This is a genomic window from Kribbella sp. NPDC026611 (assembly GCF_040638345.1).
In the GTDB taxonomy this organism is placed as follows: Bacteria; Actinomycetota; Actinomycetes; order Propionibacteriales; family Kribbellaceae; genus Kribbella.
The window spans coordinates 227,019-272,020 of the sequence record NZ_JBEZYC010000011.1 but is presented as its reverse complement, the minus strand read 5'-3'; the positions used below and the strand labels follow the sequence as shown (position 1 = coordinate 272,020).

Here is a 45,002-nt window from a genome sequence, read left to right as displayed (position 1 = left end):
AGCGGCTGAACCAGTACGACACCTACGTCCGGCGCACGCACCGCGGCCGCGGCCTCGGAATCGCGGTGAAAGCGCCCAACCTGCGCGCACTCCAGGCCGGCGTCGCGCGGCCCGCCGTACTCCACACCTGGAACGCGCCCGAAAACACCCCGATGATCGCCGTCAACACCAACCTCGGCTTCCGCCCAGTCGCCCAACGCACGATGTGGGAACGCGACCTCTCACCGAGGGCAGACACGCCGCGCGGCGCCGCGCTGAGCGTCCGGAGCTGATTTGGTAACAGCGTTGGTTTTATTTGCTCTCCGCCCCGAGAGGTGAGACCCATGGCCTGGTTGCGGCGCGTTGCGCTGGTTGTCGTGTTGGTGTTCGGGCTGGCGCCGGCTGCTCCGGCGGTCGCGCTGAATCCTCCTGCTGTCGCACCCGTCAAGGCAGGTGCTGAGGTCGTCGCGGTCACCAAGGTCGCCGACCGGCTGACGGACCTGTCGGTGCGCTCCCCTGCGCTCGGCAACCGCGTGGTCAAGGTGCGGTTGCTGACGCCGGACGGCTGGAACCCGGCGGACCGCAGCCGGCACTGGCCGACCTTCTGGCTGCTGCACGGTTGCTGCGGCGACTACACATCCTGGTCCGGCACAGACATCGCCTCGATCGACAGTCTGCGTAAGGTGCTCGTGGTAATGCCTGAGGCCGGTTGGAACGGCTGGTACAGCGACTGGTGGAACTACGGCGCCGGCGGCGACCCGGCGTGGGAGACGTTCCACACCACCGAGCTCCGGCAACTGCTGGAGAAGAGCTGGGGCGCCAGCCCCAACCGCGTGGTCGCCGGCCTGTCCATGGGCGGACAAGGGGCGCTCCTGTACGCCGCTCGCCACCCCGGCATGTTCCGCGCGGTCGCGGCGTACTCCGGCTCCGCACACCCGTTGCTGAACGACGAGTCGGTCAACCGGATCATGGGCTTCTTCGCGGGCCAGGGCAACGACCCCCTGCGCGTCTGGGGGGACCCGGTGAAGCAGCGCGGCATCTGGGCCGCGCATGACCCCTACTACCTCGCCCAGAAGCTCAAATCCCTTCCTGTGTACCTGTCCTGCGGCGACGGCACCGCAGGACCGTTCGACCCACCTGGCAAGACCGATGCGCTCGAAGCTGACTTCAACCGCCAGAACCACGCACTGGCGACCGCTCTGACCCGGGCCGGCGCCCAACACCTCACCACCAACTTCTACGGACCCGGTACGCACGCCTGGGCCTACTGGCAGCGCGAACTGCATTCCTCACTGCCGATGCTGCTCGCCGCTCTGCAGGTGCGCTGAACCGGTTGAGGGTGTTACCAACGAAACTGCTCAGTGCATGAACTCTTGTGCACGCGGCGTGAGGGGAGGAAGGTGAAACGCAGAGCAGTGACTTGGGGGCCTACTGCTTGGTGGGGGAAGGCGGCGTCGATCGCCTTCGGTCGAGGCATGCGCTGGGGGTGATCGTCTCGGTTCGGCGTACCCGCGCCGGCCTGCTCGGGTGCCCCCGTGGAAGGGGGAGAAATGCCGAGGAAGGCCAACGGGCGCGTGGAGAACGGCGTGCCGGTGACCGGGATGACCGGAGCTCCGGGAGCAGGTACTGCGATGAGTGGCGGCGGGTCACCGGCCGCCGGCATGAGTGGTGGCGGACAGCCGGCCGGGGACGGTATGACCGGTCCGGGCCAGCCGCATGGTGACGGTATGAACGGCGGCGGTCAGCCGCGCGGGGCCGGGATGAGTGGTGGCGGTACGGCCGGGGGTGCCGGTATGAGCGGCGCTGCCGGTGACGGGCGCACGGAGTACCCGACCAGGCGGCAATGCGGTGTGATGGAGGTGCACCGGCGGCTGCTGTCGACGTCACCGGAGTACGCCGCGGCCCGCTCCGCGCTCGAGACCGCGACGCTGGACTACATCGCCGGCGAGCAGCGCTTCGCCGGGATCGCACGGATCCCGTGTGTCGTCCACGTCGTCTGGAACACGAACGCACAGAACATCTCGCAGGCGCAGATCGACAGCCAGATCGACGTCCTGAACCGCGACTACCGCGCCACCAACCCGGACACCAGCATCGTGCCGCCGGTGTTCAGCGGACTGATCGCGGACGCGCGGATCGAGTTCTTCCTCGCCACCGAGGACCCGAACGGGAACCCGCACAGCGGTGTCACCCGGACCCAGACGAGTACGGCGAGCTTCGGCACCGACGACAAGGTCAAGTCGACCGCGACCGGCGGCATCGACCCGTGGGACACCTCCCGCTACCTGAACATCTGGGTCTGCCAGCTCGGCGGCGGCCTGCTCGGGTACGCACAGTTCCCGGGTGGCCCGGCGAACACCGACGGCGTCGTGATCCTGCACAGCGGCTTCGGCACCAACGGTACGGCGGCGGCGCCGTTCAACCTCGGCCGGACGACCACGCACGAGGTCGGGCACTACCTGAACCTGTTCCACATCTGGGGCGACGACGGCAGCGGGTGCAGCGGCACCGACGAGTGCGCCGACACCCCGAACGCGGCCGGCCCGAACTTCGGCGTACCGACGTTCCCGCACGTGACCTGCAGCAACGGGCCGAACGGCGACCTGTTCTACGACTACATGGACTACACCGACGACCGCGGCATGGTCATGTTCACCACCGACCAGGTGGCGCGGATGCAGGCCGCGCTCGACACCGTCCGGACGAACCTCCCGGTGCCCGTGCCCGTCGGCGTACCGACGCCGGCCGGCTCGGTGGTGTCGTGGGGCGCGAACCGGCTCGACGCGTTCGTGCTCGGGACCGATCTGGCGCTGTACCACAAGTGGTGGAACGGGTCCTGGGGTCCGTCCGTCGGTGGATACGAATACATGGGTGGTATCTGCATGAGTGCTCCGGAAGTGGCGTCGTGGGGTCCGGACCGGCTCGACGCGTTCGTGCTCGGCACCGATCACGCGCTGTACCACAAGTGGTGGAACGGTTCCGCCTGGGGACCGTCCGCCGTCGACTACGAGTACCTCGGCGGCGTCTGCATGAGCCCGCCGCGGGTGGCGACCTGGGGCCCGGACCGGCTCGACGCGTTCGTCCTCGGCACCGACCGCGCGCTGTACCACAAGTGGTGGGACGGCTCGTCGTGGAACGGGTACGAGTACCTCGGCGGGATCTGCATGAGCCCGCCGGAAGTGGTTGCCTGGGGCCCCGATCGGCTGGACGTGTTCGTGCTCGGCACGGACAACGCGGTGTACCACAAGTGGTGGGACGGCTCGTCCTGGAGCGGGTACGAGTACCTCGGTGGCGTCTGCGCTTCGCCGCCGCGGGTGGTGGCCTGGGGCGAGAACCGGCTGGACATGTTCGTGATCGGGACCGACTCGGCGCTGTACCACAAGTGGTGGGACGGGTCGTCGTGGTCGGGCTGGGAGTACATGGGCGGTGTGTGTACGACGGCACCGACCGTGGTGTCGTGGGGATCGGACCGGCTGGACGTGTTCCTGCTCGGCACGGACTCCGCGCTTTACCACAAGTGGTGGGACGGGTCCGCCTGGGGACCGTCGGTCACCGGGTACGAGTACATGGGCGGGATCTGCACCGACGAGCCGCGGGTGGTCTCGTGGGACACGAACCGGCTGGACGTATTCGTCACCGGCACCGACAAGCAGCTCTACCACAAGTGGTGGGACGGCGCGGCCTGGGGACCGTCGGTTACCGGGTACGAGGCGCTCGGCGGCGTGATCAGCGACTTCAAGCTGACCATCCCGGAGACGCTCCCGCCGACCCTCCCGCAGGAGGTGGCGAACTGACCACCCCAGTGGGCCGCTGGACTCACTCCTTCGAGGAAGACCACGACGGGGTGACGGTCTACCGCCACGAGAACTACGCCTTCCCGCCGGCCCGGGGCCGGCGGGGGGTGGAGTTCCATGCCGACGGCACCTATCGGCAGCTGCAGATAGGCCGAGGAGACGCGCCCTCCCCCGGCGCAACCGGCCGCTGGGACAGCAGCGGCCGGTTGCAGGGCGGCCGGATTGTTTCGGTCGGGGCTGACCGGCTCGAGATCGCTTGGGGATGAGGGATGAGTACAGGACCTGTTCGGTACCTCGTGGTGCCGACCGTTGATGCCGCGCGTGGCGCCCGCTCGGCGCGGTTCGGTGAGAAGACCCTCCTCTGGGTCCCGGCCGAGCAGCGGCTCGGCCGGGCATCCCGGACGGCGCCCGGTCTGCTGCTGGTCACGCAGGTCGGCGGCAGTTTCCAAGCGGAGTACCCGGACGTCACCCCACTGCTCGACCACGGCCGCTACCTGGTGATCTCGTCGGCGGACCGACCGCGCCGACGCTCCAACCACTGCTGGCGGATCGAGCACCTCAAGCCCGGTACGACGGTCGTCGACGTACCGCGCCTCACACCAGCGCGCACAGACGCCACTGTCGCAGACCTGGTGAGTCAGGTCGACCTCCCGTCGTACCAGACCGACCTCACCTGGCTGGCCGGCCTCCCGACCAGGCACTCGTTGAGCGCGACCTTCACGCAGGCGATGGACTACGCCGACCACAAACTGGTTGCCCTCGGCTATCAAACTGCGAGGACCCAGATCACCGTCGGCGCCGGCCACTCGGCCAACCTGATCGCCGACCGCGCCGGCACCGGCACCAACCGCGAGCTGGTGATCATCACCGCCCACCTCGACTCCATCAACCTCGCCGGCGGACCCGCCGCGAACGCACCCGGCGCCGACGACAACGGCAGCGGCTCCGCCGGTGTCCTCGAGCTCGCGCGCCTGCTCGCGACTAGATCCTGGCAGCACGACACCCGCCTGATCCTCTTCGGCGGCGAGGAAGAAGGCCTGTTCGGCAGCAAGCAGTACGTCGCCGCTCTCCCGCCGGCTGACCGCGCCCGCGTCCGCGCTGTCCTCAACATGGACATGATCGGCACCAAGAACACCGCGACCCCGACCGTCCTCCTCGAAGGCGCCCCGGTATCGCAAGCACAGCTGACCACCCTCGCCACCGCGGCTGCGACGTACACCGGTCTTACGGTCGAGACCTCGCTCAACCCGTTCGCCAGCGACCATGTCCCGTTCATCGACGCCGGCATTCCCGCCGTCCTCACGATCGAAGGCGGCGACAGCGCGAACCACCACATCCACTCCGCCAACGACACCCTCAACTTCATCGACTGGTCGCTGACCGCCGACATCCTCCGGATGAACACCGCCGCCTTGGCCGGCTGGCTGGAGCCCGTCGTCAGGTCGCGACCCAGACCCGCCGGCTCGGTAGTCGCCAGTGCGCCCGGCCGGATCGACGTGTTTGCCGTCGGCATGGATTCCGCCCTGCACCACCAGGCGTTCGACGGCACCTGGAAAGACGTCGAGTCGCTCGGAGGCGTTGTCCTAAGCTGACCGCATGTGGAGCCCGAACGCGCGTGACCTAGGCGGACTTCCGACGCGGTACGGCGTTCCGACGCGCGACCGGGCGCTGATCCGCAGCGAGACGCTGGACGCCGTCGATCCCACGCTCCTGGAGGCGGTCCGCCCCGGGCTGGTTCTCGATCTGCGGTCGGACTGGGAGCTCGAGCAACCACATCCGCTCGAGGCGGACCCGGCGTACCAGCGGATTCCCTGGATCGACCCTGAGGCCGAGATGCTGCGGGTGCCGGAGGACGAGCCGCGGAAGGTGGACGTCTACCGCAACAGCCTGACCCGCAACGCGGCCCACATCGGCAGAGTCTTCCGCGCGATCGCCGCGGCTCCCGCCGACCAGCCGGTTGTTGTGCATTGCCGGGCGGGCAAGGATCGCACCGGCCTGGTGGTCGCGCTGCTGCTCGACCTGGTCGGCGTACCGCGCGCCACAATCGCCGACGACTACGCGATCAGTGAGGTCCTGCTCGGGATCCAGGACGGTCCGGAGGCGGCGCGGACCCGGCCGGAGACGATCCTCGGCTCCCTCGACCGGATCGACGAGCTCGGCGGGATCCGCGCGTACCTGACCAGCCTCGGCCTGGACGACCGGCAGATCCACCACCTCGCGACCAGGCTCGTGCCGGTCGACGTCCGCGCGCTCGTCTTCGATTTCGACGGACTGCTGATGGACACCGAGACCACGATGGTCGAGAGCTGGCGGGCCGAGTGGGCACACCACGGCCTCGAGCTCGACCTCGAGGCGTTCTGGCCCGGCCACGGCGGTGACGTCACCGAGGACCGGTACGCCGTCCTCGCCGCCGCCGTCGGCACCGACTTCGACCGGGCCGAGAGTCACGCCCGGCGGGTCGCGTTCCGCGACCGGCTGCACGACACACTCGATTTCCGGCCCGGCATTCGAGCGTGGATCGCCGCGGCCCGCGAGCTCGGCCTGAGGGTCGCGATCGCCAGCAGCTCACCACGACGCTGGGTCGTCGGCCACCTCGAGCGAGTGCATGCGGTGGAGATGTTCGACCTGATCGTCACCGGCGACGAGGTCGCCACCCACAAGCCCGACCCAGCGATCTACCACCTCGCGCTCCAGCGCCTCGACGTACCCGGCGTCCAAGCAATCGCGATCGAAGACACCGCCCACGGCGTCGCCGCAGCCCAGGCGGCCGGCCTGCACACAGTCGCCATCCCCAACCCGTACGTCGCGCCGGACTCCATCACCGCGAACCTCGTCCTGCCCAGCGCCCACGACCTCCCGCTCAGCGAGCTGCTTCTTTCAACGGGGTCGAAAGGGTCGACTGGGGTGAGTTGGTGACTTAATCTTCTGGCTCTTCTGTTAATTAATAACCGAAGGGACTGGGGATGAAGAAACTTCTGGGAGCGGCGCTGGCGGGTGTGACCGCGGTGGCCGGGATGGTGGGCGCGGCGCCGGCGCAGGCGAGTGTCAGTGCCTGTGATCTGTATGTGGCCAGCGGTGTGTACTCCAGCGCCGAGATGTTGTACGTCGCTGTCTCGCTCGACGGATGTTCGACGGATGTTCGCGAGGTCCGCGTCGAGCTCTGGCGGGCCGACAACCCGAACGGGCCGTTCACGTTGTACGACTGGACGCACCCCTACGCCGGTGGCGGCGCCTGGTTCGGCCCGGGGACGGACTGCGGCTACTGGAAGGGCGTCGCGTACTGGCAGGACCAGGTCGAGTCCACGCCGGACATCAACTTCGGCTGCAGCTGAGTCAGGACACCAGGTGTGGGCCCGCACCGACCGCGGGCCCAGACCTCACACCACGCTGAGCGGCAGGAGCTTCTTGCCGGTCGGGCCGATCTGGATCTCGGTGCCCATCTGCGGGCAGACGCCGCAGTCGAAGCACGGGGTCCAGCGGCAGTCCTCGACCTCGATCGCGCCGTCCTCCTCGAGCGAGTCCTGCCAGTCCTCCCACAGCCAGTCCCGGTCCAGGCCCGAGTCCAGGTGGTCCCACGGCAGTACTTCGGCGTACTCGCGCTCGCGCGTCGTGTACCAGGCGAGGTCGACCGGCTCGTCCGCCAGCGCCTTCTCGCACGCCTCGACCCAGCGGTCGTACGAGAAGTGCTCGCTCCAGCCGTCGAACCGGCCACCGGCCCGCCAGACCTCCTCGATCACGCGGCCGACGCGACGGTCGCCGCGGGACAGCAGGCCTTCGATGATGCCGGGCTTGCCGTCGTGGTACCGGAAGCCGATCGCCTTCGCGTAGTTCTTGTCCGCGCGGATCGCCGCGGCGAGCTTCGACAGCCGGGCGTCGGTCTCCTCGGCGCCGAGCTGCGACGCCCACTGGAACGGCGTATGCGGCTTCGGCACGAACCCGCCGATCGACACCGTGCAGCGGATGTCGCGCCGGCCGGATGCCTCCCGCCCGGTCGCGATCACCTTCTTCGCCAGGTCGGCGATCGCCAGCACGTCCTCGTCGGTCTCGGTCGGCAGACCGCACATGAAGTACAGCTTCACCTGCCGCCAGCCGTGGCTGTAGGCCGCCGCGACGGTGCGGATCAGGTCCTCCTCGGTGACCATCTTGTTGATCACCTTGCGCATCCGGTCCGACCCGCCCTCGGGCGCGAACGTCAGCCCGCTGCGCCGGCCGTTGCGGGAGAACTCGTTGGCCAGCGTGATGTTGAACGCGTCGACCCTTGTCGAGGGCAACGACAGCGAGACGTTGCTGCCCTCGTACTGGTCGCCGAGACCCTTGGCCACGTCCGCGATCTCGCTGTGGTCGGCACTCGACAGACTGAGCAGGCCGACCTCCTCGAAACCGGTCTGCTTGAGGCCGTTCTCGACCATCGCGCCGATCGTGGTGATGCTGCGCTCGCGGACCGGGCGGGTGATCATCCCGGCCTGGCAGAACCGGCAGCCGCGGGTGCAGCCGCGGAAGATCTCCACCGAGAACCGCTCGTGCACGGTCTCGGCGAGCGGGACCAGCGGCTTCTTCGGGTACGGCCACGCGTCGAGGTCCATCACCGTGTGCTTGGCGGTCCGGAACGGCACCCCGTGGCGGTTCGGGGTGACCCGCTGGATCCGGCCGTCGGCGAGGTACTCGACCGTGAAGAACTTCGGGATGTAGACGCCGCCGGACTTGGCCAGCCGGAGCAGGACCTCGTCGCGGCCGCCCGGGCGGCCCTCGTCCTTCCACTCCCGGATCACCTCGGAGATCGCGAGCACGATCTCCTCGCCGTCACCCAGCACCGCGGCGTCGATGAAGTCGGCGACCGGCTCGGGGTTGAACGCGGCGTGCCCGCCGGCGAGCACGATCGGGTCCTCGTCGGTCCGGTCGACCGCGTGCAGCGGGATACCGGCCAGGTCGAGCGCGGTCAGCATGTTCGTGTAGCCGAGCTCGGTCGAGAACGACAGCCCGAAGACGTCGAAGGCCCGGACCGGCCGGTGGCTGTCCAGCGTGAACTGCGGGATCCCGTTGACTCGCATCACCTGCTCCATGTCCGGCCAGACGGAGTACGTCCGCTCGGCCAGGATGTGGTCGCGCTCGTTCAGCACTTCGTACAGGATCTGGACGCCCTGGTTGGGCAGGCCGACCTCGTACGCGTCCGGGTACATCAGCGCCCAGCGGACGCTCACCGCGTCCCAGTCCTTGCTGATCGAGTTCAGCTCACCTCCGACGTACTGGATCGGCTTCTGCACGCTGGGCAGCAGCGTCTCCAACCGCGGGAACAGCGATTCGACGGTCATCAGGCACTTCCGGTCGAGGACAGAGCGCCTACCAGCCTAACGCCGCTCCACCCGTTCGCCGGAATCAGCTCAGGTGGGTGAGGAGGAGGGGGTTGACGAGGTCGGGGTGTGAGTAGCTGACCAGGTGGGCGGCGTTCTCGATGATTTCGAGGTGGGCGCCGGGGATCTGGGAGGCGAGCGGTACGACGGTCTCCGGCGGGACGGAGGCGTCGCCGTCGGTGGTGATCAGCAGCACCGGGGCGGTGATGCCGGCCAGGCCGGGCAGGAGGTTCATGGTGCTGAGCGCCTCGCAGGCGGCGGCGTAGCCCTCGTCCGGGCAGTCTTCGAGCATCTTGCGGATGTCCGCGATCTCGGTGAACTCCGGCCGGAACCAGCGCCCGAGCGTGGCCTCGGTGATGGATTGGGTGCCGTCGGCGCGTACCTGCGCGGCGCGCTCGGTCCACGGCTGCGGGTTCTCGGCCGTGTTGGTCGGTGGGCAGATCGCGACCAGCCGGTGGATCCGGTCCGGCGCGTTGATCGCCAGCCAGAGCCCGACGGATCCGCCCAGCGAGATCCCGACGTACGACGCCTGCTCGACCTCGAGCGCGTCGAGCAGCTCGACCACGTCCCCGCCGAGGTCGTCGATCGTGTACGGGCCGTCCGGTACCTCGGACTCGCCGTGCCCGCGGTGGTCGAACGCGATCACCCGGTACCGCTCGGCCAGTACGTCGACCTGCGGCGCCCACATCGCGTGACTGGCGCCGAGCGACGAACCCAGCAGGACAACGGGCGAATCTGCCGAACCGGTCTCCACGTAGTTGAGTCGCATACCCCCACACTACTTTCGGGTCAGCGGTAGAGGGCCAGGGCGCCGGTGAGCGAGTCGACGGTTTGGCGGGGGCCGTACAGCGCCAGGCCCAGGTACTCGATGTCCTCCGGCTTGGTGCCGGCCAGGGTCGTGGACATCTGGTCGTAGGTGCGGGCCTGCTGGGCCACCTGGGTCATGTCGTGGATGGTGACGTCAGGGCGGGCGGCGGCCTGTGCGCGGAGCTGGTGCAGCTGCTCGGCGGAGGCTCGCAGTACCGGGATCGGGTAGGCACACATGCCGGTGTGCGGCGTACCGGCAGCGTCGGCGGTCTCCGGCCCGACCGTGTCGTCGTGGTGCCGGCCGAGGCCGACACCGAGCAGCGCAGCGGTATTCAGGGCGACACCGATCGGGGCCTCGGCGGCCAGGATCACGACAATCTTGTTCGTCAGCACGGCGGTCAGGCTAGCCTTCCGGTCGGCCGGATCGCGCGGAGACCGAACATCGTTCGGCACAACGGGCACAATGGCTCCCATGGACGAACTTGATACGGCTTTGCTGCGGATGCTGCAGAACGATGCGCGGCGGACCAACCGGGAGATGGCGGCTGAGCTCGGGATTGCGCCGTCGACCTGCTTGGAGCGGATCCGGGGGCTGCGCGACCGTGGGGTGATCAGCGGGTACCACGCGGCCGTCGACCTGCAGGCGATCGACCGGTCGACCCAGGCGATCATCTCGATCAAGCTCCGGCCGCAGGCGATGGCGGTCGCGACGTCCTTCCAGGCCTACGTGATGGACCTCCCGCAGACCCTCGACATGTTCATGGTCTCCGGCGGTTCCGACTTCCTCGCCCACGTCGCGGTCAAGGACACCCAGGCTCTCCGCGACCTGGTCCTCGCCCTGGCCAAGCGCCAGGAGATCGCCGACATCCGCAGCTCGGTCGTCTTCGAGCACCACCGCCGCACGACGATCATGCCGTTGAGCTGACCGCGGCCAGCTTGTCCGGGTTGGAGATCACCCGAATGCCGGCGATCCGAAGCGCGTCGAGCTCCACCGTCAGCACGTGGCGATGGCCGTTGACGTGAATGTCGAGTGCCGGTCCGGTGGCCAGCTCGACGGGTACGACGGTCACGTTCGGGCGCGCGTAGACGTGGGCGTAGAAGGCCGCGACCTTCGTCCGGCCGACGACCGGTTTGCGGGCGGCCCGGCGGATGCCGCCGCCGTCGGTCCAGGCCGTCACCGACTCCTTCAGCATCGCTTCCAGCCGCGGCAGGTCGCCGTCGCGGGCAGCGGCCACGAAGTCGAGGAGGAGTCGGCGCTGCTCGTCGGGCGACGGCTGGTAGCGCGGGGCCGCGCGGTCGAGTGCCTTGACTGCGCGGCGGTGGAGCTGGCGGCAGTCCTCTGGAGTGCGGCCGAGGATTTCGGCGATCTCGTCGTACGGGAGGGTGAAGGCGGTCCGCAGTACGTAGACCGCGCGTTGCGGCGGAGTCAGGCGCTCCATCAGGTGGAGCAGTGCGAGCGACAGGTCGGACTCGTCGAGGGTGTCGCGTGACACCGGCTCCGGGAGCCACTCGCCGACGTACGTTTCGCGGCGCGCCCGGCGGGTTCGCAGTACGTCGACTGACAGCCGCGTCACCACCCGGGTCAGGTAGCGGCGCGGCTCGGCGACGTCGGTACGGTCCGCCGCGGACCATCGGACATAGGCCTCCTGCAGGACGTCCTCGGCGTCCTGCCAGCTACCGAGCAACCGGTAGGCGAGACCCGCCAGCATGCTGCGGGCGGACTGGTACTCGTCCAGAATCAACCGGCGAGCTCTGGTTGCTTCCGGGTCGCGATGTTCAGCCGGGTCCACAGGTTGATGGTGCCGATCGCGAGGAGCACATGCGCCGCACCCTCGGCACCGAAGTGCTCGACGACCGCATCCCACACCTCGTCCGGTACGCCGGTCCGCTCGAGCACCGTCACCGCATCCGTCAACGCCAGCGCGGCCCGCTCCCGCTCGTCGTAGAACGGCGACTCCCGCCAGGCCGCCAACCCGAACAACCGCTGCGCCGTCTCGCCTTCCTTCAACGCGTCCGTCGTGTGCATGTCCAGACAGAACGCACACGCATTGACCATCGACACCCTGACCTTGATCAAATGCAGCAACTGGTGGTCGAGGACGCCCTGCACATAGTTCTCCACGCCGTACACGGCCTTGAAGCCACCCGGCGACACCTTGGGGAAACTCATCCGCTCATCCATACCGACACGACGGCCCGCGGCCGCCCTGGCGTGACACGACGTCCTGTGACGCCGCTCACGCGGTCAGGTGGTTTTGAGGACTTGTTTGGCCTTGGTGACCGCGGCTTCGGTGGCGGGGTCTAGCTCGGTGCCGCCGCCGGCGAGGACGCCGACCGAGATGATCACGTCGCCGACGCCGGTGACCGCGGCCGCGTACTCGAGTCCGCGTTTCGGGCCGCTCGTGCCGGTCAGCCGGAAGGCGAACGGTTTGGTGCCGTACGCCGGCGCGGTGATCTTCTCGACCTTCATCGACGTGTTGCCCGCGCCCGCGGTCCTGAGCGTGACCTTCGCGCAGTCGTCGACGGCGTCGGCGTACGCGTCCCGGAGGTCGGCGACCTCGCCGGCGGTTCCCATCGCGTCGAGACCGAAGTCGATGTACGGGCCTTCCTGACCGCCGGAGTACGTCCTGGTCACGCTCGCCTTGGAGCCAGGGGCCTTGGTCGCGTTCAGGTACTTGACCAGCGCCTTGCACTTGCTGGTCGGCGACGAGAACGGCTTCGACCCGTCGTCCGGATCGTCCTTCTCGAGCTGGAACCCGCTCGGCAGGTCGCTGAGCTCGAGCAGCGCCTTGGTGAGCTCGGCGCTGGTCCGCGTCACCGGCGTGTCCGACGTCTTCTCGGCGACCGGGGTCGGCGTACTGCTCGGGGTCGGCGTCGGGGTGGATCCGGCCTTCGGATCATCGCCGCTGCAGGCGGTGAGCGAGACGCTGAGGGCGGCGGCGAGTGCGAGCACGAACCTGGTCATGCGGACCTTTCTCCCGGGCCGGGCGGGGCCCACCGGCGGTCGAGCACGCAGCAGCGTACCGGACCGGGTCAGAACCGGTGCGAGCGGAGGTGGATGTTCTGCAGCAGGCCGACGGCGAGCAGACAGGCGAACATCGACGAGCCGCCGTACGAGACGAACGGCAGCGGCAGGCCGGTGACCGGCATGATCCCGAGCGTCATCCCGATGTTCTCGAACGCCTGGAACGCGAACCAGCACACGATTCCGGTCGCCACCAGCCGGCCGAACGCGTCCCGCGCGTTCACCGCGATCCGCAGCCCGCGGAACAGGATCAGCGCGAACAGCACGATGATCGCGCCGGCCCCGATCAGCCCGAGCTCCTCGCCGGCGACGGTGAAGACGAAGTCGGTGTGCTGCTCGGGGACGAACGCGTTCTGCGTCTGGCCGCCGTGGAACAGTCCCTGCCCGAACACGCCGCCGTTGCCGATCGCGATCCGCGCCTGGTTCACGTTGTACCCGATGCCCTGCGGGTCCGACGACGGGTTCGCGAACGCGATGAACCGGGCCAGCTGGTACTGCTTCAGGACCTGCAGCTTGATCGCAACCGCCGCGACCACCACGCCCGCGGTGAGCAGCCCGAGCATCCACCGCTTCGGGACGCCGGACACCGCGATGATCCCGAACACGATCGAGCCCAGCACCATCACCGTGCCGAGGTCGGGCTGCAGCATCACCAGGATCACCGGTACGGCGGCGACCGCGATCGCCTGCGCGACGTCGATGGTCCGGGCGTCCTCGTTCCGGTCGGTTTCGCCCTTCTCCGCGATCAGCAGCGCCATCCCGACGATCACGGCCAGCTTGGCGAACTCGCTCGGCTGGATCGACATGAACGGCAGCTGGATCCAGGACCGGGACCCGTTGATGGTCGAGCCGACGCCGGGCACCAGCACCAGGACCAGTCCGACGATCGAGGCGGCGTACAGGACCGGGGCGAGGATGCGGACCCGGCGGTGGTCGGTGACCGCGGCCAGGATCGCCAGCACCAGGCCGATCGCGAAGTTCACCGCGTGCCGGACCAGGAACGCGTACTGGTTGCCCTCGGTGAGCGAGGTGCGGTTGTGGGTCGCGGACCAGACCAGCATCGCGCCCATGAACGAGAGCGCGACGACGCCGAGCACGAGGAGCCAGTCCACCTGCCACACCGTCGACCGGCGGTCCATCCGCGGCCGCGTCCGGATCGGGCTCAGCAACGCCATCTCGCGACCCTCATCCCTTCGGCTTCTCGGTGCCGCCGGGCGGCGGGGGCTTGATGTTGTAGAGCGTCTCGTAGATCTTGCGGACCGCGTCACCGCCCGCACCCGAACCGGTACCGGCCTGGCTGAGCATCATCACCACGGCGTACCGGTCGCTGTACGACGCGAGCCACGAGGTCGTCTGCTTGCCGTAGACCTCTGCCGTACCGGTCTTGGCGCGGATCGGGATCTGGTCGAGCGGGAAGCCCTGGAACTTCCACGCCGCCGTCCCGGACCTGACGGTCTCCTTGAGCGCGTTGTCGATGTACTTCAGCGTGTTCCGCGGCACCGGAAGCCTGGTCTTCACCGCCGGCTTGATCTCGTGCGGCTTGCCGTTGGCGCCGATCCAGGACTGTACGACGCGCGGCTCGAAGACGGTGCCGCCGTTCGACAGCGCGGAGTACACGGTCGCGAGCTGGAGCGGCGTGATCGTGGTGTCGCCCTGCCCGATGGCGAAGTTGACCGCGTCACCGGCGCGGTACTTGTAACCGTCGACGCAGAACTCGCGGGAGAACTGCTTCAGGAACGCGGACGTGCCCGACGGCGGGTTGTCCGCGAGCTTGCAGTAGTAGTCCTTCATCGAGTCGTAGTACGTCTTGCGCCAGGCCCGGTCGGCGATCCGGCCGTTCGCCTCGCCGGGCAGGTCGACGCCGGTCGGCTTGCCGAGACCGAACTTCTGCGCCATCTCGACCAGCGGGTCGTGCGCGTTCTGGTCGCTGGAGTTGCCGCCCGCCTTCAGCCAGAGCGCGTACGCGACCCGGTAGAAGAACGTGTCGCAGGACAGCGCCAGCGCTCGGTCGAAGCCGATCATCCCGTAGGACGCGGACTCGTAGTTCTTGAACCGGCGGTTACCGACCTCGAAGTACGACGAGCAGTCCAGCCGGGTCTTCTGGCTGTAGCCGGCCCCGAGCGCGGCCGCCGTGGTGATCGGCTTGAACGTCGATCCCGGCGCCAGCTGGGCCTGCAGCGGCCGGGACAGCAGCGGCGTCCCGGACTTCGGCGAGTAGAGGGCGTCCAGCTCGCGCTGGGAGATGCCACCGACCCACACTCCCGGGTCGTAGCTCGGGTAGCTGGCCATGGCGACCAGGCGGCCGGTCTTGGTGTCCATCACGACCGCGGCGCCGGAGTCGGCGACGTACTTGCGGTGGGTGACCGGGTCGGTCTGCTTGCGCGCGGTCAGGATCGCGTTCTTGAGCTGGCCCTCGACGGCCGCCTGGATCCGCGCGTCGATCGTGGTGACCAACGTGGCGCCCGGGATCGGCGCGGTCTGCTTCTGGATGCCGGTGGTGTAGCCGACCGCGTCGACGATGACGTCCTTCTCCCCCGGCGTACCGCGGAGGAGCTGGTCGTACTCGCGCTCGACGCCGGCCCGGCCGACCAGGTCCGACCGGTGCGGGACCGAGTCCTGACCGGCCTTGTCGATCTTCTCGAGCTCCTCGGTCGTGATCGGCGACAGGTACCCGAGGATGTGCGCCGCGTTCACCTTGTACGGCGCGGGGTACGCGCGCAGCGTCTGCGAGTCGGCGGAGATGCCGGGGAAGTCCTCGCGGCGCTCCATCACCTCGATCGCGACCTGCTCGCTGACATCCTTCGCGACGGGGATCGGCTGGTACGGCGTGCCGTTCCAGCAGGCGGGTGGTTTGGACGCGCCGGGCTCGCCGCACAGCATCGTGCGGGCCTTGAGGTCCTTCGGCTTCTGACCGAGCACCTTGGCGAGCCTGGCCAGTACGACGTTCTGCTGGCTGTCCGGGAGCTTCGCGAGCACGGACCGGTCGACCGTGATCACCAGGGACACCCGGTTGCCGACCAGTGTCCGGCCCTGCGAGTCGATGACCGTGCCGCGCGGCGCGGGAATCAGCACCTGCCGGATGTGCTGCTGCGTGGCGGCCTGCGAGTAGTCGGCGCTCGACATCACCTGCATGTACCAGAGCCGCCCGAACAACGTGCACAGCAAGGAGAAGACCAGCACCCCGATCACAAACAACCGGAGTCGCGCCTTCAGCGGTGCCTCGAAACCGTCCCAGCTCATGGGAGCACTCGGCTGCGACGCTCGCGGGCCGGCACGACGCGGCCGAGGATCCACATGACCAGGGGGATGACGACGATGGCACCGACGACGTCGTAGCCCGCGGAGATGCCGAGGCGGACGCCGAACTCGGACCAGTCGACGGACGGGTCGTGCAGCAGCGAACCGGTCGCGCTGTACAGGAAGAAGGAGATCGCAGTCCCCAGCACGACCGTCAACGCGACACCGAGCGGGCCGACCGGTCCGCTGGAGGTCTCGCGGCGGATCAGGCCGGCCACGTAGCCCGCGATGGCGAGCGACAACGCCCACCGGCCGGCGGTGTGGTCGGCGGGCGGTACGACGTCGAGCAGCAGGCCGCCCGCGAACCCGGCGATCGCTCCCCACTCCGATCCGCGGGACAACGCCAGCGCGATCACGACGATCAGCGTGAGGTCACACGTCACCCCGGCGACCGCGATGTTGGTCAGCACGGAGGTCTGGACGGTCACGGCCACCATCAGGAAGAGGGCGGCCAGACCGATACGCGCGGCGATCATGTCAGTTCCCCCTTCCCTTGAGTTGCGTGCGTGGTGGTCGAGCAGGTGGTCCGGTGACGACGCCGACGGTGTCGATCCGGGTCGGGTCGACGTACGGCTTGATCGTCGCGGTGGAGCCGAGGGCGCCCGCGTTCGGCGTGACGGAGGTGACGATGCCGATCGGCACGCCTGGCACGTACGGCGCGTTGCCGCGCGAGCCCCAGGTGACGATCCGGTCGCCGACCTTGGGCCGCGCCTTCGGGTCGACCAGCTTGTAGTCGAGGGTGCCGGCCACGTCTCCCCGTCCGGAGACGAAGCCGAGCGCCATGGTTTGGTTCAGCCGGCCGCCGACCGTCGAGTTGCGGTCGCCGATCAGCAGCACGGTCGCGGTGCCCTGGGTGGTTCGCACCACCCTGCCGACCAGCCCGACACCGTTCATCACGGTCATGTCGACCCGCACCCCGTCCGCGGTGCCGGCGTCGATCGTGACCGTGTGGCTGAAGCTCTGCGCGCCGCCGATCCCGATCACCCGTGCCGGGGTCATCGTGTACTTCGGGGCGACCTCGAGCAGCTTGTCGAGCTCGTCGGCCCGGCTCCGCGCGTAGTCGGAAGTGGTCAGTTGCCGGGTCAGGTCTTCGTTGGCTTGCTTGAGTCTTTCGTTCTCTGCTTTCAGCCTATCCATTTCCGCGAACCGGTCGCGGAGGTCATCCACAGGCTCGCGCGCGGACGTCGCAGTCGACTCGAGCGGACCGAACACACTGGCGGCGGCCTCTCGCACCGGCTCCAGCGGCGAACCCGCCGAGCGGCGTGCGTCCAGCACGATCAGCGTGAAGCAGGCCAGGATCACCAGGATCAGCACGGTACGGCGGCGCCGGACCGTGCTCGGCATACCGACCGAGCGCAGCGGTGCCTCGCCGGCCGAACGGAAGGCACTGCGAGGCGACGACCGCCTGGTCGTCGGGCTACCGAGGTCTTTGAGCATCGGTGGAACCCTAGCGCCGGTTGTCGGTAACCAGGATGCGGTTGAGGGTCTCGATGTTGTCGACGCACTTGCCGGCGCCCAGCACGACGGCGTCCAGCGGGTTGTCGGCGACGTGGATCGGGATGCCGGTCTCGTGCCGGAGCCGCTCGTCCATGCCCTTCAGCAGCGCGCCGCCGCCGGTGAGCACGATGCCGCGGTCGACGATGTCGCCGGCCAGCTCGGGCGGGGTCTTGTCCAGGGTCGCCTTGACCGCGTCGACGATGGCCGTGATCGGCTCCTCGATCGCCTGCCGGATGTTCGAGGACGACACCTTCACGGTCCGCGGCAGGCCGGAGACCATGTCGCGGCCACGGATCTCGCTGTCCGGGCCGTCGGTGGTCGGGAACGCGGAGCCGATGGTCATCTTGATCTGCTCCGAGGTGGCCTCGCCGAGCAGCAGCGAGAACTCCTTCTTGCAGTGGTTCACGATCGACTTGTCGATCGCGTCGCCGGCCACCCGGATCGACTGGCTGGTGACGATGCCGCCGAACGAGATGACCGCGACCTCCGTGGTCCCACCGCCGATGTCGACGACCATGTTGCCGGTCGCGTCGCGGACCTCGAGGTTCGAGCCGAGCGCGGCGGCCATCGGCTCCTCGATGATGTAGACCTTGCGGGCGCCGGCCATGTACCCGGCGTCGCGGACGGCGCGCTGCTCGACCGCGGTGATACCGGACGGCACGCAGACCACGATTCGCGGCTTGGCGAAGTACCGGCGGCGGTGGACGCGCTGGATGAAGTACCTGAGCATCTGCTCGGCGGCGTCGAAGTCGGCGATCACGCCGTCCTTGAGCGGCCGGATCGCGGTGATGTTGCCGGGCGTCCGGCCGATCATCTTCTTCGCCTCGTGGCCGAACGCGACCGCCTCGCGCGGCTCGTCGGTCCGGGTCGCCACCACGGACGGCTCGTTCAGCACGACCCCGCGGCCACGCACGTAGACCAGTGTGTTCGCCGTCCCGAGATCGACCGCCATGTCGCGGCCGAGCATGCTGTTCGCCACCGCGGCACCTCCAACTCGACCACAACCAAGGCTAAGCGCCGCCCGCGCACAGCCCGAGGACCGACACGACCCGTCCGCCCGGCACGTATCGTATCCGCTTCCTCACCCGCCGGATCCCCCGGCCATCACAATCTGCCGTCCACGGCCGGACCGCGCGGGAGCGCAGGCGAAGGCTGCCGTTGTGATGGCGTGCGGAACCGCGTCAGGGCAGGTCGGGGAACCAGATCTTGATCTCGCGGTCCGCGGACTCCGGGGAGTCCGAGCCGTGCACGAGGTTCTCGCGGTTGGACAGCGAGAAGTCACCGCGGATGGTGCCCGGGGCGGCCTTGCGGCCGTCGGTGGCGCCGTTCAGGGCGCGGATGACCTCGATCGCCTCGTCACCCTCGAGCACGAGCGCGACCAGCGGGCCGCTGGTGACGAAGTCGCGCAGCGGCGGGTAGAAAGCCTTCTCGACGTGCTCGGCGTAGTGCTGGTCGGCCAGCTCGCCGTCGATCGTGCGCAGGTCCATGGCGACGATCCGGAGTCCCTTGGCCTCGAACCGGCCCAGCACCTCGCCGACGAGGCCGCGGCGGACCGTGTCGGGCTTCAGCAGGACGAGGGTGCGCTGCGACATCTGTGGCTCTCTCTCACTCAGGCTCTCACTCAGGGGTACGGCGGCCGAGCCTAACTGCTCGCTGCCTCGTGCGCCTTCTTGGCTTCGTCGATCCGGCGGCCGAGAACGATCGCTGCCACCCAGAAGGCAGCGAAGGCCGCACCGAGCACGAACATCACCGGTACGACGAAGCCGAGGCCGAGCGCCCCGACCTGGACCAGCGAGCCGAGCACGTAGCCGACGCGGTACTTCAGCAACCCCGCTGCCACCAGCGCCAGCGCTGCCAGCCCGAGGCAGACCGGCACCGCCACCGCGGGCCGGATGTCCGCCACCGAGATCATCACCGGCGTGACGAGCGCGAGCACGATCATCTCGAAGCCGAGCGAGATCGAGGCCAGCGATCTCACGTCGTCGCGTCCTTCGGCTTCCGGACCAGCAGGGTGCGCGCCTCACCGGCGGTGATCACCGAGCCGGTGACCAGGACACCACCGCTCCCGAGCGCGATCGCGTTCTCCTCGGCGAGCCGGATCGCGTCGTCGATCGCGTCGAGCAGGTTCGGGCGGACCAGCACCCGGTCCTCGCCGAAGATCTCGGCCGCCAGCTCACCCAGCTCCTCGGCCGGCATCGACCGCTCGACGAAGCTGTTCCGGGTGCAGACGACGGTCTCCATGATCGGCTCGAACGCGTCCAGCACGCCGTACACGTCCTTGTCCTTCATGCAGCCGAGGACACCGATCAGCGGCTGGAACTGGAACGCCTCGGAGACCGTGGCCGCGGTCGCCTGCGCACCGTGCGGGTTGTGTGCGGCGTCGACCACGATCGTCGGGCTCTTCCGGACGACCTCCATCCGGCCCGGGCTGGTGACCTGGGCGAAGCCGGCCTGCAGCAGCTCGGTGGTGACCCGGCCCTCGGTCTTCGCGCCGGCGCCGAGCAGCGCCTCGACGGCCGCGACCGCGGTGGCGGCGTTGTGCGCCTGGTACTCACCGTGCAGCGGGACGAAGAGGTCGTCGTACTCGCCGCCGAGGCCCTGGATCGAGATCAGCTGGCCGTCCACCGCGAGCGAGCGGCTGACCACGCCGAACTCGATCCCCTCGCGGGCGATCTGGGAACCGACCTCGACGGCCTTGGCCTGCAGCACCTCGAAGACCTCCAGGCTCTGCTGCGACATCACCGTCGTGCCACCGGGCTTGATGATCCCGGACTTGTCCCGCGCGATCGTGACCGGGTCCGCGCCCAGGATGTGCGCGTGGTCGACCGCGACCGGGGTGATCACCGAGACCGTCCCGTCGGCCACGTTGGTGGAGTCCCAGGTGCCACCGAGGCCGACCTCGATCACCGCGACGTCGACCGGCGCGTCCGCGAACACCGCGAACGCCATCCCGGTCATCACCTCGAAGAACGACAGCGGGTGCTCCTGCTCGGCGTCGACGACGTCCAGGTACGGCTCGAGCTCGGCGTACGCCTCGACGAACCGCTCCTCGCTGATCGGCTCGCCGTCCAGCGTGATCCGCTCCCGGACCGTCTCCAGGTGCGGACTGGTGAACCGGCCGGTCCGCAGCCCGGCCTCGCGCAGCAGGGTGTCGATCATCCGGGCCGTCGAGGTCTTGCCGTTGGTGCCCGTCAGGTGCACCACCGGGTACGCCTTCTGCGGGTCGCCGAGCAGCTCGACGAGCCGCTTGACCCGGTCCAGGGTCGGGTCGATCTTCTGCTCCGGCCAACGCGCCTGGAGCCGTGCCGATACCTCGGCGTAGGAGAGGTCGCTCATGAGAAGGCCCAGTCTAGGAGGGGGTGTGGATAACCCGTTCGGAGCACCCCTTGACAACCACTACGATTGTGCGCATGAGCCAGACGTCCCGCGTTCCAGACAAGCCCACCCTCGAAGGCCTCGAGGAGAAGTGGGCTGCCGTATGGAAGGAGCAGCAGACCTACGCCTTCGACCGCACCGCGGAGCGGGCCGACGTGTTCTCCATCGACACGCCGCCGCCGACGGTCTCGGGATCGCTGCACGTCGGGCACATCTTCAGCTACACCCACACCGACCTGGTGGCGCGGTTCCAGCGGATGCGCGGCAAGAAGGTCTTCTACCCGATCGGCTGGGACGACAACGGCCTGCCCACCGAGCGCCGCGTCCAGAACTACTACGGCGTCAAGTGCGACCCGTCGCTGCCCTACGACCCCGACTTCACCCCGCCGGCCAAGCCGGACCCGAAGAAGCAGGTCCCGATCTCCCGGCAGAACTTCGTCGACCTGTGCGGTGAGCTGACGCACGTCGACGAGCAGGCATTCGAGTCGATGTGGCGGACGGTCGGCCTGAGCGTCGACTGGGAGCACCTCTACACCACGATCTCCGAGGACTCCCGGCGGACGTCGCAGCGCGCGTTCCTGCGCAACTTCGCCCGCGGCGAGGCCTATCTGGCCGAGGCGCCGACGATGTGGGACGTCACGTTCCAGACCGCGGTCGCGCAGGCCGAGCTCGAGGCCCGGCCGTACCCGGGTGCCTACCACCGGATCGCGTACCACGGCGCCGACGGGCCGATCTACATCGAGACCACCCGGCCGGAGCTGATCCCGGCGTGTGTCGCGCTGATCGCGCACCCGGACGACGACCGCTACAAACACCTGTTCGGCACGACGGTGAAGTCGCCGCTGTTCGGCGTCGAGGTCCCGGTCCTGGCACACCCGGCCGCCGAGATGGACAAGGGCGCCGGTATCGCCATGTGCTGCACCTTCGGCGACCAGACCGACATCCAGTGGTGGCGCGAGCTGCAGCTGCCGGTCCGGACCGTCATCGGCCGCGACGGCCGCCTGCTCCGCGACACCCCGGCGTGGCTGAAGGGCTCCGAGGACCTGTACGCCGAGCTCGCCGGCAAGACCGTCTTCTCCGCGCGCGAGCTGATCGTCGAGAAGCTGCGCGCGAGCGGCGACCTGGACGGCGAACCGAAGAAGACCGAGCGGATGGCGAACTTCTACGAGAACGGCGACAAGCCGCTCGAGATCGTCTCCACCCGGCAGTGGTACATCACGAACGGCGGCCGCGACGCCGGCCTCAAGCAGGAGTTCATCGAGCGCGGCAACGAGCTCGCCTGGGTCCCCGAGCACATGCGGCACCGCTACCTGAACTGGGTCGAGGGGCTGAACGGTGACTGGCTGATCTCCCGCCAGCGGTACTTCGGTGTCCCGTTCCCGGTCTGGTACCCGCTGGACGCCGACGGCGAGCCCGACTACGCGCACCCGCTGATGCCGGAGGAGTCGGAGCTGCCGATCGACCCGACCTCGCAGGCCCCGCGGGGGTACGACGAGTCCCAGCGCGGCAAGGCCGGCGGGTTCGAGGCCGACCCCGATGTGATGGACACCTGGGCGACGTCCTCGCTCTCCCCGCACATCGCGTGCGGCTGGGAGCGCGACGACGACCTGTTCCGCCGGACCTTCCCGATGGACCTGAACACGCACGCCCACGAGATCATCCGCACCTGGCTGTTCTCCCGCGTCGTCCGGGCCCACTTCGAGAACGGCACGCTGCCGTGGGCGCGGTCGATGATCTCCGGGTTCGTCGTCGACCCGGACCGCAAGAAGATGTCGAAGTCCAAGGGCAACGCGATCGTCCCGACCGAGATCCTGGACAAGTTCGGCGCGGACGCGGTCCGCTGGCGCGCGGCGATGGCGCGGCCCGGGATGGACTCGCCGTTCGACGAGTCGCAGATGAAGGTCGGCCGCCGGCTGGCGATCAAGGTCCTGAACGCGTCCAAGTTCGTCCTCGGGTTCGGCGCGACCACGATCGACCCGGCAGCGGTCACCGAGCCGGTCGACCTGGCGATGCTGCAGCGGTTGCGGGCCGTCGTCACCGAGGCCACGGTGGCCTTCGAGCGGTTCGACTACACCGGCGCGCTGGAGATCAGCGAGCGGTTCTTCTGGACCTTCTGCGACGACTACGTCGAGCTGGTCAAGGAGCGCGCGTACGGCGGACAGGGTGAGGCGGCCGCGACTTCGGCGAAGGCGGCGCTCGCGGTGGCGCTGTCGGTCCAGCTCCGGCTGCTCGCGCCGTACCTGCCGTTCGCGACCGAAGAGGTCTGGTCGTGGTGGCAGGAGGGGTCGATCCACCTGACCTCGTGGCCGACGCCGGAGGGTGACCTCGCGGTGGCGGACCAGGACGCCGAGCTGCTGGATGCGGTCTCCGAGGTCCTGGCCGGGATCCGTGGGGCGAAGTCCGAGGCGAAGGTGTCGATGAAGACCGAGGTCAGCAAGGTCGAGGTCAGCGGCCCGGCCGCCCGCCTCGCCCTGGCCGAGCGCGCCGAGCCCGACCTGCGCGCCGCGGGCCGGATCACCGGCGAGATCCTCTGGAGCACCGACGACACCGATACCGTCAAGGTCGTCGCGACCCTGTAAACGTCGTCGCGGGTGCCCGCGTCCTCCTCAGGAGGCGGGCACTTGGACCTGCCGAGGATCGACTACGCTGCGGAACCGGTTTGTACCGGTGTGGAACCATCGGTTCGAACCCCGTGACCACCAGTCCGAGGAGCCAACCTCATGACCGACCCCACCACACCGGCCAAGCAGACGCCGGTGCAGGACGCCAAGGCCGACACCACCGAGCTCCCACCCGTGCCGGCAGAGATGGCGGAAGCCGGGAAGCCGGAGGCGCCTGGCGAGAAGTCGGACGCGACGGTTGGCGTGAAAGCTGGCGAGACGGCTGCCTATGGCATTCCTCCGGCGGGGCCGAAGAAGCCATGGTGGCGGCGACTGAGCCTGCGGCGGATCAAGTTGCGAGGGCCCTGGCTGACGGTCGCTGGGGTGGTGGTGATTTTGGTCGTGCTGGCAGTGCTCGGGTACGTCTGGGGTCTCGGGCCGCTGAACCGGCTGAATGCTGAGCGCGGGATCACCCCGCCGGCCAAGCTGGCCGGGCTCGACCGGGTGACCGATCAGGACATCCGCAACCAGGCGGGGCTCGACCAGACCCGGGACGCGCTGAGCCGGATCAACGACGGCAAGCAGGTGACGGTCGAGGCGTACGGGAGCCTCGACGGCTCGCGGCTGTACGTGATCATCGCGCTGCGCGGCAAGGTCGACATCAACAAGACCGTCGCCGACTCCGGCGCGACGCCGGACAAGATCAAGAAGGTCGGCAAGTCCACCTGCGTCGAGTCCACCGGCAACCTGCCGACCCAGTGCTACCGGGGATCCAACACCCTCACCGTCATCGCCCAGTCCGCCAACGAAGGCGTCGCCGTCGACCAGGTCGAACCGGTCGCCGAAGAGGCGTTCAACTCGATGAAGTGAGTACTCCGGCGATCAGCGTCATCACCGGGATCGACAGCAACGTGCTGAGCAGCACCGCACTCCGCGCCAGCGTCCGGCTCGCGCGGTAGTGCACGGCGTACACGTAGACGTTCTGCGCGGTCGGTAGCGCAGCCAGCAGCGTCGGTGCGAGCAGTGCGGCGCCGTGGAGATCCAGCACCCACCGAGCAACGCAGTACCCGATCGCCGGCTGCACGACCGTCTTCAGCAGTACTGCGAGCACCACGTCTCGCCGTAGCGTGATCGAACCCTTCACACCGCCGCTCAGACTCAGCCCGTACGCGATCAGCGCGACCGGCACCGCCGCAGCTGCCACCAGGTCGACCGGGCGCATCAGCAACGTCGGCAACGGCAGACCGGTCAGCGACACAAGTAGTCCGAGCAGCGACGCGACGGTCAGCGGATTTCGCAACGGCCGGGTGATGACGGTCCGGACGGAGACCCGCCGCCCGCTCCCCTGCTTGTCGCCGTCCAGTACGGCGAACGCCACCGGCGCCATCACCAGCAGCTGGAACAGCACGATGGGCGCGACCAACGCTCCGTCCCCCAGCACGTACGCCGCCACCGGAACACCGAGGTTGCCCGCGTTCACGTACGACGACGCGAGGACGCCGATCGTCGCCTCGGATCGCGTCCGTCGCCAGATCACCGCAGCCACCAGCAGGAACACCGCCTGAACCACGAACAGGCTCAGCAGGTTGGTGACCAGCACGACCGAGAAGATCGCGTGCAGGTCCGCTCGCGCGACCGTCGTGAACAGCAGCGCCGGCGTGGCGACGAAGAACGCCAGGCGGGAGAGGACCAGCTCGTCCTGCGCCCGCAGCACCCCGAGGAGACCGACGACGTACCCCAGCACGGCCACTGCGACCAGCGCGGCGAAGGCACCCACGACGGCGGACACCTCAGGTACTCAGCGGCTTCGACATGTCCCGATCGTAGGGGAAACCGTTCTCCGTGAGACTGGCGTGGCTCAGCCGTTGGACCGTGACGTGCGGCACCTGCTGACCATGCCTTCGACCACGCTGCGGAAGTGGTCGCGGTCGGCGGCGGAGATCGGGTCGGTCAGCGCACTCAGCGCCTCGCCCATGTCGGTGTGGAACGCGATCGCCGCCTTCCGGCCCGCCGCGGTGAGCGTCACCTGCAGGGCTCGGCGATCGCCGGGCACCGCGGACCGCTCGGCCAGCCCGCGCTTCTCGATCCGGTCCATCAGGCCGGTCAGGGCCGCCTTCTCGACGCCGAACATTTGCGCGAGCTCGGCCATGCCGCGGGGGCCGCCGAGCAGGACGCAGAGCAGCCGCGCCTGGACCGGGGTCAGGTCGTGGCGGTCGGACACGGTCGTGTAGATGTCCTGGACGAGGTTGGTCAGCTGCATCAGACCCGTGCCGACATCCAGCTGATCAGCCCAGGTCTCGGTCACGGGAATATGCTACATGGCCTTTATAGTTAATGTGACATACTGTACGTGGCATTAACTATCTAGGGAGAGAATCATGTCTTTCACCGATGACGAGATTGCCTACCTGAAGTCCCAGCTGGTCGCGCGGCTCGCGACAGTCGGCGCGGACGGCCAGCCGGACGCGGTGCCGGTCGGGTTCGAGTACGACGGGACGCACCTGCTGATCGGCGGGATCGACCCGCTGAAGACGCGGAAGGTCCGCAACGTCCAAGCCGGGAACACGAAGGTCACGCTGCTGCTCGACGACCTGCCGTCCACCGATCCGTGGATCCCGCGCTACCTGCGCATCTACGGCGAGGCGGAGCTGGTCGAGCAGGACGGCCGCTTCGGCGTCAACACGTACCTGCGCATCACGCCCACCATCTCGTGGAGCTTCAACCTCGAAGGCAAGCCCTTCAGGTACGACGCCCAGATGGAGCTGCGGCGCACCGTCCACTGAAACGTAACCTGCAAGAAACTGCCGATCCAGCACCCGGATCGGAAACATTCCACCAAGGCCGTCGACGATGGCGGTATGAAGACTTCCGCTCGAGGATTCCGGGCTGCCCTGTGCGCGGCCGCGGTGCTGGGTGTGCTGTCAGCCGGGCTGACCGCGACCGCCGAAGCTGTTCCGACCACGACGGTTGCGGTCGCCGCCGGGTACGGCCTGCCGCTGGGCGACGCCGATCTGGTGGAGACGCATAGCTACCAGACATTGGCGCGTGGCGTGACGTTGACGCGGATCGTGCGCGGCACCGAGCCGGCGCCGGCCGACCAGATCAACACCACCACGCGCGGGCCGTGGGTGGTCAGCGTGCTGACGATCGACCCGAAGAAGGCGAAGGGGCACCTGCGGACGACGTACGGGCCGGACCTGGCCCGGGTCGAGAAGACGTCGGACCTGGTGAAGGCGGCCGGGGCACTCGCGGGAGTCAACGCGAGCTTCTTCACGTTCACGGCCAACCCGCAGTACCCGGGTGACCCGGTCGGTCTCGGGATCTCGGACGGGAAGCTGCTCAGCGAGCCGCTGACCGACCCGACCGAGGCCAACCTGCTGATTGATGCCAAGAGCAACAAGCTGCTGACCGGGCACCTGACCTGGTCCGGAACCGTGCGCGGCAAGCACGACATCCTCCCGCTGGAGTTCGTCAACCACCCGCCGGTGGTTCCGGCCGCCTGCGCCACCCTCCCCGACCAGACCGCCTGCGCCGTCGCGGGCGACACCGTGCTCTTCACCCCCGAGTTCGCCGCCAGCACCCCGGCCGGCGCGGGGATCGAGGTCGTGCTCGACAGCCGCGGCTGCGTCATCCGCACCTCCAACCTCCGCGGTACGCCGCTCACCGCCGGCCAGACCTCGATCCAGGCCACCGGCCTGGACACCGTCGCGCTGCTCAAGGTCGCCGGCGCGGGTAACTGCCTCCGCACCGACCTGAAGGTCGCCGACGCGACCGGCACCAAGGTCCCGCTCCGCAAGGGCCTGTACGGCGCCACCGGCCGCTACCAGCTGACGAAGAACGGCGAGGTCGTCGTACCGCCCGGGGCCGGCAGCTTCTTCGACCGCAACCCGCGGACGATCGCCGGTACCACCAGCGACGGCAAGATCGTGCTCGCCGCGCTCGACGGCCGGCAGACCACCAGCGTCGGCACCACGATGAACGAGACTGCCGCGGTCGCGAAGTCCCTCGGCCTGACCAACTCGATCAACCTCGACGGCGGCGGCTCGACCGCGATGGCGCTGCAGGACGGGACGCTGGTCAACCACCCGAGCGGCGCCAACGGTGCCGAACGTGCCGTCGGCGACGCGGTCGTCTGGGTGCCTGGGAACTAAAGCGGATACGGTGATGGCGTGCGTCTGCTCACTCTGACGACAGCCATCCTCCTCCTGGCGACCGCGTGCGGTGGCGGCGAGCCCAAGGAGCCCGCCACCACCGCACCAGCCGAAATCACCGTGACCAGTACTGCGTTCCGCGAGGGCGGCGCGATCCCTTCGAAGTACACCTGCGACGGCATCGGCGCCGCCCCGCCGCTCGCCTGGACCGGTACGCCGAGCGACGCCAAGGCGATCGCGCTGGTCGTCGACGACCCCGACGCGCCCAACGGCACCTTCACCCACTGGATCGTCCTGGACCTGCCGCCGACCACCACCGTGCTGACCGAGGTCGATCATCAGGCGAACAACTCGGAAGGCAAGCCGGAGTACACCCCGTTCTGCCCGCCCAGCGGCACGCACCACTACCGCTTCAACGTCTATGCGTTGTCCCAGGCAACGAACCTGGCCGACGGCAGCAGCCTGGACGAGGCGCTGAAGGCGATCGACAGCACCACCATCGCCCGCGGCCGGCTGACCGGGGTCTACCGCCGTCAGTAGCCGTATCCGCCGCCGTCATCGCCGTCATTGCCGGACGACGACGGCGAGGACGGTGCAGCGCCTGACGTCGTCGCCGCGTGCCACGTGAACGACGTACCGCCGAACGAGTCCGTCACGCCGTTGCCGCCGTGCTCGCCGGCACCCTTGTCGAGCTTGAAGGTGTAGAGCGGCTTGCCCTGGTACGTGAGCTGATCCGCTCCCGTGTCGGTCCGCTTCTTGACGCTCACATCCGGTACGCCGTTGGCCGAGCCGGTCGCCGGGATCCAGATGCTCAGGCAGCTTGCCGTGCACTTCACCGTCCCGCCGGCCTCCTGGTCGGCGAAGTACAGCGTCTTCCCGCTCGCGTCGACCAGCGTCTGGCCGACGCCGTCGACGTTCTTCACCGAGACCGCGTCCCCACTCACCTGCTGCGTGCCGCCGCCACCGCAGGCGGTCAGCGCGCCGGCCATTACTATTGCCCCTAGCAACCACTTCATCGTCGGGATCACTTCCTCTCCCCGACCAGTACGCACCCGGACGCCGGCGGGTTCAGGTGAACCGACTGTAACCCTCCCGCGTAGTAATCAGGTGTGGATGACGACACCGTGATCCGCGCGCTGTACGACAGGTACCGGCGGCCGCTGTTCGGGTACGTCCTGCGTGCGGTGGGCGGAGACCGCCAGTACGCCGAGGACATCGTCCAGGAGACGATGGCGCGCGCCTGGACGCACTCGGCCGAGCTCGACCCGGAGCGGGCCGGCCGCTGGCTGTTCACGGTCGCCCGCAACCTCGTCGTCTCCGGGCACCGGAAGCGGTCCGCACGGGTCACCGAGGTGGCGATCGACGGCCACGAGTTCCCGGCGTACGGCGACGACATCGACCGGGTGCTGCAGGCGTGGCAGGTGGCCGAAGTACTGCGTGGGCTCAGCGACGACCACCGGCAGGTCGTCATCGAGCTGTTCTACAAGCGGCGCACGGTGAACGAGGCCGCGGTCGTGCTGGGCATCCCCGCCGGCACGGTGAAGTCGAGGAGCTACTACGCGTTGCACGCACTGCGAGCCGCACTGGAAGAGCGAGGAGTGACCGGCTCATGACCTGCCCGCAGACCATCACCATCGGTGCCTACGTGCTCGGCGCGCTCGAGCCGGAGGAGCGCCGGGAGACCGAGCGTCATCTGGAGACCTGCGCGACCTGCCGCGTCGCACTGCTCCAGTTCGCTCCCCTCCCCGGCCTGCTGCACGCCGTACCGCTCGACGACATCCAGGCCGAGCTGCCAGAGCCTCAGCCACTCCAGCTGGTCAAGAAGAAGTCGCCTAGAAGGCGCTGGGTGCTGGCGACGGCCGCATCGACCCTGGTAGCAAGCGGTCTGGTCGGCTGGGGAGTGCTGGCCGCAGGCCCGGCCGAGGCGACGTGGACCGCGACTAACGGCGTCGGTGGGCTGGACACGAGCGCCAAGCTGACAGGCCGGGCTTGGGGTACCGACATCCAGCTGAAGCTGACCGACCTCAAGCCGGACGAGCGCTGCATGCTGGTCGTGCACGGCAAGGACGGGGCCAGCGAGACGGCCGGGTGGTGGGCGGCGAACGGCCACTACAACGCCAACGTGCCGGCCAGTACGTCGATCCCGCTGCAGGAGATCACCAGTCTGGAAGTGGTGACCGCCGGGGACACCGTGCTGAGCACGATGACCCCGGCGTCGCGCTGACTCACCAGCTGTTGTTGGAGATTCCCGTCCCGAGGATCACCTGGTCGTACGTGTTCCCGTCGTTGTCGTCCGTGTGGGCGACCGCCACCTCGGCGTACGGCGAGACCGCGACCGTCATCTGCTCCTGCCGACCCGCGGTCACCGAGCTGAGCTGCTGCGCCGACAGCCGGCCGGTGTCCGTGCCCGTCGTACCGAAGCCACGCACCCACACGTCGAGGTCGGTGGCCTCGACCGTCCAACCCACCACGGTCTGGGCCTGATCGTCGATCCCGATCGACGGCAGCTTCCCACCGACCGCCACCTCGACATCGGCGTACCGCGCCGTGCCCGTCGAGTCGAACGAGCGTGTCCAGACGCCCGCCGTACCGGTGTGGTCGGAATCCCACGCCACAGCGAAGTCACCGTTGAAGTTGGCGGCCACTGACGCGTGCGTCTGCTGGCCACCGCCTTGTGAGTTCGCAGTACGGCGCGAGAGCGTGGCTGCACCGTTCGTGCGACCCAGCCGGATCAGACCGATGTTGTAGAACGCGTTGGCGTCGCCGTCCTCGTCCCACACCACCACGGCGTCACCTGATGCTCCGACGGCTACGTCCGGGTTGTGGTGCGTTCCGGTCGTCTGTGAGGCCGTGACCTCCCAAGCGCGCGTCGTCGGACCGGTGAACCCTGCCGCCCTCACTGTTGGCTGCGCAGTGCCTTGGGTGTCTTCCCAGACCGCCGTGAACGCCACCGCACCGGTCGACGGCGCACCATCCGGGTCCACCGCGACCCGTGGGTTGACCTGCTGCCCGTCCGAGCTGCTGTTCGCGTTGCCGGACGCAGTAACAGTGCCCGCGGTGTTCACGACCCGGTACGGGATGTTGTAGAACCCGTTGCCGTCCGGGTCGTCCTGCCAGACCACGACCGCGTTGCCGTTGTCGTCCAGGCCGACGTCCGGGTGCAGGTGCCGCCAGTTCGTCACGCCGGTGTTGCCCCCGGCTGACAGCTTCTTCTCGTACACAGCGGTGTCGTTGTGGAACAGCCGCAGGTAGATCTCGCTGTGCACGTTGTCGGTCGCGTTGTCCGTGTCCCGGTCGTCCTCCCAGACCACAGCGACGTACCCGTTGCGGCTGGTCGCGACCGAGGGCGTGTCCTGGTCGCCAGTGGCCACGCTGTTGGCCGTCGTCCAGGTGGGAGTCGCCACGAACGCCTGGGCGGTCTGAGTGAAGCCAATAGCAGTGGCTGCAAGCGTTACGAAGGCCAGTGTCTTCTTCATGAGCCTCACACCGCCTGCAGGCCGGGGTGGCCTTCTTGGACGACGAAGGACTTCAGTGTGGTCGCTGCGGCGCCGTGCTCCGACACCAGCGCTACCGCACGGAAGTCGGCGTGCAGCTGCGTCGGACTGACCGTAGCCCGCACGTACCCGCGCCGGTTGCTGTAGAACTTCAGCCACGGGTTCGTCCCGACGTCCGGCACCGCGGTGGACGTGTCGCCGTCACCGCTCGACGTCACCGAGCTGGTCACGAGCTCAGTGCCGATCGTCGCCGAGCTCGCGTTGTTGTAGCCGGCCTTCAGGTCGTTGGCCCACGCCCGGTGCACGTCTCCGGTGAGGACGACGGGGTTCCGCACGGCGCGGTCCACCCAGCCTTGCTGGATCCGTGCCCGCGAGGCGCGGTACCCGTCCCACGAGTCCATGCTCGCGCCGGTCGAGTTGAAGCGGCGCGCGAAGAACACCTGCTGGCCGATGATGTCCCACGTGCCCAGGTGCTGGCCCAGACCGTCGAGCAGCCAGCTCTCCTGCGGGTTGCCGGGCAGGCTGCGGGTGGCGAGGTCAGCGTCCGAGCACACCTTCCAGCCGTCGCCACAGGCCTGGTCGTCGCGGTACTGCCGGGTGTCGAGCATGTGGAACGTCGCCAGACTCCCCCACCGCAGCCGCCGGTAGAGCTGGATGCTGTTGCCGCTGTTCACCTGAGCCGGACGCAGCGGCATGTTCTCGTAGTACGCCTGGTACGCCGCCGACCGGCGCGCGGTCCACTGCGCCGCAGTCAGCGCCGGAGTGTTGTTCTCCCGCACGGTGCCCGCGTAGTTGTTCTCCACCTCGTGGTCGTCCGGTACGACGATCCACGGCGCGGCCGCGTGTGCCGCCTGCAGGTCCGGGTCGGTCTTGTACTGCGCGTACCGGCGCCGGTAGTCCGCCAGCGACACGGTCTCGGCGCCGAGGTGCAGCCGCGGCCGGCCGGTGGTCGGTCCGTACTCGTAGATGTAGTCGCCGAGGTGCAGGATGACGCCCGGGTTCTCGTCAGCCATCCGGCGGTAGACGGTGAAGTAGCCCTCCTCGTAGTGCGAGCACGAGGTGAAGGCCATCACCAGGTCACGGCCGGCGGCACCGACGACGGGCGTCGTCCGCGTTCGGCCGACCGGAGAGACGTGGCCCTGGGCGCGGAAGCGGTAGAAGTAGTCGGAGTCAGGGTTGAGGCCACTCGCGATCACGTGGACCGCGTGCGAGGCGGCGTACTGCGCGGTGACCGTGCCGGACGCGACCAGCGTCGCGAAGGTGTCGGTCGTCGATACCTGCCAGTCGACGGCGACGTCGGCGTTGGCCATGCCGCCTTGACCGTCGGCGTTGGTCGGCGACGGGGCCAGCCGGGTCCAGAGCACGACACTGGTCGCGTCCGGCTCGCCGGACGCGACACCGAGCTGGAACGGGAACGGGACTGCCGCAGTGGCGGCGACGACGGAGGAGCGGGCGGTGGCCGGCAACACTCCGATGCCGGCTGTGGCCAGTCCGCCGAGAACAAGGGTCCTGCGACTGATTGGGCTCATGAGCCTCACCTTCACGGGTACTCAGGGCGGCAGGCCCCCGGACCGGGCGAACAACCGGTGACGATCCGGGGACCTCGAGTAGTGTGCGGTGCTTCATGCCCATAATTGCGCAGCAGAGGTAATTTTCCTACAGGACCACGATGAGCAGTATCGCGGCAGGAACACCTTCCAGCAGCGTGTTGAGCCAGAGCCGACGCTCGGTGGCGAGCAGGACCAGAGCGAGGAAGACGTGCTGCGCCGCGGTGAAGGCGACCAGCGCCTCACCCTGCGGCACGTGCCCGGTCCGGGCGAGGACGACGCCGAGTGCCAGCGCGACACCGGTCGTGAGGTTGTAGAACCCGAGGTTCACGATCCACAACCGGACCGCGTCGAAGTCGCGCCGCTCCAGCAGGAACATCGGGTAGAGCCGCGGGCTGCGGTAGAAGAACGACTCCATCAGCCAGACCGACACCAGCAGTACGGCGATGACGCTCGCCAGCACCTGCGCCGCCGTACTCACGGGAGTGTCACCCCGTGCCGGGCGGAGACCTCGCCCAGCGCGGCATAGTCGGTCGGATCGGCGGCCGCCAGCTCGGCGAAGAACGCGCCCATCCGGCCGCTCTGGCTGACGGCGAGGAACTTGGCCGACGGCGTCAGCACCGAGAACGTGTTCAGCGTGCCGGCCGGGATGCTGATCGACGACCCGGGGCCGAGGTCATATCCCTGATCCCCGGCCTGGACCAGGATCCGGCCTTGGAGCACGTAGAACGCCTTGCTCCACGGCTCGCTGTGCGGTGGAGCCGCCTCGCCCCGGGGCGCGTCGATCTCGAAGATCTCGTACTGACCGGCGGTGTGCTCGGTCCCGATCTTGACTGTCACAGTCGCGTCCGGCGCCGGGTACTCCACACCGGTGCCGGGGCTGCTCAGATGCACTGATTCGTTCATGGCAGCGACGGTAAGAACAGCCAGGCCGTCGAGACATCCCGCGGCAAAAGGGGCTTACCCGCCGCGGGAATCCCCACATTTCGGGGATAGGCCGCGGTTGGACGGCGGCGCATACTGGGCGCATGTGGGAGGGCCGGGCGCGCTCTGCGCGGCGGGACATCGCGGCACTCGCGACGTCGGGGATGGGAGTCGCGGAACTGCACGCGGCCGCGATCGAGGTGGTCGAGCAGGTCGTCGGAAGCGAACTGACCTGCTGGGCGGGCATGGACCCGGGCACGCTCGTGATCAGTTCGATGACGAGCGGCCGGGACCGCATCCCCTCGGAGTACGAGCCGCGGCTGGCCGAGACGGAGTACGCCGGCACCGATCCGAACTCGTTCGCCGAGCTGGCCCGCACGGAGCACCGGGTCGCGCGGCTCTCCGACCTGCCGTACCGCGAGGTGGTCGGGCACCGGCGGCTGAACGAGGTCTGGCGACCGCTCGGCATCGAGCACGAAGTGCGGGCGACGTTCGCGGTCGACGGCGACTGCTGGGGAGCGGCCGGCTTCGTCCGGAGCGGGCCGGACTTCAGCGACCGCGAGGTCGAGTTCCTCGAGTCGGTGGCGCCGGTGATCGGCGCGGCGACGCGGGTCGCGGTCCGGACCGACGCGCACGGGTACCGCGGTGGGGGCGGCCCGTCGATTGTCGTCACCGGACCGACCGGCGAGCCGCGTGCGATCACGGCCGCGGCCCGGACCTGGCAGGACGAGCTGAACGCGATCGCGCCCGGGCGGTTCGACGTACTCCTCCGCGCTGTCGTCACCGGGACACAGGTCGCGACGTCAGGGACCTTCCAGGCACGGGTGCAGACGGCCACCGGCGGTTGGGTGCTGCTGCAGGGCAGCCGGCTGATCGGCGACGAGGCGGAGGTCGTGGTCACGATCGAGCCGGCGTCGGGACGTCACCTGGTCGGCATGCTGCTCGCGGCGTACGGGCTGACCACCCGCGAGCGGGAGATCTGCCTGGAGGTCATCTCCGGCTACCCGACGGCCGAGATCGCGGACCGGTTGTCGATCTCGCCGCACACGATCCAGGACCACCTGAAGTCCGCGTTCGCCAAGGTCGGCGTCCGCAGCCGCGGCGAGCTGGTCGCGACGCTGCGCCCCGAGGACCTGACGATCAGGCCGGCGTGAGCTGCTTGCGGTACGTGCCCGGAGGTACGCCGAAGTCGCGCTTGAACGCCTTCGCGAACGCGAACTCGGACGTGTAGCCGATCTCCTTCGCCACCGTGGCGAGCGGACGGTCGAGGTCCCGCAGCAGCCGCGCCGCCGTCGTCATCCGCCAGCGCGCCAGGTAGGTCAACGGCGGCTCACCGACTGCCTCGGTGAAGCGCCGCGCGAACGCCGCTCTCGACAGGCCCACGTGGGCGGCGAGCTCCGCCACGGTCCACGCCGCACCGGGCTTCTCGTGGATCAGCTCGAGCGACCGCGCCACCGCAGGATCGGTCAGCGCCCGCGCCCAACCCCTGTCGGTCGGGCACTCGTTGTCCTCGAACCAGGCCCGCAGGATCAGCACCAGCAGGGCATCGACCAGAGCAGGTACGACGGCCGCCGCGCCGGGCTCCTGCGCGTCGAGCTCCTCCCCCAGGATGCTGATTGCCCTATGCAACGTTCGGTGCTTGCCCGGACTGGCCGGTACGACGACCACGTCCGGCAGCTTGCTCAGCACCGGGTGCGGGCGCTCGCGATCGAGCCTGTAGGTCCCGCACAGCACCAGCGACCGCGGACCCTGCCCCTGCGGCCACTCCGTCGCGGCCGGGTCGAAGGTCGCGATCGGCGAACTGGGGTGATCGGCGAGCGCGTGCTCGAGGCCGCGCGGCAGCAGCACCACGTCCCCCGGGCCGAGCGCGATCGGCTCCACGCCATCCGGCAGCAGCCACGCGTTGCCCTGCAGGATCACGTGGAAGGTCGCGCCGAAAGAGTGCGCGAACCGCATCCCCCACGGGCCGCGGGCGTCGGTGCGCGCGGAGGTGGCCGGCCCGGTGCGGAGGGTCGTGACGACATCGGCGAGAACGTCCATGTCAATCACAGTACAAGACGATCAGACATAAACCAGCGCTTCATGGACATAGATCCGCTCGATCCGACCTGTCTACTGTCGGTGACACCACTTCTTTGAGGAGCACTTTGATGAGCATTGTCGTCACCGCAGCCACCGGTCACCTGGGCAACCTGGTCATCGACGAGCTGCTGCAGCGGGTCCCTGCCGACCAGGTCGTCGCCGTCGCCCGGAACGCGGCGAAGGCCGCACCGATCGCCGACCGCGGCGTCGAGATCCGGATCGCGGACTACAACGACCCGGCAGCCCTCGCGCAGGCCTTCCGGACGGGCGACACGGTCCTCCTGATCTCCGGTCTCGAGCCGAACCGGCGCGACCAGCACCAGGCGGTGATCGCGGCGGCACGCGAGGCCGGCGTCGCACGGATCGTCTACACCAGCGTGCTCGGCGGACCGGAGGCCGACTTCGACCTGGCCGCCGACCACATCGCCACCGAGCAGGCCATTCTCGACTCGGGTCTGCCGTACACGTTCCTCCGCAACGGCTGGTACCACGAGGTCTACACCGACCAGATCGCGGGCCAGCTCGAGCACGGTGTCGTGGGCAGCGCCGGGGACGGCCGGATCGCGTCCGCAGCGCGGCGCGACTTCGCGGCCGCGGCAGCCGTCGTACTGACCGGGGACGGGCACGAGAAGACGGCGTACGACCTGAATGGCGACACCAACTACTCGCTGACCGAGTACGCGGCCGAACTGGCCCGGCAGTCCGGGCAGGAAGTTGCCTACAGCAACCTCTCACCCGCCGAGCACGCGCAGGTGCTGATCGGTGCGGGTCTCCCGGAGCCGGTGGCGCAGCTGTTCGTCGGCGTGGACGACGCGATCGGGCGTGGCCTGCTGGCCGGGCGCGGCAGCGACCTGTCGCGCCTGATCGGCCGGCCGACCACGCCGATCGCGGACTCCATCGCCGCCGCGCTCAGCTCCCGCTGATCACCCCGGGCTGCAGCGACTTCGCGCCGGCAGGCACCGGGTCGAACGGCTTGCGGTCCTGGGTGCAGGTCGAGCCGTCCCTGGGCGCCTGGAGGTCGACCAGATACTCGGTGACCAGGCGATCGGCGCAGCTGCTCTTGCCGATCGTCGTGTGCCCCCAGCCCTCGACCGTCACCATCCGCGCGTCCGGCCACAGGTCGGCGTACGGACGGGTGGCCTGGTACGGCGTCGCCGGGTCGTGGCGGGTGCCGAAGACGAGGACCGGAGCTTTCACCGTGTTCTGCCACGGGCCGAGGAACGCGTCGGTGTCGCGAATGCCCATGAACTCGCACTCGATCCCGACCCAGGCGCGGTAGCGGCCGAAGTGCGGCGCGCGCCGGTCGGCGGCATCGGCGTACTGCGGGTACGCGAACGGCCGGCGGCTCTGGCGCGCCTCGACACACGGCTGCAGCGCGCTGCCGATCGAGGTGGTGTAGTCCTCCTTGCGGCGGTTCCAGTCGATCAGCACCTGCGGTGCCTTCCGGGCCGCCTTCGCCTGGTTCGTCGTCGAGAGCTGCGCCCAGAGCTGGGCGAGCGCCGGGAAGTTGAGCGGGTCGTACAGGTTCGAGAACGTGACCGCGACGGCTACGGCGTACGTCACCTTGATCGTCGTACCGTCCGGCAGCGGTACGTCGATCGGGGTGGTCTTCAGCCGTTGGAGGCTGTTCTCGACCACGGTCTTCGGGTCGCCGAGGCTGTTGAGCACGCACTCGGCCCCGGCCTTCTTGCACTCGGCAAGGAACTGCTCGTAGGTGTCGGACGCGCCTTCACCCTGCCGGAGGCGGACGCCGAACGGGCGGCGGTCGCCGTCGGAACCGGAGTACCACTCGGGCAGGAGCGTGCCGTCGAGGACGAGTGCCCGGACCTTGTTCGGGAAGAGCTTGCCGTACGTCGCGCCGAGGTACGTGCCGTACGAGTACCCGGCGTACGTCAGCTTGTCGTCGCCGACGGCCTGCCGAAGCAGATCCAGGTCGCGGGCGACGTTCGCGGTGGAGTAGTGCGCGAGGTGGTCTGGCAGCTGGCTGCGAGCTTCGCGCCCGCGGCGGTGTACTGCCGCTCCTCCTTCGGCGTCAGCGGGAACGGCGGTACGTTCGCGAGCGCCTTGGCCTCGTCCGCCTCGGTCGGGTAGCAGGTCGCGGGATCCGAGCGGCTCACGCCGCGGGGGTCGAAGCCGAGGATGTCGAACCTCGCGCGGACCTCCGGCGTGTAGATGAACTGGCCGGCCTGCTGGACCAGGTCGACACCCGAACCGCCGGGGCCGCCGGGGTTGGTGAACAGTGTGCCGATCCGGTGCGCCGGATCGCTCGCCGGCAGCCGGGTCAGCGCGATCGTCGTGGTCGGCCCGTGCGGCCTGTCGTAGTCGGTCGGCACCTCGACCGTGGCGCACTGGAACGGCTTCAGTTGGGGGTCGGTCCCGCAGCTCCCCCACGCGATCATCGGCTTGGCACTCTGCGCCGTCGCCGGCGTCATCGGGGCCAGCAGGACCACTGCGGCAGCGCCGACCAAGAGACTTCGAAGGATTCTTCTGGGCGTCATGTCGCCGACCGTAGGCGGACGGCTGCTCAGGCCGCGTCCGTCACGAGAAGGAGGCCGGGAACCCACCTCGCGGTGGACCCGGCCTCCTGCTGACTGCTGCGGTCAGGCGGTCTTCTCGCGGCGCTCGCGCTTGCGCTCGATCTGGTCGCGCGGGATCAGCGTCGGGTTCACGTTCTCCAGGACGACCTCGCCGGTGACGACGACCTTCGCGACGTCCTCGCGGCTCGGCACCTCGTACATCACGTTGAGGAGAACCTCTTCCATGATCGCCCGCAGGCCCCGGGCGCCGGTACCGCGGAGCAGCGCCTGGTCGGCGATCGCCTCGACCGCGTCGTCGCTGAACTCGAGCTCGACGTTGTCGATCTCGAAGAGCCGCCGGTACTGCTTGACCAGCGCGTTCTTCGGCTCGGACAGGATCTTGATCAGCGCCTCGCGGTCCAGCGGGGACACCGTCGTGATCACCGGCAGCCGGCCGATGAACTCGGGGATCAGCCCGAACTTGAGCAGGTCCTCCGGCATGACGTCGGCGTACCCACCGACCTCCTTCGGCTTCTCCGGCTCGCGGACCGCGTTGAACCCGAGGGTCTTCTTGCCGACCCGCTGCTCGACCATGTGGTCCAGGCCGGCGAACGCGCCGCCGACGATGAACAGCACGTTGGTGGTGTCGATCTGGATGAACTCCTGGTGCGGGTGCTTGCGGCCACCCTGCGGCGGCACCGAGGCCGTCGTCCCTTCCAGGATCTTCAGCAGCGCCTGCTGGACGCCTTCACCAGAGACGTCCCGGGTGATCGACGGGTTCTCGCTCTTGCGGGCGATCTTGTCGACCTCGTCGATGTAGATGATCCCGGTCTCGGCCTTCTTGACGTCGTAGTCGGCCGCCTGGATCAGCTTGAGCAGGATGTTCTCGACGTCCTCACCGACGTACCCCGCCTCGGTCAGCGCGGTCGCGTCCGCGATCGCGAACGGGACGTTCAGCATCCGGGCGAGCGTCTGGGCGAGGTACGTCTTGCCGCAGCCCGTCGGGCCGATCAGCAGGATGTTCGACTTGGCCAGCTCAACGGCCTCGTCCTTCGCGTGCCGGCCGGCGCTGGACGCGCCCTGGCCGTCGCGGACCCGCTTGTAGTGGTTGTACACCGCTACCGCGAGTGCCTTCTTCGCCACGTCCTGTCCGACGACGTAGGCGTTGAGGAAGTCGTAGATCTCGCGGGGCTTCGGCAGCTCGGTGAGACCGACCTCCGAGCCCTCGTTCAGCTCTTCCTCGATGATCTCGTTGCAGAGATCGATGCACTCGTCGCAGATGTAGACGCCGGGACCGGCGATGAGCTTCTTGACCTGCTTCTGACTCTTGCCGCAGAACGAGCACTTGAGCAGGTCACCGCCGTCACCTATGCGTGCCACCGGGACAGATCCCTTCTATGCGCAGTCGGACCGTTTCGACGGTACCCCGTCAAGGGCGGAAAAGCCGCGCTCGCCACCGGGTTGTGACTACGCCGGTGGCGAACGCGGCTGGCCCTTGACAGCTGGACTGCCTAGGGCCAGGGAGTACTCAGACGCCGGCCGGGACCGGGGTCTTCAGGGACTGCAGGACGTCGTCGATCAGGCCGTACTCGATCGCCTGCTCGGCGGTCAGGAACTTGTCCCGCTCGATGTCGCGGGACACCTCCTCGCGCGACTTGCCACTCGCGTCGGCGATCATGGTCTCCAGCAGCGCCCGCAGGCGGAGGATCTCGTTCGCCTGGATCTCGATGTCGCTGGACTGCCCGTAGGTGCCCTCGGTGGCCGGCTGGTGGATGATGATCCGGCTGTTCGGGAGCGCAAGCCGCTTGCCCGGCGTACCGGCCGCGAGCAGCACCGCCGCGGCGGAGGCCGCCTGGCCGAGGCAGACCGTCTGGACATCGGGCTTGATGTACCGAACGGTGTCGTAGATCGCGGTCAGCGCTGTGAACGAGCCGCCCGGCGAGTTGATGTAGATGCTGATGTCGCGGTCGGAGTCCATCGACTGCAGGCACAGCAGCTGCGCCATCACCGCGTTCGCGATCTCGTCGGTGATCGGCGTACCGAGGAAGATGATCCGGTCCTCGAACAGCTTCGTGTAGGGATCGATCCGGCGCATGCCGTACGACGTGCGCTCCTCCCACTGCGGGATGAAGTAGTTCATGGTGCGTCCTAACTGGAGTGGGAGATCAGGAGTTCGGGCTGCCCTGGCTCAGCTGGGCGGCGCTGGTCACGACGTGGTCGATGAAGCCGTACTCCTTGGCCGCCTCGGCGGTGAACCAGCGGTCGCGGTCCGCGTCGTTCTCGACCTGCTCGAGCGGCTGGCCGGTGTGCTCGGCGATCAGCTTGAACAGCAGCGCCTTCAGGTGCAGCGACTGCTCGGCCTGGATCTTGATGTCCGAGGCCGTACCACCCATACCGCCGGACGGCTGGTGCATCATGATCCGCGCGTGCGGCAGCGAGTAGCGCTTGCCCTTCGCGCCGGCGCAGAGCAGGAACTGGCCCATGGAGGCCGCCAGACCCATCCCGACGGTGGCGACGTCGTTGGAGATCCACTGCATGGTGTCGTAGATCGCCATGCCGGAGTCCACCGAGCCACCCGGCGAGTTGATGTACAGCCAGATGTCCGCGCTCGGATCCTGAGCGTTCAGCAGCAGCATCTGCGCGATGATCGCGTTCGAGTTGTCGTCGCGAACCTCGGACCCCAGGAAGATGATGCGGTTTTTCCGCAGCTCGCGGTAGATGTCGTCGTCTTGTCCGCCGGAGCCGTTGCCGCCCGCGGCGGTGGGGCTGGCTGCAAATGTCTCGTTCACGAACCCGACATTACTGGGCGGCGGCGACAGACCTAAGGCTGGGCCGCAGGTGTTCGCTCACGGCGCACCGGGGCGTCTGCCCACAGCTAAATCGGTGTTGCCGTGTCAGGTACTTCGCCCACGCGAACGGCCCGGAACCTTGGTGGGTTCCGGGCCGCTCGGTGCTGTGCCGGCTCAGGCCTTCGCGGGCTCCTCGACCGGGGCCTCGGCCTCGGTCGCGTCGGCGGTCTCCGCCTCGGGGTCGGCGTACGAGCCGTCCGGCTGCAGGGTCTTGAGCTCGACGTGGTTGCCGGACGCGTCGGTGATCTTGGCGTTCTCGACCAGGTGCGCCAGCGCCTTGCCGCGGACGACCTCGGAGACCAGGCTCGGGACCAGGTTGTTCTCCACCGCGTGCTGGGCGAACTGGTCCGGGCTGACGCCGGAACGCTGCGCGTGCCGGACGATGTGCTCGGTGAGCTCCTGGTCGTTGACGCTCAGCTCCTGCTGCTCGGCCACCAGGTCCAGCACGAACTGCGCCTTGATCGCGTCCTCGGAGCGCTTCTTCAGGTCCTCGTCGAACTCTTCCTGGGTCTGCTCCTCGCCCTCGAGGAACTGCTCCATCGTCATCCCGGAGTACCCGAGCTGCTGCTCCAGGTTCTCCTTGCGGGCGGCCAGCTCGTCGGTCAGCAGACCGTCCGGCACCGGCACGTCGACCAGGGTGAGGATCTTCTCCAGTACGGCGTCACGCGCGTCGCCGGCCTGCTCGAGCCGCTTGCCGCGCTCCAGCCGAGCGCGGACATCGGCGGTGAGCTCCTCCGCGGTGTCGAACTCGGACGCCGTCTGCGCGAACTCGTCGTCCAGCGCCGGCAGCTCCTGCTCCTTGACCGCGGTCACGGTCACCTCGACGTCGACGTCCTCGCCCTTGAGCTCGCCGCCGACCAGCTGGGTGACGAAGGTCGCCTTCTCGCCGGCGCTCAGGCCGGTCACGGCGTCGTCCAGGCCGTCGAGCAGCTGACCGCTGCCGACCTGGTACGACAGGCCGCTCGCCTGCGCCTCCTCGACCCGCTCGCCGTCCTTGCTCGCGGACAGGTCGATGGTGATGTAGTCCTTGTCCTGCACCGGGCGCTCGACCGGGTTCAGCGAGCCGAACCGCTGGCGCAGGGCCTCGATCTGCTCCTCGACCTCGTCGTCGGAGATCTTCAGGTCCTCGACCTCGGCCTCGATGCCCTCCAGGTCCGGCAGCGTGATCTCCGGGCGGACCTCGACCTCGGCGGAGAACTGCAGGCTCTCCTTGTCGTTGAACTCGGTCACGTCGACCTCGGGCCGGCCGATCGCCTTCACCTGGTTGTCGCTGACCGCCTGCGAGTACAGCTTCGGCAAGGCGTCGTTGATCGCTTCCTCGAGCACGGGCCCACGGCCGACCCGCTGGTCGATGACCTGCGGCGGGATCTTGCCCTTGCGGAAGCCCGGCACCTGGATCTGCTGAGCGATGGCCTTGTACGCCGCGTCGAGGCTCGGCTTGAGCTCCTCGAACGGCACCTCGACGATGAGCTTGACCTTGGTCGGGCTCAAGGACTCGACGGTGCTCTTCACGGTGGCGGTTCTCCTTGATTCGGTGACAGGCAGCACGGTGACAGCCCGCGCCGCAGCGGTGCTGCAGGGGGTTTGTCGGGGCGACAGGACTCGAACCTGCGGTCTCCTGCTCCCAAAGCAGGCGCGCTAGCCACTACGCTACGCCCCGCAGTGACCGGAAGAGTCTAGTCGACCGGAACCAGTGCTCTGACCACCGGGGGCCTGGGCTCCTCGTTTTGAGTCTGGCCCCAGGGTTGTGGAATCATTACCTGAGCACGCGGGTGTAGCTCAATGGTAGAGCCCCAGTCTTCCAAACTGACTACGCGAGTTCGATTCTCGTCACCCGCTCTCGGACGATGGGCGAGGTGTGCCTGCGGAGTGCGCAGGCTGCCTCGCCCTCGTCATGTCATGCGTCTCGCTCCGCTCGACGCGGCGGGGGCTCCGCCACCCGCACCCCCTTTGCCTTCGCTTCGCTCGGCCCGCTGTGGTCGGGTTATGCGGGTCGGTTGAACCATTCGACGGCCAGGTCAGCAATCGCGGTCGGGGCATCGTCAGTTATGAAGTGGGCTGCGTTGGCTATGTAGGTGAATTTGATGTGGTCGGCGTAGCGGTCGGGGGTGCTGCAGACGTGGCTCATGGTTTCTTCGGTCCAGGGGTGGTCTTGGCGGCCGAAGATGATTTGGGTGGGGACTGTCAGGCGGCGGTGGCGGTAGGTGCCTCGGATGATGCGTAGGGCTTCGGGGAGGACCATGCCTCGGGTCAGGGGGCGTACTGCGGCGTCGATTTCGGGGCGGGTCAGGGGGGCCAGGTGGGATTCGATGGTGGCCTGGGAGATGGGGGTTGCGACGTACCTGTGGGAGAAGACTCCTGCCAGGGAGGCGCCTGGGCGATGCCAGATGAAGGGCGGGAGGTGCTGGAAGCCGGGCAGGAGTTTGGGGCTGAATCTCATGAAGCCCGGTGGCACGGAGAGTTGGGTTGCGGTCCGCACGCGGTCGGGGTGTTCGTAGGTCAGTTGCATTGCTGTGATGACGCCCATGTCGTGGGAGATGAGGTGGGCGCGGTCGATCTTCAGGGCGTCGAAGAGGTTGAGTAGGTCGTGGAGGCGGGTCTCGCGTTTGATTTCGGGATTGTCGGCTGTGGTCCAGCCGGCTCCGCGGAGGTCGGGGCAGATTGCTTGGTAGCCCGCCGCGGCGATGACGGGGGCGATCGCGCGCCACTGCCACCAGTGTTGGGGGAATCCGTGGAGGAGGACGACAGGGTCGCCTTCGCCGATGGTTGCGACGTGGGTGCGTAGGCCTGGCGTTTCGACGACTCGGTGGTCGAAGCCGGGCGCCTCTGGAAGGGGCGGGGACCAGGCCTGGGCGGCTACGGAACCTGTGCTGTGTGGCTCGGACGTGGCCATGGCGGCCTCCCTCGTGCGGCTACTACTACGTTTATAGTAGGGCGCTCGAGAGGGGGCGTCTATGCCGATTAATCCGTGGCTTGGGCCTGCTTCAGGTTTGTCTGATGGGGAGCGGCCAGCCAGTCCTGGGCCAGGCGGGGGTCTGTCGGCTCGTCACCTTGGCGTAGGGCGTTGAGGTAGGCGCGGTCGGCGGCGATGCGGGCCGCGATCTCGGTGCGTTCGGCGACGGCTCCGTGGCCTGGGATGAGTACGTCGACGTACTGGGCGGCTTCGCTGAGGCGATCGAGTGCCGCTTCGTAGGCAGGCAGCTGGTTGGGGCGGCGCGGGTCGAGCATCGGGATGAGTACGTCGGACAGCATGTCGCCGGCGATCAGGACGCCGCGGTCCGCGAGGAGTACGGCGGCGTGGCCGATCGCGTGCGCGTCGTGCTCGATCAGCTCGCCCGGCACGGGCCCGCCGTCCGCGGGCAGCGGGGTGAGGAGACCGATCAGCTCGAGCGGGATGCCGTCCGCGCTCTCCGCCGCCATCGCCTGCGCCCGCTCCCGCGCTGCAGTGGCCAGCTGGACATTGGGAGCAGTCGCATACCGCGGTACGTCGCCGAACCGGGAGTGCCAGAGCAGGTGGTCCCAGTGCGGGTGGGTGGAGAACCCAGCAATCACGGGGATGCCGAGGCGTCCCACGTCATCGGCGAGCTCCTCCAGATCGGACCCGCTGATGCCGGGTCGACCAGGACCAGCCCGTCATCCCCGCGCACGACCACGGCATTGCTCGAGACCCACTCGCTCTGCCGCACCCAGACCCCGTCGGCCACCTGCTTCACCATG

General features: G+C 68.8%; 47 protein-coding genes, 2 tRNA genes and 2 pseudogenes. 18 read left to right on the top strand and 33 right to left on the bottom strand.

Going from position 1 to position 45,002, the window contains the following annotated elements; translation table 11 throughout:
* The 7 genes and pseudogenes from AB0E69_RS36050 to AB0E69_RS36020 form a co-directional block, all read left to right on the top strand.
* Positions 1 to 272: pseudogene (locus AB0E69_RS36050) on the top strand (hypothetical protein); the annotation flags it as partial.
* A 51-nt stretch (positions 273 to 323) separates the two neighbouring features.
* Positions 324 to 1,307, top strand: a complete 984-nt coding sequence (locus AB0E69_RS36045) for an alpha/beta hydrolase family protein (RefSeq protein WP_360156969.1) — start codon at positions 324 to 326, stop codon at positions 1,305 to 1,307.
* Positions 1,308 to 1,529: 222 nt separating this feature from the next.
* Positions 1,530 to 3,773, top strand: a complete 2,244-nt coding sequence (locus AB0E69_RS36040; RefSeq protein ID WP_360156966.1) for a M43 family zinc metalloprotease — start codon at positions 1,530 to 1,532, stop codon at positions 3,771 to 3,773.
* Between the two features lie 8 nt (positions 3,774 to 3,781).
* Positions 3,782 to 4,039, top strand: a complete 258-nt coding sequence (locus tag AB0E69_RS36035) for a hypothetical protein (protein WP_360156963.1) — start codon at positions 3,782 to 3,784, stop codon at positions 4,037 to 4,039.
* 3 nt (positions 4,040 to 4,042) lie between these two features.
* Entirely contained in the window at positions 4,043 to 5,365 is a 1,323-nt protein-coding gene (locus tag AB0E69_RS36030; RefSeq protein WP_360156960.1) for a M20/M25/M40 family metallo-hydrolase, read from the top strand.
* 4 nt (positions 5,366 to 5,369) lie between these two features.
* A complete protein-coding gene (locus tag AB0E69_RS36025) occupies positions 5,370 to 6,689 on the top strand; it encodes an HAD-IA family hydrolase (protein WP_360156957.1) in 1,320 nt (439 codons plus the stop codon).
* 47 nt (positions 6,690 to 6,736) lie between these two features.
* On the top strand, positions 6,737 to 7,105 hold the full coding sequence (locus AB0E69_RS36020; protein ID WP_360156954.1) for a hypothetical protein: 369 nt from the start codon (positions 6,737 to 6,739) through the stop codon (positions 7,103 to 7,105).
* A 45-nt stretch (positions 7,106 to 7,150) separates the two neighbouring features.
* Here the strand turns inward: AB0E69_RS36020 and AB0E69_RS36015 are convergent, their stop codons facing one another.
* The 3 genes from AB0E69_RS36015 to AB0E69_RS36005 all read right to left on the bottom strand — a co-directional run bounded on the left by AB0E69_RS36015 (position 7,151) and on the right by AB0E69_RS36005 (position 10,321).
* Positions 7,151 to 9,082 (bottom strand): TIGR03960 family B12-binding radical SAM protein, encoded by a 1,932-nt coding sequence (locus AB0E69_RS36015; protein WP_360156951.1) that lies wholly within the window; start codon positions 9,080 to 9,082, stop codon positions 7,151 to 7,153.
* A gap of 64 nt (positions 9,083 to 9,146) precedes the next feature.
* Positions 9,147 to 9,890 (bottom strand): alpha/beta fold hydrolase, encoded by a 744-nt coding sequence (locus tag AB0E69_RS36010; protein WP_360156948.1) that lies wholly within the window; start codon positions 9,888 to 9,890, stop codon positions 9,147 to 9,149.
* Between the two features lie 20 nt (positions 9,891 to 9,910).
* Entirely contained in the window at positions 9,911 to 10,321 is a 411-nt protein-coding gene (locus AB0E69_RS36005; protein ID WP_360156945.1) for a DUF2000 domain-containing protein, read from the bottom strand.
* A 79-nt stretch (positions 10,322 to 10,400) separates the two neighbouring features.
* Between AB0E69_RS36005 and AB0E69_RS36000 the strand changes: the two genes are divergently transcribed.
* On the top strand, positions 10,401 to 10,853 hold the full coding sequence (locus AB0E69_RS36000) for an Lrp/AsnC family transcriptional regulator (protein ID WP_360156942.1): 453 nt from the start codon (positions 10,401 to 10,403) through the stop codon (positions 10,851 to 10,853).
* Here the strand turns inward: AB0E69_RS36000 and AB0E69_RS35995 are convergent.
* The 11 genes from AB0E69_RS35995 to AB0E69_RS35945 all read right to left on the bottom strand — a co-directional run bounded on the left by AB0E69_RS35995 (position 10,837) and on the right by AB0E69_RS35945 (position 21,083).
* Positions 10,837 to 11,718 (bottom strand): sigma-70 family RNA polymerase sigma factor, encoded by an 882-nt coding sequence (locus AB0E69_RS35995; protein WP_360156939.1) that lies wholly within the window; start codon positions 11,716 to 11,718, stop codon positions 10,837 to 10,839. The genes AB0E69_RS36000 and AB0E69_RS35995 overlap by 17 nt on opposite strands.
* On the bottom strand, positions 11,667 to 12,098 hold the full coding sequence (locus tag AB0E69_RS35990) for a carboxymuconolactone decarboxylase family protein (protein ID WP_360156936.1): 432 nt from the start codon (positions 12,096 to 12,098) through the stop codon (positions 11,667 to 11,669). The genes AB0E69_RS35995 and AB0E69_RS35990 overlap by 52 nt, the downstream gene beginning before the upstream one ends.
* A 75-nt stretch (positions 12,099 to 12,173) precedes the next feature.
* On the bottom strand, positions 12,174 to 12,893 hold the full coding sequence (locus AB0E69_RS35985) for a hypothetical protein (RefSeq protein ID WP_360156933.1): 720 nt from the start codon (positions 12,891 to 12,893) through the stop codon (positions 12,174 to 12,176).
* Positions 12,894 to 12,961: 68 nt separating this feature from the next.
* Entirely contained in the window at positions 12,962 to 14,128 is a 1,167-nt protein-coding gene (gene rodA / locus AB0E69_RS35980; protein WP_360156930.1) for a rod shape-determining protein RodA, read from the bottom strand.
* A 10-nt stretch (positions 14,129 to 14,138) separates the two neighbouring features.
* A complete protein-coding gene (gene mrdA, locus AB0E69_RS35975) occupies positions 14,139 to 16,193 on the bottom strand; it encodes a penicillin-binding protein 2 (protein ID WP_360156927.1) in 2,055 nt (684 codons plus the stop codon).
* The gene (mreD, locus tag AB0E69_RS35970) at positions 16,190 to 16,726 is read right to left on the bottom strand and encodes a rod shape-determining protein MreD (protein WP_360156924.1); all 537 of its coding nucleotides are present in this window, start codon (positions 16,724 to 16,726) and stop codon (positions 16,190 to 16,192) included. The genes mrdA and mreD overlap by 4 nt, the downstream gene beginning before the upstream one ends.
* A gap of 1 nt (position 16,727) precedes the next feature.
* Complete coding sequence (gene mreC, locus AB0E69_RS35965; protein ID WP_360156921.1) at positions 16,728 to 17,687, bottom strand: rod shape-determining protein MreC; 960 nt, start codon at positions 17,685 to 17,687, stop codon at positions 16,728 to 16,730.
* A 10-nt stretch (positions 17,688 to 17,697) separates the two neighbouring features.
* Positions 17,698 to 18,714, bottom strand: coding sequence for a rod shape-determining protein (locus tag AB0E69_RS35960; protein WP_360156987.1), 1,017 nt, complete (start codon positions 18,712 to 18,714; stop codon positions 17,698 to 17,700).
* Between the two features lie 214 nt (positions 18,715 to 18,928).
* Positions 18,929 to 19,339, bottom strand: a complete 411-nt coding sequence (gene ndk, locus AB0E69_RS35955) for a nucleoside-diphosphate kinase (RefSeq protein ID WP_360156918.1) — start codon at positions 19,337 to 19,339, stop codon at positions 18,929 to 18,931.
* 50 nt (positions 19,340 to 19,389) lie between these two features.
* Positions 19,390 to 19,725, bottom strand: a complete 336-nt coding sequence (locus AB0E69_RS35950) for a DUF4233 domain-containing protein (protein WP_360156915.1) — start codon at positions 19,723 to 19,725, stop codon at positions 19,390 to 19,392.
* A complete protein-coding gene (locus AB0E69_RS35945) occupies positions 19,722 to 21,083 on the bottom strand; it encodes a folylpolyglutamate synthase/dihydrofolate synthase family protein (RefSeq protein WP_360156912.1) in 1,362 nt (453 codons plus the stop codon). Before AB0E69_RS35945 ends, AB0E69_RS35950 begins: the two co-directional genes overlap by 4 nt.
* Before the next feature lie 74 nt (positions 21,084 to 21,157).
* On the opposite strand from AB0E69_RS35945, the gene valS reads away from it, so the two are divergent.
* Both valS and AB0E69_RS35935 read left to right on the top strand, forming a co-directional pair.
* Positions 21,158 to 23,701 (top strand): valine--tRNA ligase, encoded by a 2,544-nt coding sequence (gene valS / locus AB0E69_RS35940; RefSeq protein WP_360156909.1) that lies wholly within the window; start codon positions 21,158 to 21,160, stop codon positions 23,699 to 23,701.
* Positions 23,702 to 23,842: 141 nt separating this feature from the next.
* A complete protein-coding gene (locus AB0E69_RS35935) occupies positions 23,843 to 24,592 on the top strand; it encodes a hypothetical protein (RefSeq protein ID WP_360156906.1) in 750 nt (249 codons plus the stop codon).
* On the opposite strand, the gene AB0E69_RS35930 is transcribed toward AB0E69_RS35935, so the two are convergent.
* Both AB0E69_RS35930 and AB0E69_RS35925 read right to left on the bottom strand, forming a co-directional pair.
* Positions 24,576 to 25,511 (bottom strand): AEC family transporter, encoded by a 936-nt coding sequence (locus AB0E69_RS35930; protein ID WP_360156903.1) that lies wholly within the window; start codon positions 25,509 to 25,511, stop codon positions 24,576 to 24,578. The genes AB0E69_RS35935 and AB0E69_RS35930 overlap by 17 nt on opposite strands.
* A gap of 69 nt (positions 25,512 to 25,580) precedes the next feature.
* Positions 25,581 to 26,027 (bottom strand): MarR family transcriptional regulator, encoded by a 447-nt coding sequence (locus AB0E69_RS35925; protein ID WP_360156900.1) that lies wholly within the window; start codon positions 26,025 to 26,027, stop codon positions 25,581 to 25,583.
* Positions 26,028 to 26,100: 73 nt separating this feature from the next.
* Between AB0E69_RS35925 and AB0E69_RS35920 the strand changes: the two genes are divergently transcribed.
* The 3 genes from AB0E69_RS35920 to AB0E69_RS35910 all read left to right on the top strand — a co-directional run bounded on the left by AB0E69_RS35920 (position 26,101) and on the right by AB0E69_RS35910 (position 28,413).
* Complete coding sequence (locus tag AB0E69_RS35920; RefSeq protein WP_360156897.1) at positions 26,101 to 26,505, top strand: PPOX class F420-dependent oxidoreductase; 405 nt, start codon at positions 26,101 to 26,103, stop codon at positions 26,503 to 26,505.
* Between the two features lie 75 nt (positions 26,506 to 26,580).
* Positions 26,581 to 27,873, top strand: a complete 1,293-nt coding sequence (locus AB0E69_RS35915; RefSeq protein ID WP_360156894.1) for a phosphodiester glycosidase family protein — start codon at positions 26,581 to 26,583, stop codon at positions 27,871 to 27,873.
* An 18-nt stretch (positions 27,874 to 27,891) separates the two neighbouring features.
* Positions 27,892 to 28,413, top strand: a complete 522-nt coding sequence (locus AB0E69_RS35910; RefSeq protein ID WP_360156891.1) for a YbhB/YbcL family Raf kinase inhibitor-like protein — start codon at positions 27,892 to 27,894, stop codon at positions 28,411 to 28,413.
* Here AB0E69_RS35910 and AB0E69_RS35905 read toward each other — a convergent pair.
* Entirely contained in the window at positions 28,407 to 28,901 is a 495-nt protein-coding gene (locus AB0E69_RS35905) for a hypothetical protein (protein ID WP_360156888.1), read from the bottom strand. The genes AB0E69_RS35910 and AB0E69_RS35905 overlap by 7 nt on opposite strands.
* Positions 28,902 to 28,982: 81 nt before the next feature.
* Between AB0E69_RS35905 and AB0E69_RS35900 the strand changes: the two genes are divergently transcribed.
* A complete protein-coding gene (locus AB0E69_RS35900; protein WP_360156885.1) occupies positions 28,983 to 29,486 on the top strand; it encodes a sigma-70 family RNA polymerase sigma factor in 504 nt (167 codons plus the stop codon).
* Positions 29,483 to 30,097, top strand: a complete 615-nt coding sequence (locus AB0E69_RS35895) for a zf-HC2 domain-containing protein (protein WP_360156882.1) — start codon at positions 29,483 to 29,485, stop codon at positions 30,095 to 30,097. Before AB0E69_RS35900 ends, AB0E69_RS35895 begins: the two co-directional genes overlap by 4 nt.
* Before the next feature lies 1 nt (position 30,098).
* On the opposite strand, the gene AB0E69_RS35890 is transcribed toward AB0E69_RS35895, so the two are convergent.
* The 4 genes from AB0E69_RS35890 to AB0E69_RS35875 all read right to left on the bottom strand — a co-directional run bounded on the left by AB0E69_RS35890 (position 30,099) and on the right by AB0E69_RS35875 (position 33,820).
* Complete coding sequence (locus tag AB0E69_RS35890) at positions 30,099 to 31,349, bottom strand: hypothetical protein (protein WP_360156879.1); 1,251 nt, start codon at positions 31,347 to 31,349, stop codon at positions 30,099 to 30,101.
* A gap of 5 nt (positions 31,350 to 31,354) precedes the next feature.
* A complete protein-coding gene (locus AB0E69_RS35885) occupies positions 31,355 to 32,896 on the bottom strand; it encodes an alkaline phosphatase D family protein (RefSeq protein WP_360156876.1) in 1,542 nt (513 codons plus the stop codon).
* Between the two features lie 127 nt (positions 32,897 to 33,023).
* Positions 33,024 to 33,395, bottom strand: a complete 372-nt coding sequence (locus tag AB0E69_RS35880; protein ID WP_360156873.1) for a DUF1304 family protein — start codon at positions 33,393 to 33,395, stop codon at positions 33,024 to 33,026.
* A complete protein-coding gene (locus tag AB0E69_RS35875) occupies positions 33,392 to 33,820 on the bottom strand; it encodes a cupin domain-containing protein (RefSeq protein ID WP_360156870.1) in 429 nt (142 codons plus the stop codon). Before AB0E69_RS35875 ends, AB0E69_RS35880 begins: the two co-directional genes overlap by 4 nt.
* Before the next feature lie 122 nt (positions 33,821 to 33,942).
* Here AB0E69_RS35875 and AB0E69_RS35870 point away from each other — a divergent pair, with 122 nt between their 5' ends.
* Positions 33,943 to 34,992 carry a helix-turn-helix transcriptional regulator gene (locus tag AB0E69_RS35870; RefSeq protein WP_360156867.1) on the top strand — a complete coding sequence of 350 codons (1,050 nt, stop codon included), beginning with the start codon at positions 33,943 to 33,945 and terminating at the stop codon, positions 34,990 to 34,992.
* Here AB0E69_RS35870 and AB0E69_RS35865 read toward each other — a convergent pair.
* On the bottom strand, positions 34,979 to 35,878 hold the full coding sequence (locus AB0E69_RS35865; protein ID WP_360156864.1) for an AraC family transcriptional regulator: 900 nt from the start codon (positions 35,876 to 35,878) through the stop codon (positions 34,979 to 34,981). The two genes, AB0E69_RS35870 and AB0E69_RS35865, sit on opposite strands and share 14 nt — an antisense overlap.
* Positions 35,879 to 35,988: 110 nt before the next feature.
* Here AB0E69_RS35865 and AB0E69_RS35860 point away from each other — a divergent pair, with 110 nt between their 5' ends.
* A complete protein-coding gene (locus AB0E69_RS35860) occupies positions 35,989 to 36,843 on the top strand; it encodes an NAD(P)H-binding protein (protein WP_360156861.1) in 855 nt (284 codons plus the stop codon).
* Here the strand turns inward: AB0E69_RS35860 and AB0E69_RS35855 are convergent.
* From AB0E69_RS35855 to AB0E69_RS35820, 8 genes and pseudogenes are all read right to left on the bottom strand, one after another.
* Complete coding sequence (locus AB0E69_RS35855) at positions 36,830 to 37,588, bottom strand: alpha/beta hydrolase (RefSeq protein ID WP_360156984.1); 759 nt, start codon at positions 37,586 to 37,588, stop codon at positions 36,830 to 36,832. The genes AB0E69_RS35860 and AB0E69_RS35855 overlap by 14 nt on opposite strands.
* Positions 37,589 to 37,744: 156 nt before the next feature.
* Positions 37,745 to 37,846: pseudogene (locus AB0E69_RS35850) on the bottom strand (hypothetical protein); the annotation flags it as partial.
* Positions 37,813 to 38,418 carry a hypothetical protein gene (locus tag AB0E69_RS35845; protein WP_360156990.1) on the bottom strand — a complete coding sequence of 202 codons (606 nt, stop codon included), beginning with the start codon at positions 38,416 to 38,418 and terminating at the stop codon, positions 37,813 to 37,815. The gene AB0E69_RS35845 and the pseudogene AB0E69_RS35850, both read right to left, overlap by 34 nt.
* A 102-nt stretch (positions 38,419 to 38,520) precedes the next feature.
* Entirely contained in the window at positions 38,521 to 39,816 is a 1,296-nt protein-coding gene (clpX, locus tag AB0E69_RS35840) for an ATP-dependent Clp protease ATP-binding subunit ClpX (protein WP_360156858.1), read from the bottom strand.
* 148 nt (positions 39,817 to 39,964) lie between these two features.
* A complete protein-coding gene (locus AB0E69_RS35835; protein ID WP_360156855.1) occupies positions 39,965 to 40,576 on the bottom strand; it encodes an ATP-dependent Clp protease proteolytic subunit in 612 nt (203 codons plus the stop codon).
* A 25-nt stretch (positions 40,577 to 40,601) separates the two neighbouring features.
* Positions 40,602 to 41,225: an ATP-dependent Clp protease proteolytic subunit gene (locus tag AB0E69_RS35830; protein WP_134097004.1), complete on the bottom strand. Its 624-nt coding sequence runs from the start codon at positions 41,223 to 41,225 to the stop codon at positions 40,602 to 40,604.
* 174 nt (positions 41,226 to 41,399) lie between these two features.
* Positions 41,400 to 42,797, bottom strand: coding sequence for a trigger factor (tig, locus tag AB0E69_RS35825; protein WP_360156851.1), 1,398 nt, complete (start codon positions 42,795 to 42,797; stop codon positions 41,400 to 41,402).
* A 75-nt stretch (positions 42,798 to 42,872) separates the two neighbouring features.
* Positions 42,873 to 42,945 (bottom strand) — tRNA-Pro (locus tag AB0E69_RS35820).
* 108 nt (positions 42,946 to 43,053) lie between these two features.
* On the opposite strand from AB0E69_RS35820, the gene AB0E69_RS35815 reads away from it, so the two are divergent.
* A tRNA-Gly gene (locus AB0E69_RS35815) sits at positions 43,054 to 43,124 on the top strand.
* Between the two features lie 145 nt (positions 43,125 to 43,269).
* Here AB0E69_RS35815 and AB0E69_RS35810 read toward each other — a convergent pair.
* From AB0E69_RS35810 to AB0E69_RS35800, 3 genes are all read right to left on the bottom strand, one after another.
* Positions 43,270 to 44,178, bottom strand: coding sequence for an alpha/beta hydrolase (locus tag AB0E69_RS35810; protein ID WP_360156848.1), 909 nt, complete (start codon positions 44,176 to 44,178; stop codon positions 43,270 to 43,272).
* Positions 44,179 to 44,246: 68 nt separating this feature from the next.
* Positions 44,247 to 44,858 carry an MBL fold metallo-hydrolase gene (locus AB0E69_RS35805; RefSeq protein ID WP_360156845.1) on the bottom strand — a complete coding sequence of 204 codons (612 nt, stop codon included), beginning with the start codon at positions 44,856 to 44,858 and terminating at the stop codon, positions 44,247 to 44,249.
* A complete protein-coding gene (locus tag AB0E69_RS35800; RefSeq protein ID WP_360156842.1) occupies positions 44,834 to 45,001 on the bottom strand; it encodes a hypothetical protein in 168 nt (55 codons plus the stop codon). The genes AB0E69_RS35805 and AB0E69_RS35800 overlap by 25 nt, the downstream gene beginning before the upstream one ends.
* Position 45,002 lies beyond the last annotated feature (1 nt).

What these genes read in the sequence shown, in the direction of transcription:
- AB0E69_RS36045 (WP_360156969.1), top strand. Translation starts at nt 324, where the DNA reads ATGGCCTGGTTGCGGCGCGTTGCGCTGGTTGTCGTGTTGGTGTTCGGG.
- AB0E69_RS36040 (WP_360156966.1), top strand. Translation starts at nt 1,530, where the DNA reads ATGCCGAGGAAGGCCAACGGGCGCGTGGAGAACGGCGTGCCGGTGACC.
- AB0E69_RS36030 (WP_360156960.1), top strand. Translation starts at nt 4,043, where the DNA reads ATGAGTACAGGACCTGTTCGGTACCTCGTGGTGCCGACCGTTGATGCC.
- AB0E69_RS36025 (WP_360156957.1), top strand. Translation starts at nt 5,370, where the DNA reads ATGTGGAGCCCGAACGCGCGTGACCTAGGCGGACTTCCGACGCGGTAC.
- AB0E69_RS36020 (WP_360156954.1), top strand. Translation starts at nt 6,737, where the DNA reads ATGAAGAAACTTCTGGGAGCGGCGCTGGCGGGTGTGACCGCGGTGGCC.
- AB0E69_RS36015 (WP_360156951.1), bottom strand. Translation starts at nt 9,082, where the DNA reads ATGACCGTCGAATCGCTGTTCCCGCGGTTGGAGACGCTGCTGCCCAGC.
- AB0E69_RS36010 (WP_360156948.1), bottom strand. Translation starts at nt 9,890, where the DNA reads ATGCGACTCAACTACGTGGAGACCGGTTCGGCAGATTCGCCCGTTGTC.
- AB0E69_RS36000 (WP_360156942.1), top strand. Translation starts at nt 10,401, where the DNA reads ATGGACGAACTTGATACGGCTTTGCTGCGGATGCTGCAGAACGATGCG.
- AB0E69_RS35990 (WP_360156936.1), bottom strand. Translation starts at nt 12,098, where the DNA reads ATGAGTTTCCCCAAGGTGTCGCCGGGTGGCTTCAAGGCCGTGTACGGC.
- AB0E69_RS35985 (WP_360156933.1), bottom strand. Translation starts at nt 12,893, where the DNA reads ATGACCAGGTTCGTGCTCGCACTCGCCGCCGCCCTCAGCGTCTCGCTC.
- rodA (WP_360156930.1), bottom strand. Translation starts at nt 14,128, where the DNA reads ATGGCGTTGCTGAGCCCGATCCGGACGCGGCCGCGGATGGACCGCCGG.
- mrdA (WP_360156927.1), bottom strand. Translation starts at nt 16,193, where the DNA reads ATGAGCTGGGACGGTTTCGAGGCACCGCTGAAGGCGCGACTCCGGTTG.
- mreD (WP_360156924.1), bottom strand. Translation starts at nt 16,726, where the DNA reads ATGATCGCCGCGCGTATCGGTCTGGCCGCCCTCTTCCTGATGGTGGCC.
- mreC (WP_360156921.1), bottom strand. Translation starts at nt 17,687, where the DNA reads ATGCTCAAAGACCTCGGTAGCCCGACGACCAGGCGGTCGTCGCCTCGC.
- AB0E69_RS35960 (WP_360156987.1), bottom strand. Translation starts at nt 18,714, where the DNA reads ATGCTCGGCCGCGACATGGCGGTCGATCTCGGGACGGCGAACACACTG.
- ndk (WP_360156918.1), bottom strand. Translation starts at nt 19,339, where the DNA reads ATGTCGCAGCGCACCCTCGTCCTGCTGAAGCCCGACACGGTCCGCCGC.
- AB0E69_RS35945 (WP_360156912.1), bottom strand. Translation starts at nt 21,083, where the DNA reads ATGAGCGACCTCTCCTACGCCGAGGTATCGGCACGGCTCCAGGCGCGT.
- valS (WP_360156909.1), top strand. Translation starts at nt 21,158, where the DNA reads ATGAGCCAGACGTCCCGCGTTCCAGACAAGCCCACCCTCGAAGGCCTC.
- AB0E69_RS35935 (WP_360156906.1), top strand. Translation starts at nt 23,843, where the DNA reads ATGACCGACCCCACCACACCGGCCAAGCAGACGCCGGTGCAGGACGCC.
- AB0E69_RS35920 (WP_360156897.1), top strand. Translation starts at nt 26,101, where the DNA reads ATGTCTTTCACCGATGACGAGATTGCCTACCTGAAGTCCCAGCTGGTC.
- AB0E69_RS35915 (WP_360156894.1), top strand. Translation starts at nt 26,581, where the DNA reads ATGAAGACTTCCGCTCGAGGATTCCGGGCTGCCCTGTGCGCGGCCGCG.
- AB0E69_RS35895 (WP_360156882.1), top strand. Translation starts at nt 29,483, where the DNA reads ATGACCTGCCCGCAGACCATCACCATCGGTGCCTACGTGCTCGGCGCG.
- AB0E69_RS35890 (WP_360156879.1), bottom strand. Translation starts at nt 31,349, where the DNA reads ATGAAGAAGACACTGGCCTTCGTAACGCTTGCAGCCACTGCTATTGGC.
- AB0E69_RS35885 (WP_360156876.1), bottom strand. Translation starts at nt 32,896, where the DNA reads ATGAGCCCAATCAGTCGCAGGACCCTTGTTCTCGGCGGACTGGCCACA.
- AB0E69_RS35875 (WP_360156870.1), bottom strand. Translation starts at nt 33,820, where the DNA reads ATGAACGAATCAGTGCATCTGAGCAGCCCCGGCACCGGTGTGGAGTAC.
- AB0E69_RS35870 (WP_360156867.1), top strand. Translation starts at nt 33,943, where the DNA reads ATGTGGGAGGGCCGGGCGCGCTCTGCGCGGCGGGACATCGCGGCACTC.
- AB0E69_RS35865 (WP_360156864.1), bottom strand. Translation starts at nt 35,878, where the DNA reads ATGGACGTTCTCGCCGATGTCGTCACGACCCTCCGCACCGGGCCGGCC.
- AB0E69_RS35860 (WP_360156861.1), top strand. Translation starts at nt 35,989, where the DNA reads ATGAGCATTGTCGTCACCGCAGCCACCGGTCACCTGGGCAACCTGGTC.
- AB0E69_RS35845 (WP_360156990.1), bottom strand. Translation starts at nt 38,418, where the DNA reads ATGACGCCCAGAAGAATCCTTCGAAGTCTCTTGGTCGGCGCTGCCGCA.
- AB0E69_RS35835 (WP_360156855.1), bottom strand. Translation starts at nt 40,576, where the DNA reads ATGAACTACTTCATCCCGCAGTGGGAGGAGCGCACGTCGTACGGCATG.
- AB0E69_RS35810 (WP_360156848.1), bottom strand. Translation starts at nt 44,178, where the DNA reads ATGGCCACGTCCGAGCCACACAGCACAGGTTCCGTAGCCGCCCAGGCC.
- AB0E69_RS35800 (WP_360156842.1), bottom strand. Translation starts at nt 45,001, where the DNA reads ATGGTGAAGCAGGTGGCCGACGGGGTCTGGGTGCGGCAGAGCGAGTGG.